At 70.2% G+C, this 54966-nt stretch carries 56 protein-coding genes (2 of these 56 cut by a window edge); 34 read left to right on the top strand and 22 right to left on the bottom strand.

Features of this window, described 5'->3' with window-relative positions; genetic code table 11:
• Both VQH23_RS24250 and VQH23_RS24245 read right to left on the bottom strand, forming a co-directional pair.
• Positions 1 to 959, bottom strand: the 5' portion of a protein-coding gene (locus tag VQH23_RS24250) for a tripartite tricarboxylate transporter substrate binding protein (RefSeq protein ID WP_338663234.1). Its footprint begins 37 nt before the window's first position; only the first 959 of its 996 coding nucleotides appear in the window; its start codon is at positions 957 to 959; its stop codon lies off the left edge, out of view.
• 18 nt (positions 960 to 977) lie between these two features.
• Positions 978 to 1982, bottom strand: coding sequence for a tripartite tricarboxylate transporter substrate binding protein (locus VQH23_RS24245; protein ID WP_338663233.1), 1005 nt, complete (start codon positions 1980 to 1982; stop codon positions 978 to 980).
• 282 nt (positions 1983 to 2264) lie between these two features.
• Here VQH23_RS24245 and VQH23_RS24240 point away from each other — a divergent pair, with 282 nt between their 5' ends.
• From VQH23_RS24240 to VQH23_RS24225, 4 genes are all read left to right on the top strand, one after another.
• Positions 2265 to 4064: a glucan ABC transporter ATP-binding protein/ permease gene (locus VQH23_RS24240; protein WP_338663232.1), complete on the top strand. Its 1800-nt coding sequence runs from the start codon at positions 2265 to 2267 to the stop codon at positions 4062 to 4064.
• A gap of 113 nt (positions 4065 to 4177) precedes the next feature.
• Positions 4178 to 4609 (top strand): CBS domain-containing protein, encoded by a 432-nt coding sequence (locus VQH23_RS24235; RefSeq protein WP_338663231.1) that lies wholly within the window; start codon positions 4178 to 4180, stop codon positions 4607 to 4609.
• A 179-nt stretch (positions 4610 to 4788) separates the two neighbouring features.
• A complete protein-coding gene (gene purU / locus VQH23_RS24230; protein ID WP_338663230.1) occupies positions 4789 to 5667 on the top strand; it encodes a formyltetrahydrofolate deformylase in 879 nt (292 codons plus the stop codon).
• A gap of 133 nt (positions 5668 to 5800) precedes the next feature.
• Positions 5801 to 6565 (top strand): SDR family oxidoreductase, encoded by a 765-nt coding sequence (locus tag VQH23_RS24225; protein WP_338663229.1) that lies wholly within the window; start codon positions 5801 to 5803, stop codon positions 6563 to 6565.
• A 55-nt stretch (positions 6566 to 6620) separates the two neighbouring features.
• On the opposite strand, the gene VQH23_RS24220 is transcribed toward VQH23_RS24225, so the two are convergent.
• A complete protein-coding gene (locus VQH23_RS24220; RefSeq protein ID WP_338663228.1) occupies positions 6621 to 7379 on the bottom strand; it encodes a hypothetical protein in 759 nt (252 codons plus the stop codon).
• Positions 7380 to 7828: 449 nt separating this feature from the next.
• Here VQH23_RS24220 and VQH23_RS24215 point away from each other — a divergent pair, with 449 nt between their 5' ends.
• The 3 genes from VQH23_RS24215 to infC all read left to right on the top strand — a co-directional run bounded on the left by VQH23_RS24215 (position 7829) and on the right by infC (position 11075).
• A complete protein-coding gene (locus VQH23_RS24215; protein WP_338663227.1) occupies positions 7829 to 8236 on the top strand; it encodes a 2OG-Fe(II) oxygenase in 408 nt (135 codons plus the stop codon).
• A gap of 211 nt (positions 8237 to 8447) precedes the next feature.
• Complete coding sequence (thrS, locus tag VQH23_RS24210) at positions 8448 to 10406, top strand: threonine--tRNA ligase (protein ID WP_338663226.1); 1959 nt, start codon at positions 8448 to 8450, stop codon at positions 10404 to 10406.
• A gap of 144 nt (positions 10407 to 10550) precedes the next feature.
• Positions 10551 to 11075 (top strand): translation initiation factor IF-3, encoded by a 525-nt coding sequence (gene infC, locus VQH23_RS24205; RefSeq protein ID WP_338663225.1) that lies wholly within the window; start codon positions 10551 to 10553, stop codon positions 11073 to 11075.
• Positions 11076 to 11138: 63 nt separating this feature from the next.
• On the opposite strand, the gene VQH23_RS24200 is transcribed toward infC, so the two are convergent.
• The 3 genes from VQH23_RS24200 to VQH23_RS24190 all read right to left on the bottom strand — a co-directional run bounded on the left by VQH23_RS24200 (position 11139) and on the right by VQH23_RS24190 (position 14378).
• On the bottom strand, positions 11139 to 12650 hold the full coding sequence (locus tag VQH23_RS24200) for a pyruvate kinase (protein WP_338663224.1): 1512 nt from the start codon (positions 12648 to 12650) through the stop codon (positions 11139 to 11141).
• 113 nt (positions 12651 to 12763) lie between these two features.
• Positions 12764 to 12943, bottom strand: a complete 180-nt coding sequence (locus VQH23_RS24195; protein ID WP_338663223.1) for a hypothetical protein — start codon at positions 12941 to 12943, stop codon at positions 12764 to 12766.
• A 166-nt stretch (positions 12944 to 13109) separates the two neighbouring features.
• Positions 13110 to 14378: a M20 family metallo-hydrolase gene (locus tag VQH23_RS24190; protein WP_338663222.1), complete on the bottom strand. Its 1269-nt coding sequence runs from the start codon at positions 14376 to 14378 to the stop codon at positions 13110 to 13112.
• A 213-nt stretch (positions 14379 to 14591) separates the two neighbouring features.
• Between VQH23_RS24190 and VQH23_RS24185 the strand changes: the two genes are divergently transcribed.
• The 3 genes from VQH23_RS24185 to VQH23_RS24175 all read left to right on the top strand — a co-directional run bounded on the left by VQH23_RS24185 (position 14592) and on the right by VQH23_RS24175 (position 16922).
• Complete coding sequence (locus tag VQH23_RS24185) at positions 14592 to 16130, top strand: NAD(P)/FAD-dependent oxidoreductase (protein ID WP_338663221.1); 1539 nt, start codon at positions 14592 to 14594, stop codon at positions 16128 to 16130.
• Positions 16131 to 16135: 5 nt separating this feature from the next.
• Positions 16136 to 16483, top strand: coding sequence for a hydroxyisourate hydrolase (uraH, locus tag VQH23_RS24180; RefSeq protein WP_338663220.1), 348 nt, complete (start codon positions 16136 to 16138; stop codon positions 16481 to 16483).
• 130 nt (positions 16484 to 16613) lie between these two features.
• Entirely contained in the window at positions 16614 to 16922 is a 309-nt protein-coding gene (locus VQH23_RS24175; protein ID WP_338663219.1) for a hypothetical protein, read from the top strand.
• A 142-nt stretch (positions 16923 to 17064) separates the two neighbouring features.
• Here VQH23_RS24175 and VQH23_RS24170 read toward each other — a convergent pair whose 3' ends face one another.
• Complete coding sequence (locus VQH23_RS24170; protein ID WP_338663218.1) at positions 17065 to 17835, bottom strand: SOS response-associated peptidase; 771 nt, start codon at positions 17833 to 17835, stop codon at positions 17065 to 17067.
• Positions 17836 to 17923: 88 nt separating this feature from the next.
• Between VQH23_RS24170 and VQH23_RS24165 the strand changes: the two genes are divergently transcribed.
• Complete coding sequence (locus VQH23_RS24165; protein WP_338663217.1) at positions 17924 to 18115, top strand: CsbD family protein; 192 nt, start codon at positions 17924 to 17926, stop codon at positions 18113 to 18115.
• Positions 18116 to 18204: 89 nt separating this feature from the next.
• Here VQH23_RS24165 and flgH read toward each other — a convergent pair whose 3' ends face one another.
• From flgH to VQH23_RS24145, 4 genes are all read right to left on the bottom strand, one after another.
• On the bottom strand, positions 18205 to 19017 hold the full coding sequence (flgH, locus tag VQH23_RS24160; RefSeq protein ID WP_338663216.1) for a flagellar basal body L-ring protein FlgH: 813 nt from the start codon (positions 19015 to 19017) through the stop codon (positions 18205 to 18207).
• A 101-nt stretch (positions 19018 to 19118) separates the two neighbouring features.
• On the bottom strand, positions 19119 to 20060 hold the full coding sequence (gene flgA, locus VQH23_RS24155) for a flagellar basal body P-ring formation chaperone FlgA (protein WP_338663215.1): 942 nt from the start codon (positions 20058 to 20060) through the stop codon (positions 19119 to 19121).
• The gene (flgG, locus tag VQH23_RS24150) at positions 20060 to 20845 is read right to left on the bottom strand and encodes a flagellar basal-body rod protein FlgG (RefSeq protein WP_338663214.1); all 786 of its coding nucleotides are present in this window, start codon (positions 20843 to 20845) and stop codon (positions 20060 to 20062) included. Before flgG ends, flgA begins: the two co-directional genes overlap by 1 nt.
• Before the next feature lie 13 nt (positions 20846 to 20858).
• Entirely contained in the window at positions 20859 to 21605 is a 747-nt protein-coding gene (locus VQH23_RS24145) for a flagellar hook basal-body protein (RefSeq protein WP_338663213.1), read from the bottom strand.
• A gap of 183 nt (positions 21606 to 21788) precedes the next feature.
• Between VQH23_RS24145 and VQH23_RS24140 the strand changes: the two genes are divergently transcribed.
• The 9 genes from VQH23_RS24140 (at position 21789) to speE (ending at position 29720) form a co-directional block, all read left to right on the top strand.
• Positions 21789 to 22325 (top strand): flagellar basal body-associated FliL family protein, encoded by a 537-nt coding sequence (locus VQH23_RS24140; protein ID WP_338663212.1) that lies wholly within the window; start codon positions 21789 to 21791, stop codon positions 22323 to 22325.
• A complete protein-coding gene (fliM, locus tag VQH23_RS24135) occupies positions 22322 to 23368 on the top strand; it encodes a flagellar motor switch protein FliM (protein ID WP_338663211.1) in 1047 nt (348 codons plus the stop codon). The genes VQH23_RS24140 and fliM overlap by 4 nt, the downstream gene beginning before the upstream one ends.
• A complete protein-coding gene (locus VQH23_RS24130; RefSeq protein WP_338663210.1) occupies positions 23365 to 23775 on the top strand; it encodes a DUF6468 domain-containing protein in 411 nt (136 codons plus the stop codon). The genes fliM and VQH23_RS24130 overlap by 4 nt, the downstream gene beginning before the upstream one ends.
• 62 nt (positions 23776 to 23837) lie before the next feature.
• Entirely contained in the window at positions 23838 to 24440 is a 603-nt protein-coding gene (locus VQH23_RS24125) for a hypothetical protein (RefSeq protein WP_338663209.1), read from the top strand.
• Between the two features lie 10 nt (positions 24441 to 24450).
• Complete coding sequence (locus VQH23_RS24120) at positions 24451 to 24837, top strand: response regulator (RefSeq protein WP_209372072.1); 387 nt, start codon at positions 24451 to 24453, stop codon at positions 24835 to 24837.
• Positions 24830 to 25396, top strand: coding sequence for a protein phosphatase CheZ (locus VQH23_RS24115; protein ID WP_338663208.1), 567 nt, complete (start codon positions 24830 to 24832; stop codon positions 25394 to 25396). Before VQH23_RS24120 ends, VQH23_RS24115 begins: the two co-directional genes overlap by 8 nt.
• Positions 25396 to 28170 (top strand): hypothetical protein, encoded by a 2775-nt coding sequence (locus tag VQH23_RS24110; RefSeq protein WP_338663207.1) that lies wholly within the window; start codon positions 25396 to 25398, stop codon positions 28168 to 28170. The genes VQH23_RS24115 and VQH23_RS24110 overlap by 1 nt, the downstream gene beginning before the upstream one ends.
• 157 nt (positions 28171 to 28327) lie before the next feature.
• Positions 28328 to 28774, top strand: coding sequence for an adenosylmethionine decarboxylase (gene speD / locus VQH23_RS24105; protein WP_209372069.1), 447 nt, complete (start codon positions 28328 to 28330; stop codon positions 28772 to 28774).
• Between the two features lie 73 nt (positions 28775 to 28847).
• Positions 28848 to 29720 (top strand): polyamine aminopropyltransferase, encoded by an 873-nt coding sequence (gene speE, locus VQH23_RS24100; protein WP_338663206.1) that lies wholly within the window; start codon positions 28848 to 28850, stop codon positions 29718 to 29720.
• Positions 29721 to 29971: 251 nt separating this feature from the next.
• Here the strand turns inward: speE and fliP are convergent, their stop codons facing one another.
• The 3 genes from fliP to VQH23_RS24085 are packed head-to-tail and all read right to left on the bottom strand — an operon-like array spanning position 29972 to position 31197.
• Positions 29972 to 30673, bottom strand: a complete 702-nt coding sequence (gene fliP, locus VQH23_RS24095) for a flagellar type III secretion system pore protein FliP (protein ID WP_338663205.1) — start codon at positions 30671 to 30673, stop codon at positions 29972 to 29974.
• Positions 30673 to 30930, bottom strand: a complete 258-nt coding sequence (locus VQH23_RS24090) for a flagellar biosynthetic protein FliO (RefSeq protein ID WP_338663204.1) — start codon at positions 30928 to 30930, stop codon at positions 30673 to 30675. The genes fliP and VQH23_RS24090 overlap by 1 nt, the downstream gene beginning before the upstream one ends.
• Before the next feature lie 9 nt (positions 30931 to 30939).
• On the bottom strand, positions 30940 to 31197 hold the full coding sequence (locus VQH23_RS24085) for a hypothetical protein (RefSeq protein WP_338663203.1): 258 nt from the start codon (positions 31195 to 31197) through the stop codon (positions 30940 to 30942).
• Positions 31198 to 31291: 94 nt separating this feature from the next.
• Between VQH23_RS24085 and VQH23_RS24080 the strand changes: the two genes are divergently transcribed.
• The 8 genes from VQH23_RS24080 (at position 31292) to recA (ending at position 37351) form a co-directional block, all read left to right on the top strand.
• Positions 31292 to 31711, top strand: coding sequence for a flagellar basal body protein (locus tag VQH23_RS24080; protein ID WP_338663202.1), 420 nt, complete (start codon positions 31292 to 31294; stop codon positions 31709 to 31711).
• A gap of 23 nt (positions 31712 to 31734) precedes the next feature.
• A complete protein-coding gene (gene flgC / locus VQH23_RS24075; protein ID WP_338663201.1) occupies positions 31735 to 32142 on the top strand; it encodes a flagellar basal body rod protein FlgC in 408 nt (135 codons plus the stop codon).
• Positions 32142 to 32450 carry a flagellar hook-basal body complex protein FliE gene (locus VQH23_RS24070; protein WP_338663200.1) on the top strand — a complete coding sequence of 103 codons (309 nt, stop codon included), beginning with the start codon at positions 32142 to 32144 and terminating at the stop codon, positions 32448 to 32450. Before flgC ends, VQH23_RS24070 begins: the two co-directional genes overlap by 1 nt.
• 13 nt (positions 32451 to 32463) lie before the next feature.
• Positions 32464 to 32736 carry a flagellar biosynthetic protein FliQ gene (locus VQH23_RS24065; protein WP_338663199.1) on the top strand — a complete coding sequence of 91 codons (273 nt, stop codon included), beginning with the start codon at positions 32464 to 32466 and terminating at the stop codon, positions 32734 to 32736.
• A 13-nt stretch (positions 32737 to 32749) separates the two neighbouring features.
• The gene (locus VQH23_RS24060; RefSeq protein WP_338663198.1) at positions 32750 to 33526 is read left to right on the top strand and encodes a flagellar biosynthetic protein FliR; all 777 of its coding nucleotides are present in this window, start codon (positions 32750 to 32752) and stop codon (positions 33524 to 33526) included.
• The gene (locus VQH23_RS24055; protein ID WP_338663197.1) at positions 33526 to 34593 is read left to right on the top strand and encodes an EscU/YscU/HrcU family type III secretion system export apparatus switch protein; all 1068 of its coding nucleotides are present in this window, start codon (positions 33526 to 33528) and stop codon (positions 34591 to 34593) included. Before VQH23_RS24060 ends, VQH23_RS24055 begins: the two co-directional genes overlap by 1 nt.
• A 35-nt stretch (positions 34594 to 34628) precedes the next feature.
• Positions 34629 to 36140, top strand: a complete 1512-nt coding sequence (locus tag VQH23_RS24050; protein WP_338663196.1) for an ATP-binding protein — start codon at positions 34629 to 34631, stop codon at positions 36138 to 36140.
• A 173-nt stretch (positions 36141 to 36313) separates the two neighbouring features.
• A complete protein-coding gene (recA, locus tag VQH23_RS24045; protein WP_338663195.1) occupies positions 36314 to 37351 on the top strand; it encodes a recombinase RecA in 1038 nt (345 codons plus the stop codon).
• A 74-nt stretch (positions 37352 to 37425) separates the two neighbouring features.
• On the opposite strand, the gene sthA is transcribed toward recA, so the two are convergent.
• Positions 37426 to 38859, bottom strand: coding sequence for a Si-specific NAD(P)(+) transhydrogenase (gene sthA / locus VQH23_RS24040; RefSeq protein WP_338663194.1), 1434 nt, complete (start codon positions 38857 to 38859; stop codon positions 37426 to 37428).
• A gap of 219 nt (positions 38860 to 39078) precedes the next feature.
• Here sthA and VQH23_RS24035 point away from each other — a divergent pair, with 219 nt between their 5' ends.
• Positions 39079 to 40665: an ABC transporter substrate-binding protein gene (locus VQH23_RS24035; RefSeq protein WP_338663193.1), complete on the top strand. Its 1587-nt coding sequence runs from the start codon at positions 39079 to 39081 to the stop codon at positions 40663 to 40665.
• A gap of 107 nt (positions 40666 to 40772) precedes the next feature.
• Here VQH23_RS24035 and VQH23_RS24030 read toward each other — a convergent pair whose 3' ends face one another.
• Entirely contained in the window at positions 40773 to 41972 is a 1200-nt protein-coding gene (locus tag VQH23_RS24030; RefSeq protein WP_338663192.1) for a M20 aminoacylase family protein, read from the bottom strand.
• A gap of 191 nt (positions 41973 to 42163) precedes the next feature.
• A complete protein-coding gene (locus tag VQH23_RS24025) occupies positions 42164 to 43465 on the bottom strand; it encodes an anti-phage deoxyguanosine triphosphatase (protein ID WP_338663191.1) in 1302 nt (433 codons plus the stop codon).
• 137 nt (positions 43466 to 43602) lie between these two features.
• Between VQH23_RS24025 and VQH23_RS24020 the strand changes: the two genes are divergently transcribed.
• The 3 genes from VQH23_RS24020 (at position 43603) to alaS (ending at position 47771) form a co-directional block, all read left to right on the top strand.
• Positions 43603 to 44064: a hypothetical protein gene (locus tag VQH23_RS24020; protein ID WP_338663190.1), complete on the top strand. Its 462-nt coding sequence runs from the start codon at positions 43603 to 43605 to the stop codon at positions 44062 to 44064.
• Positions 44065 to 44198: 134 nt separating this feature from the next.
• A complete protein-coding gene (locus VQH23_RS24015; RefSeq protein ID WP_338663189.1) occupies positions 44199 to 44795 on the top strand; it encodes a transposase in 597 nt (198 codons plus the stop codon).
• Between the two features lie 327 nt (positions 44796 to 45122).
• Positions 45123 to 47771: an alanine--tRNA ligase gene (gene alaS / locus VQH23_RS24010; RefSeq protein ID WP_338663188.1), complete on the top strand. Its 2649-nt coding sequence runs from the start codon at positions 45123 to 45125 to the stop codon at positions 47769 to 47771.
• A 68-nt stretch (positions 47772 to 47839) separates the two neighbouring features.
• On the opposite strand, the gene VQH23_RS24005 is transcribed toward alaS, so the two are convergent.
• Complete coding sequence (locus VQH23_RS24005) at positions 47840 to 48037, bottom strand: hypothetical protein (RefSeq protein ID WP_338663187.1); 198 nt, start codon at positions 48035 to 48037, stop codon at positions 47840 to 47842.
• A 147-nt stretch (positions 48038 to 48184) separates the two neighbouring features.
• Between VQH23_RS24005 and VQH23_RS24000 the strand changes: the two genes are divergently transcribed.
• Both VQH23_RS24000 and VQH23_RS23995 read left to right on the top strand, forming a co-directional pair.
• Positions 48185 to 49276, top strand: coding sequence for a catalase family protein (locus VQH23_RS24000; protein ID WP_338663186.1), 1092 nt, complete (start codon positions 48185 to 48187; stop codon positions 49274 to 49276).
• On the top strand, positions 49276 to 51600 hold the full coding sequence (locus tag VQH23_RS23995) for an FdhF/YdeP family oxidoreductase (RefSeq protein WP_338663185.1): 2325 nt from the start codon (positions 49276 to 49278) through the stop codon (positions 51598 to 51600). Before VQH23_RS24000 ends, VQH23_RS23995 begins: the two co-directional genes overlap by 1 nt.
• Before the next feature lie 40 nt (positions 51601 to 51640).
• Here VQH23_RS23995 and VQH23_RS23990 read toward each other — a convergent pair whose 3' ends face one another.
• The 4 genes from VQH23_RS23990 to VQH23_RS23975 all read right to left on the bottom strand — a co-directional run.
• Complete coding sequence (locus VQH23_RS23990; RefSeq protein ID WP_338663184.1) at positions 51641 to 52519, bottom strand: type 1 glutamine amidotransferase; 879 nt, start codon at positions 52517 to 52519, stop codon at positions 51641 to 51643.
• A gap of 98 nt (positions 52520 to 52617) precedes the next feature.
• The gene (locus VQH23_RS23985; protein ID WP_338663183.1) at positions 52618 to 53616 is read right to left on the bottom strand and encodes an asparaginase; all 999 of its coding nucleotides are present in this window, start codon (positions 53614 to 53616) and stop codon (positions 52618 to 52620) included.
• Between the two features lie 74 nt (positions 53617 to 53690).
• Positions 53691 to 54632, bottom strand: a complete 942-nt coding sequence (locus VQH23_RS23980; RefSeq protein ID WP_338663182.1) for an alpha-E domain-containing protein — start codon at positions 54630 to 54632, stop codon at positions 53691 to 53693.
• Positions 54632 to 54966: the 3' end of a circularly permuted type 2 ATP-grasp protein gene (locus VQH23_RS23975; protein ID WP_338666155.1), read on the bottom strand. 1195 nt of this gene lie beyond the right edge of the window; only the last 335 of its 1530 coding nucleotides appear in the window; its start codon lies off the right edge, out of view; its stop codon occupies positions 54632 to 54634. The genes VQH23_RS23980 and VQH23_RS23975 overlap by 1 nt, the downstream gene beginning before the upstream one ends.

Raw genomic sequence — 54966 nt, 5'->3', positions numbered from 1 at the left:
TGCCACTTCTCGTTTTCGGCCGCGATGTAGCGGTCCAGCGCCTCGGGCCCCAGCGCCTTCGGCGTGCTGCCGATCTCGCGCAGCCGCTCCACCACGGCGGGCTCGGCCACAATCTCCGTCACCAGCTTCGCCAGCCGGTCCACGATCGGCCGCGGCGTCCGCCCCGGCGCCTGGAACCCGAACCAGGCCACCGCCTCGAAGTCCGGCACGCCGGACTCCTTCACCGTCGGCACCTCCGGCAGGGCCGGCCAGCGCGTCCCCGCGGTCACCGCCAGCGCCCGCATCCGCCCGGCCGCCAGGTGCGGCAGGTACCCCGGCAGGTTGTCGATCGCCAGGTCGCAGCGCCCCGCCATCACGTCGGGAATGATCGATGCGGTGCCGCGGTAGGGGATGTGGGTGATGTCCGTCCCCGTCTTGAACTTCAGCAGCTCCCCGCAGAGATGCCCGGACGTCCCGTTCCCCGGGCTGGCGAAGTTGATGGTCCCCGGCTTCGCCTTCGCCGCCGCCATCAGGTCCGCGAAGCTCCGGAACGGGCTGTCCGCCCCCACCACCACCGCGTTCGGCACCTCGTTGATGAGGGCCACGCTCGTCAGGTCACGGGCGGGGTCGAAGGGCAGGCGCGTGTAGAGGAACCGGTTGATGCTCGCGGTGCCGATGGTGAAGGTCAGCAACGTGTAGCCGTCCGGCTCCGCCTTCGCGACCATCTCGGACCCGATGTTCCCGCCCGCGCCGGGCCGGTTGTCGATCACCACGGGCTGGCCGAGGATCGCCGCCATCCGCTCGCACACCACCCGCGCCGTCAGGTCCGTCGCGCCGGCGGCGGGGAAGGGCACGATCATGCGGATCGGGCGGGAAGGGTACCCCGCCGCCGCACCGCCCTGCGCCCGCGCCAGGGAAGGCGCGGCCAGGGCGGGGAGCGTCAGCAGGGCCCCCCGGCGCGTGATGGAACGGATGGTCATCGGCGTCACTCCCCAAAGTCACTCAACGGTTGCACCGGATCGCCGGACCACGTCGCCCCACTTGGCGATCTCGGCCCGCACGAAGGCGGTGAAGGCGGCCGGGCTGGTCCCCCCATCAGGGGTCAGGTCCGGCGTCATGCCACCCAGGTCCGCTAGGCGGGCCTTGGTGGCGGGTTCTTTGATGATGGCGTCGATCTCCGCGCCGAGCCGCTCCACGATCGCGCGCGGCGTGCGCCCCGGGGCCTGGAAGCCGAACCACCCCGTCGCCTCCACGCCGGGATACCCCTCCTCGGCCGTGGTCGGGCAGTCCGGCAGGGCAGGGGTCCGGCTCGCCGTCGTCACGGCCAGCGCCCGGAACCGCCCGTCCCGGATATGCCCGATGGCGGAGGGCAGGTTGTCCACCGCCACCTCCACCCGCCCGGACATCACCTCCGCCATCATCGGCCCCGCGCCCCGGAACGGCACGTGCGACATCTGGATCCCCGCCTCCATCTTCAGAAGCTCCCCCGTGACATGAAGGGATGTCCCGACGCCGGAGGAGCCGATGTTCAGCCTGCCAGGATTCGCTTTCGCGTAGGTTACCAGCTCCCGCAGCGTCCGCACGGGCAGCGCGTTCGTCACGAAGATCACGTTCGGCACCCGGATCACCAGCCCCACCTCCGTCAGGTCGTCCGGCCGGTAGGGCATCCGGTCCCCGTAGAGGGTGTAGTTGATCGCCCCCGAGGACACGGTCTGCATCAGCAGCAGGTACCCGTCCGCCTCCCCCTTGGCGACGAGGTCGGACCCCAGGTTCCCGCCCGCCCCCGCGCGGTTCTCCACCGTGAAGGGCTGCCCCAGCCGGGACTGCAGCCGCTCGGCGACGATCCGCGCCGCCACGTCCGTCGTGCCCGCGGGCGCGAAAGGCACCACCACCCGCACCGGCCGCGCCGGATAGGCCGCCTGGGCCCGCGCCGGGCCTGGCCACAGCAGGGATGGAAGCAGAAGGGATGGCGCGGCCAGCGCCGCGCGTCGGGAAAGGGTCATGAACGGCCTCCTGGGATGGCCGCGCGGGGGTCTGCTGCCCCTGTTCGGGTCGCGGCCGGCGGGGCAAGAGGTGCCCCAGCCCACCACGCCCTGGCAAGGCCTGTCGGTCGCGCCTCGGCAGGGCTCCTCGGCAGGGCCCGCCGGCAACACCCGCCGGCCGCGCGCGCCGCCTCCGCTACCGCCGCTGGACAGCGGCCTCTCCCCGCGCATCCCTGGCTCCCGCGCCTGCATCCGATTCCCGGGTTGCGGCGTTGCGCCTCCGGCCGCCGCCAACTGCCTGCGATGAGGACTGGGACCAGCATGGGCTTTCTCCGGACCTACGCCCGCGTGCTCGGGCTGCTTGCCCCGGACAAGTGGGTGGCGATCGGCCTCGCGCTGGCGGCACTCGCCCTCGCCGGGCTGCAATTCCTGGAGCCCGTCCTCTTCGGTCGCGTGGTGGACGTTCTCTCCGGCGCGGACCGCCAGCCGCCGGAGATCGTCTGGCGCCAGGCCACCGCCCTCCTCGTCGTCTGGGGCGCTGTCGGCCTCACCGGCATCGCCGCCAACGTCGCCGTCTCCCTGCTGGCGGACCGCATGGCCCACCGCAACCGCCTGGCCGTCATGCACCGCTACTTCCAGCACGTGCTCGCCATGCCGCTCTCCTTCCACGGGGACACGGCCTCGGGGCGCCTGATGAAGATCATGCTGGTCGGCACGGACCACCTCTTCGCCATCTGGCTCTCCTTCTTCCGGGAACACCTGACCACCTTCATCACCGGCTTCGTCCTGCTGCCGCTGACCTTCCTGATGAACTGGCGCCTCGCCCTCGTGCTGCTCGCGCTCGTCCTCGTCTTCATCGTCGTCGCCGCCTTCGTCGTCTCCCGCACGCAGGAAGCGCAGGAAAAGGCGGAGAACTTCCAGTCCCAGCTCGCCGGCAACGCGCAGGACGCGCTGTCCAACGTCGTCGTCGTCCAGTCCTTCACCCGCCTGGCGGCAGAGGCGAAGCTCTTCGGCGACATCATGCGCCAGGTGCTGGACCACCAGTTCCCCGTGCTGAACTGGTGGGCGGTCGTCTCCGTCCTCACCCGCTCCGCCAGCACGGTCTCCGTCATCACCATCTTCATCCTCGGCACCTGGCTGCACATGAACGGCCAGGCCACGGTCGGCGAGATCGTCTCCTTCATGGGCTTCGCCACCATGCTCATCGGCCGGCTGGAGGGCGCGGTCGGCTTCGTCTCCCGCCTGCTGATGCAGGTCCCCGGCCTGCGAGAGGTCTTCAACGTCCTGGACACCCGGAGCAGCGTCCCGGAGAAGCCGGACGCCGTGGACATCGGCCGCACCGCCGGCCATGTCGGCTTCGAGCACGTCGCCTTCGGCTACCCCGGCGGCGGCAAGATCCTGAACGACGTCACCTTCGAGGCCCCGCCGGGCAAGACCGTCGCCCTCGTCGGCCAGACCGGCGCCGGCAAGTCCACCGCCATGTCCCTCCTCCAGCGCCTCTGGGACCCCATCGAGGGCCGCGTCACCATCGACGGCCACGACCTGCGCGACATCTCCCTGGAGAGCCTGCGCCGCAACGTCGGCGTCGTCTTCCAGGACGCCATGCTCTTCAACCGCACGATCCGGGAGAACCTCCTCGTCGGCCGCCCCGATGCCACGCAGGAGGAGCTGGAGCAGGCCTGCCGCATGGCCGAGGCGCACGACTTCATCTCCCGCCAGCCCCAGGGCTACGACACCCCGGTCGGCGAGCGCGGCACCTCCCTCTCCGGCGGCCAGAAGCAGCGCCTCTCCATTGCCCGCGCCCTGCTGAAGGACCCGCCCATCCTCATCCTGGACGAGGCCACCAGCGCGCTCGACGCCGCCACCGAAGCCCGCGTCCAGAAAGCGCTGAAGGTGCTGATGGCCGGCCGCACCACCTTCATCATCGCCCACCGCCTCTCCACCATCCGCGACGCTGACGAGATCCTCGTCTTCGAGCTTGGCCGCATCGCCGAGCGCGGCAACTTCGAGGAGCTCGTGGCCCAGGGCGGCCGCTTCGCGGAACTGGTGCGCACCCAGCTCACCGGCACCGAGGCGAAGAAGCCCGCCCCCGTCCCCGCCTGAGGGGAGCCGCGCGGGGGCGTTCAAGCGCCGGTGAGGGCCGGCGTTTCCCCTTGTAACGTGACAGCCCCGTCATGACAGACTTCCTCCAGGGCAGAACGCCAGAGGAGGACGTCATGACCATCGCATCCATCCTGCGGAACAAGGGCAGCGATATCGTGACCGTGGAGGCCGGCCAGCCCCTGCCGCAGGTCGCCCGCACCCTCGTCCGCCACCGCATCGGCGCCGTCCTCGTCCGCGGCGGCGACGGCCCGCCGCTGGGCATCCTGTCGGAGCGCGACATCGTCCGCCTCTTCGCCGAGGACGAGGTCACCGTGGACACCCTCACTGCCGCCGACGCGATGACAAAGATCCTCCACACCGTCACGCCCGAGACCCCCATCATCGCCGCCCTGGAGCTGATGACGGACCGCCGCGTCCGCCACCTCCCCGTGCTGGAGGGCGAGAGGGTGGTCGGCATCGTCTCCATCGGCGACCTCGTGAAGGCCCGCATCGACGCGGCGGTGGGCGAGGCCGAGGCCCTGAAGGAGTACGTCGCCGCCGGCTGACCCAGCCCCGGATCGCGCCCCGGATCGCGCCCCGGCCCGCCGCAACGGCAGGGCAGGGGGCGCGCGCCCGGGACGCGCCCTCGCCGCGCCCGCGGGCTCAGGGGGGCTGGCCCGATCCCCCCGGCGGTGGCAAGGGGCTGTGGCGCCGGCCGGCCGGCGCCACAGCCCGTGAGTCGCCCATGCCCATCGAATCCAAGACCAGGCCCGAATACGTCCTGACCCTCACCTGCCCCAACCGCCCGGGCATCGTGGCCGCCGTCGCCACCACCATCTTCGAGCGGGGCGGCAACATCCGCGAGGCCCAGCAGTACGACGACGCGGAGAGCCGCCGCTTCTTCGCCCGTATCACCCTGGACCACCCGGAGGACGCCCTCGACCTCCCCGCCCTGCGCCAGGACCTGGAGGCCGTCGGCTCCCGCTTCGGCATGGCCTGGACCCTTCGCGACCGCGCCGTCCGCCGCAAGGTCATCGTCCTCGTCTCCAGGTTCGACCACTGCCTGGCCGACATCCTCTACCGCTGGCGCCTCGGCGAGCTGCCCATGGACCTCGTCGGCATCGTCTCCAACCACCCGCGCGAGACCTACCAGCACCTCGACTTCGCCGACGTGCCCTTCCACCACCTCCCCGTCTCCAAGGCCACGAAGCTGGAGCAGGAGGGCGAGGTCTGGCGCGTCATCCGCGAATCCGGCGCCGAGCTCGTGGTCCTCGCCCGCTACATGCAGATCCTGTCAGACGGCCTGGCCGCGAAGCTCGCCGGACGCTGCATCAACATCCACCACTCCTTCCTGCCGGGCTTCAAGGGCGCGCGCCCCTACCACCAGGCCCATGCCCGCGGCGTGAAGCTCATCGGCGCCACCGCCCACTTCGTCACCGCGGACCTGGACGAGGGCCCGATCATCGAGCAGGACGTGGAGCGCATCTCCCACAACGACACGCCCGACGACCTGGTCCGCCAGGGCCGCGACATCGAGCGCCGCGTCCTCTCCCGCGCCCTCCACTGGTGGCTGGAGGACCGGATCCTCCCCAACGGCGCCCGCACCGTCGTCTTCCGGGACTGACCCCCCCCCATCCATTAGCGGCGCTGAACAGTCCATGAAGGATCGGGCGGATTATCCCGCCCAATTCGCCCCTCTATCTCCCTCCCGCCAAAGGCCCGGAACGGTCCGGAACCCCACGGGAAGGAGAACCCCCATGCCCGCCCCCCTGAACCCCGCCCCCCTGAACAAGGTCGTCCTCATCACCGGTGCCTCCAGCGGCATCGGCGCCGGCATCGCCCGCGAGCTCGCGGCCGCCGGCGCCAAGGTCGTCCTCGGCGCCCGCCGCACGGACCGCATCGAGGCCCTGGCCGCCGAGCTGAATGCCGCCAGGGAGACAAGCGGGGGCGGCACCGCCCTGGCCCACCCGCTCGACGTCACCAGCCGCGCCAGCATGGAGGCCTTTGCCGAGGCCGCCCGGAAGGCCCACGGCCGCGTGGACGTCATCGTCAACAACGCCGGCCTCATGCCCCTCTCCGCCATGGCCGCCCTGAAGGTGGAGGAGTGGGAGCGCATGGTGGACGTGAACATCAAGGGCGTCCTCTACGGCATCGCCGCCGTCCTGCCGGAGATGACGGCCCGCGGCTCCGGTCACGTCGTCAACATCGCCTCCGTCGGCGCCCTCTCCGTCGTCCCCACCGCCGCCGTCTACTGCGCCACCAAATTCGCCGTCCGCGCCATCTCCGACGGCCTGCGGCAGGAGAGCCCCTCCATCCGCGTCACCTGCATCCACCCCGGCGTGGTGGAGAGCGAGCTGGCCGGCACCATCACCGACCCCGCCGCCGCCGAGTACATGCGAACCTACCGCGCCGTCGCCCTGCGGCCCGACGCCATCGCCCGCGCCGTCCGCTTCGCCCTTGAGCAGCCGGAGGACGTGGACGTGAACGAAATCGTCGTCCGCCCCACCGCGACGCTGGGCTGACGGGGATCGCCTGGCGGCGCAAAATCAGCAAACAGATAAGTTGGTGTATCAGTACCTAGAGGCGCTTGAAGGTCCACTTCAGACTTTGGTTTATGAACGCTGAACGCTTCCCCAGAAAAATTTTGGAGTTCTGGGCACTTCGCGAAGCTTCCTCGCTAAGGCTTTCAACCTCATCCGCTGCTATAATGCGCCCTATTTTGAAATCGAAGCGTTCAGGCCCGTTGAATGTTACAGTGTAGTCGAGAACTGGGCTCGGCCATGAATGCGTGTCTTCGAACTTCGTTTGTTCAATATCTGTGATCTGGTAAATAATGTAAACCCTATCTCTTACTTTTCTTTCAATAGGATAAAATCCGTCTTCAGACAGTTCGACGCCGGCAACTTTGTAAGAATATACCATTTTTTTTAGGCCGGGAGGGACATAAGTGATATCTTGACGGTAAATACGTGCCCCTGTCTGAAACGGGATAATGTCGGCCATCATCTCTATGTGAATTTCCTCCGCTCCTGCATTGCTTTTTATTGTAATATTTATTTCTTGCTTTTCGCGATAGTAGCTCGCGGAGGAAAGTTCACTACCTGCAGCGGCGATGAAGCCAGCGGGTATGGCTTTTTCTTCTGAAGCATGTTCTAGAAAAGATATCGCAAGGTTGACAGCTATCGGCAAAGCTGCACCCATAAAAATACCTACTACGATGCTTTTGTCCGGCTGCAAGAAATGCCAGGAAATCGCGGCTACAACAAGTAGGAGAAATATCACCGATAGTTTGGCGAGAGTTGAAGGGTTACCTCGCAGCCAAGACTTGCTTCTCATGCACTGGGTCCCGTATAATCACTTCCAGCACAAGGTTGTGCCGTATCCATGATTGGAGGATGCAACGATGTTGCGCATTGGGTCAACTGGTATGGAAGGCTTTCTTCAGGAAAGTTTGCGCTTGAAGAAGATGGTTGAGATGAGAGATATTTGTTTGCAGGTGCCAATTTCGGCTCTGCGGGATGTTCACTTGGGGGGGGTGTCCGAGGTAGAATTCGAAGCGCAATCATCTGCCTCCGCGATTCGAACGTCCTTCTTCAGTGATCCGCGTTCGGTGCCTTGATTGAAATGTAGCTTGGGCGGGTAAAATATAATTGGATACTCTTCGACAGAACGAGCCGTTCAAACACATCCTTGTGTCTGATTTTTTCGCCGAGGGAGCGGCGAGGAGGTGTTTTGACTGTTTGGAGGATATAAGTTGGTGTAGGGAGGTAGGGCAGTTTTATAGGTTGGACGTTCCTGCGTCTGAAAAAGACCTGCTTTCTGTTCGCAAACTTTTCGAGCGCGGACCGCTTGAGAGAACGGTCGCGCCAATCGCCTACTCCTTGGGCATCGCTTCCGTTGCGAAGCCTGTGATTCAGGCTCATCGGTACTCCGTAGGCTGCGGGATTGGTGCGCACACCGATGCTGCTGATCGTGAGTTGCGTATAGTTTTGAGTTTTGCTGAAGACTGGTCCCCGGAGAATGGAGGTGTGTGGATTCTCGGAAAGGAACCGGCTTTTAAAGAAGATATTCTCCTTCTGCCTCCACGCATGAATGCCGGATTTGCCTTTGTTTCGAATGCGAGTTCCTACCATGGTCTCTCAGTTGTAAGTGTTGGGCGCGTTTACGGTGTGACAATCCGAATTTCAATCTGATTGCTGAAGGGAGCTATTTTATCGAACGCGAGTATAAAGTCTATAAGCCTCACTATTCTTGCTATTTGCTGGCTTGGTATCGGCGCTGCACATATGTATGCCCAAATATATTTTCTCCTTGGGAGTATTTCGTAGGTCATGCGCTTGACCCCAGAACAGGAGGGTGCCACCTCTCGCGCCCCCCTCTCCTTGCAAGGCCCAGCCCGCTCCCATGCCCGCGATCACGCTGCCCGACGGTTCCGTTCGATCCTTCGACGGTCCCGTCACCGGCACCACCGTGGCCGCGTCCATCGGCCCCGGCCTCGCCAAGGCCGCGCTGGCCATGGAGGTGAACGGCGCCCTCAAGGACCTCTCCGTCCCGATTGAGGCCGACGCGCGCCTGCGCTTCATCACCCGCAAGGACCCCGAGGCCCTCGGGATGATCCGCCACGACGCCGCCCATGTGCTCGCGGAGGCCGTGCAGGAACTCTTCCCCGGCACCCAGGTCACGATCGGCCCGGCGATCGAGAACGGCTTCTACTACGACTTCGCCCGCAACGAGCCCTTCACGCCCGAGGACTTCCCGGCCATCGAGGCCAGGATGCGGGAGATCATCGGGCGGAACGCGAGCTTCCAGCGCGAGGAGTGGCCCCGCGAGGAGGCGATCCGCTTCTTCGAGGAGCGCGGCGAGCGCTTCAAGGCCGAGCTGATCCGCGACCTGCCCGAGAGCGAGACGATCAGCATCTACCGCCAGGGCGAGTGGCTGGACCTCTGCCGCGGCCCGCACATGCGCGGCACCGGCGACATCGGCACCGCCTTCAAGCTGCAAAAGGTCGCCGGCGCCTACTGGCGCGGCGACCACCGCAACCCCGTCCTGTCGCGCATCTACGGCACCGCCTGGCGCGACGCGAAGGAGCTGGAAGCCCACCTCACCATGCTGGAGGAGGCGGAGAAGCGCGACCACCGCCGCATCGGCAAGGAGATGGACCTCTTCCACCTGCAGGAAGAAGCCACCGGCAGCATCTTCTGGCACCCCAAGGGCTGGCGCCTCTACCGCACGGTGGAGGACTACATGCGCCGCCGCCTGGACGCCTCCGGCTATGACGAGGTCCGCACGCCCCAGCTCGTGGACCGCAAGCTCTGGATCGAGTCCGGCCACTGGGAGAAGTTCCGGGAGAGCATGTTCATCGCAACGGTGGAGGACGAGTCCGAGAAGGACCGCGTCCTCGCCCTCAAGCCGATGAACTGCCCCTGCCACGTGCAGATCTTCAACCAGGGCATCCGCAGCTACCGCCAGCTCCCCCTCCGCATGGCGGAGTTCGGCGCCTGCCACCGCTACGAGCCCAGCGGCGCCCTGCACGGCATCATGCGCGTCCGCGCCTTCACGCAGGACGACGCGCACATTTTCTGCACCGAGGACCAGATCGCCTCGGAGACGGTCCGCTTCGTCGCCCTCCTCTCCTCCATCTACCGCGACTTCGGCTTCGAGAGCTTCCGCGTGAAGTTCTCCGACCGCCCGGAGAAGCGCGCCGGCGACGATGCCACCTGGGACCGCGCCGAGGGCGCCCTGCGCGAGGCCTGCGCCACCGCCGGCGTGGAGTACGAGCTGAACCCGGGGGAGGGCGCCTTCTATGGCCCCAAGCTCGAATTCGTCCTCCGCGATGCCATCGGCCGCGACTGGCAGTGCGGCACCCTCCAGGTCGATTTCGTCCTGCCGGAGCGCCTGGACGCCGAGTACGTCGGCGAGGACGGCGCCAAGCACCGCCCGGTCATGCTGCACCGCGCCATCCTCGGCAGCTTCGAGCGCTTCCTCGGCATCCTCATCGAGGAGCACGCCGGCCGCTTCCCCCTCTGGCTCGCCCCGGTCCAGGTGGTCGTCGCCAGCATCGTGGACGACGCCGCCCCCTACGCCGAGGAGGTGGCCGAGGCCCTGCGCGCCGCCGGCATCGCCGCCAGCACCGACATCCGGAACGAGAAGATCAACCGCAAGGTCGCCGAGCACATCGACGCCCGCGTCCCGATCCTCGCCGTCGTCGGCCGGCGGGAGGCGGAGGAGCGCAACCTCGTCCTCCGCCGCCTGCCGGGCCGGGAGCAGGACACGCTCCCCCTGGCCGACGCCATCGCCCGCCTCGTGGCCGAGTCCGCCCCCCCGGATCGGCGCGGCATCCCCGCGGGGACAACGGAAGCGTAAAGATCACCCGGAAATTTCGCGGGCCGGCCGCATTCCCGTAAAAACCGGCTTGACCTCGCCACGCGGCGGTTGCAGACGCGACCGCCGCGCACCATAACACCCCCGTATCACCACTACAGGAGACTACCCCTGGCCCGAGGCCCAATGCCCAACAGCCTCCCGACCCGCGACGGACCGCGGGTGAACGAGGAGATTCGCGCGCCCCAGGTCCGCCTGATCGACCAGGACGGTGAGATGCTCGGCGTGATGAGCGCGCGCGACGCGCTGCTCCGCGCCTACGACGTCGGCATGGACCTGCTGGAGATCAGCCCGAACGCCGAGCCGCCCGTCTGCAAGATCACCGATTTCGGCAAGTTCAAGTACGAGCAGCAGAAGAAGGCCAACGAGGCCCGCAAGCGCCAGAAGGTCGTTGAGATCAAGGAGATCAAGGTCCGTCCGAATATCGACGACCACGACTACGAGGTGAAGATGAAGCAGATGAAGAGCTTCATCGAGGAAGGCGACAAGGTGAAGGTCACCCTCCGCTTCCGCGGCCGCGAGATGGCCCACCAGGACCTCGGCGCCCGGGTGCTGGAGCGCATCCGCAACGAGATGGCGGAGGCCGTGAAGGTCGAATCCATGCCCCGGCTGGAGAACCGCCAGATGATCATGGTGCTGGCGCCGAAATAGGCCGCCGCCCACCATCCCCGCCGAAAGGCCGGCGCCCCCTCGGGGCCGCCGGCTTTTTCATGCCTACCAGCTGCTCAGCCGGCGCAGCTGCGGCGTCTTCTTCCGCTGGTGCTCGCCCATCCGCCGCAGCAGCACGTCCAGCTCGTCGATTGCCGCCGCCAGGTGCGGCCCCTTGTTCAGCATGATGCACTCGGCCCGCGCCGCCATGGCCGCGTCCGTCATCTCGCCCCGCGCCGGCACCCCGTCCTTGATCAGCCGCTCCAGCACCTGCGTCGCCCAGATCACCGGCACATGGGCCGCCTCGCCCAGCCACAGGATCTCCTCCTGCATCTCCGCGGTGCGCGCGAAGCCGATCTCCACCGCAAGGTCCCCGCGGGCGATCATCACCGCCGTCGGCTGCTCCGCCGCCGCCCGGGCCAGGATCTCCGGCAGCGCCCGCACCGCCCGCTCCGTCTCGATCTTCAGCACCAGGGAGAGGCGCCGCCAGTCCTCCGGCCGCCGCAGCGCCAGCTCCTCCTGCAGCGCCGCCACGTCGGCCGCGGACTGCACGAAGGAATACTCGATCCCGTCGGCGTGCCGCGCCACGAAGTCCAGGTCCTCGCGGTCCTTGTCGCTCAGCGCCGCGCAGGCCAGGGCGGTGTCGGGGAAGTTCAGCCCCTTCTCCTCCTTCAGCTTCGCCCCGTCCCCCGGCACCTGCGTCACCCGCGCCAGCAGCCCCCAGGGCTCCCGCCGCTCCACCACCGCGCCGATCTTGCCGTCATCCACGAAGACCCGCTCGCCCGGCCGCACCATGTCCAGCACCTCGGCCAGGGTGCACTCGGCCATGAACTCGGCCTCGTCCTTCGCCGGCTCCTTCAGCTCCCCCGGCGGCACGATGGCCAGCCGGTCGCCCTCCTGCACGCGCTTCCCGTGCGGCAGCCGCAGCTTCCCCGTGCGGATCTTCGGCCCTGCCAGGTCCATCAGCACGCGCATCCGGTGCCCCGTCGCCCGCTCCGCCCCGCGCAGATGCGCGATCATCCGCGCCCAGGTCTCGGCGTCGTCGTGCGCGCAGTTGATCCGCACCGCCTCCACCCCGCGCCGCGCGAGGGCGAGCATGAACTCCGGCCCCTCCGCCGCCTCCTTCGGGCAGGTCACCAGCAGCCCCACCGGCCGGTGCTCCGTCTTCGGCCCCAGCACCTCGGCCGTGTTCTCCGCCAGCGCCCGCTCCCCGGCGAAGAACGCCGCCGGCCCCGGCCGCCCCTCCGCCGGCAACCCGGCCAGAGCCGCCAAGCTCGCCCGCACCGCCCGCAGCGCCACCAGCACCCGCCCTTCCAGCCGCCCGAGCGAGGAGAGCCCCAGCACCATCAGCGCCCGCTGCAAGGGCCGCAGGTCCCGCCGCCGCAGCGCGAGGTAGAGCGAGAGGTTCTCCGCCGCGAAGCCCTCCCGCGGCCCCGTCGTCCACCCCGCCCGGATCGCCGCCGCCTCCCCGGAAACGGCCGCGATCAGCTCCTCCACCGCGGCGTGCAGCGCCGCCGGATCGGGCATCGCCTCCAGCTCCTCCGCCAGGATCCCGTGCCGCTCCAGAATGCCGTCCATGGAGAAGACCCCGCCCAAATCCCTGGCCGGCTAACTACCCCAGCACCCTCCGGCCCGCGGTGAACACCTCATGACAGGGGCGGCCGCACCCCGGCAGCGGGCACGCCCACTGCTCAGAGCGGCGCGCCCCGGTTGCTGTCGATCACCGTCGGCGTCTCGTTCAGCAGCCGGCTCGTGGCCGGATCCCGCCGCATCGGGTTCGTGTTCTCGTTCGTCCGGTCCGCCACCACCGACCCGCAGGCCGCCAGGGCCAGCAGCGCCGAGGCCAGCGCAAGCGATGCGATGCGCGTCATGGGCGGGATCCTCTCATCCAGCGATCCCGTCCCAACGGCCGCAGTGGCCGCAGGATGCGCCTCAGGCATCGGGCGCCCCTGGATCCCCGCCGCTGCTCAGGGCGGCGCGCCAGCAGGCCGCTGCGCCCCGCCAGGGAGGCCGCTCCCCCTCCCAGCGCGCCGCCGCTTACCGGTTCGCCAGTTCCACCAGCGCCGCCGCCAGCACCCGCGCCCCCGCCGCCAGCTGCCCCGGCTCGGAGTACTCCGCCGGATTGTGGCTCACCCCCTTGCGGCAGGGCACGAAGATCATCCCCGCCGGGCAGAGCGGCACCATGAACTGCGCGTCGTGGAAGGCCCCGCTCGGCAGCGCGATGGAGGAGAGCCCCTGCGAATCCGCCGCCCGCTGAACCGCGTCCGTCACCAGCGGGTCGAACTCCACGGGCAGCGCGTGGAACCGCTCCGTCACCGTCACCTCGCAGCCCTTCACCGCGCTGCGGATCGTCGGCTCGATCGCGTCTCCATTGGCGATCAGCAGCTCCTTGTCCGGGTGCCGGAAGTCGATCGTGAACCGCGCCACGTCCGCCACGGTGTTGGAGGTGTTCGGCATCACCTCGATCTGCCCCACGGTGAAGCGCAGCACGTCCGTCGGGTCCGTCATCAGCGCGTTCAGCGCGTTGATCGCCCGCACCATGTCCTGCACCGCATCCCGCCGCGTGGAGACCGGCGAGGTCCCCGCATGCGCCGTCTCGCCCCGCACCTCCACGATGAACCAGCGGCTGCCCTGGATGCCGGTGACAACCCCGATGTCCTTCCCCTCGGCCTCCAGCCGCGGCCCCTGCTCGATATGTGTCTCCAGATAGGCGAAGGGCTTGCCCCCCAGCGGCCGCAGCGTCAGCTCCGCCTCCGCCTTGCGGTGCTCGTCCAGCGCCTGGCGGAAGGTCACCCCCTCCTGGTCCGCCACCTCGTCCCAGGAGTTGGCGGGCTTGAAGTGCGCGTAGGCCATGCTGCCCATGCAGCCCGGCGCGAAGCGCCCGCCCTCCTCGTTCGTCCAGGCCACCACCTCGATCGGCCGCACGGTCTGAACCCCCGCCTCCCGGATGGCCTGCACCGCCTCCAGCCCCGCGATCACGCCCCAGATCCCGTCGAAACGCCCGCCATTCGGCTGCGTGTCCATGTGGCTGCCCGTCAGCACCGGCGCCGCGGAGGCATCCGTCCCCTCATGTCGCAGGAACAGGTTGCCGATCTCGTCCACGGTCACGGCCAGCCCCAGCGCCTCCGCCCAGGAGATCACCAGCCGCCGCGCCTCCCGGTCCAGCGGCGTCAGGCAGGCCCGGTTCACCCCCGGCGACCCGTCCGTGCCGGTGATGGCGCCGAGCTTCGCCAGCTCCATCAGCCGGTCCCATTGCCGGGCCTCGCTCACGGCCGCGATCAGGTTGGGGGCGGTGCTGGCGCTCATGGGGATCCTTGCCTGGCTCGGTTCGGGGACGCCCCCGCATTTGCGGTGCGGGGGAGGGGGAGATCAACCCGCCGCCCCCTCCTTTCCGCGCGAGGCCTTCCAGCACCCGCCCCGGCACCCGCCATGCCACAACACGGCACGCCGCGTGCTACGCCCACCGGAAGCGCCGGGCGGATCGGCGTGGCCGCACACCGGGCCCCGCCAACCCGCCCCATGATCCAGGACCACCCCCCGGGAACCGCCATGCCGGACGCCAGCCCAGCCCAGACCGCCCCGGACGCCGCCCAAGCGGCCGCCGAACCCCAGTCCGCCTCGGCACAGGAGCGCCTCACCGCCCTCGCCGCCGAGGCCCGCCGCCAACTCCAGCTCCTGGACTACCCCCGCCACCCCTGGGTCCCCTCCCGCGGCGATGGGGTGCTGGACGTCGCGATCATCGGCGCCGGCCAGACCGGCCTCGCCACCGCCCACGGCCTCCTCCGCGAGCGCGTGCAGCGCGTCCGCATCTTCGACGCCGCCCCGCGAGGCGGCACCGGTGTCTGGACCACCTTCGCCCGCATGCGGACCCTCCGCACCCCGAAGCACGTCACCGGCCCCGACCTCGGCATCCCCGCCCTCACGCCCCGCGCCTTCTTCACCGCGCGGGACGGCGAGGCGGCGTGGGAGAGCCTGCACAAGATCGGCCGCGAGGACTGGCAGCGCTACCTGGACTGGCTGGAGCGGACCCTGGACCTCCCCGTCAGCCACGGCCACCGCCTCCTCCGCATCGCCCCCACCGCCGCGCAGGACCCGCTGGAACTCCACCTCTCCACCCCCGAAGGCGAGACGACGGTCCGTGCCCGCAAGCTCGTCCTGGCCACCGGCATGGACGGCATGGGCGGCTGGTCCATCCCCGCGCCCTTCGACACCCTGCCGGCGCACCGCGTCTCCCACACCTCCGGCCACGTGGACTTCGAGGCCCTGCGCGGCCGCCGCATCCTCGTCGTCGGCGCCGGCGCCTCAGCCTTCGACAACCTCGCCACCGCGCTCGAGGCCGGCGCCGCCCGCGCCACCATGCTCGTCCGCCGCCAGCGGATGCCGCGCGTGAACCCCTTCCGCTGGATGGAACAGCCCGGCTTCCTCGGCCAGCTCTACAGCCTGCCGGACGCCATGCGCTGGCGCTTCATGCAGCACATCTTCGCCCTCAACCAGCCGCCGCCCCTGGAATCCTGGAACCGCGTGGCCGAGGATCCGCGCTTCGACCTGCACATGGGCAGCCCCGTCACGGCCGTCCGGGAGGAGGGCGGCGAGGTGATCGTCACCACCCCCCGCGCGGAACACCGCACGGACCACGTCATCGTCGGCACCGGCACCGCCTTCGACCTCGCCCTCCGCCCGGAGCTCGCCTCCTTTGCGGAACACATCCTCCTCTGGCGTGACGCCTACACCCCGCCCGCGGGCCTCGAATTCCCCGCCCTCGGCGCCTGCCCTTACCTGAACAGCGACTTCTCGATGCGGGAGAAGACCCCGGGCGACGCCCCGTTCCTGCACCACATCCACGTTATCAACTACGGCTCCACCGCCTCCATGGGCCTCTCGGGCGCCAGCATCTCCGGCATGAAGTACGGCACCCCGCGCCTCGTGGACGGCATCTGCCGCCGCCTCTGGCAGGAGGACGCCGACCTCCACCTCCGGAGCCTCCTCGACTATGACGAGCCCGAGCTGACGGGCGAGATCCCGCAGGAACTCCCGCCCCCCTCCCTGGTCGCGGAGTGACGGAGATGAAGCCCTCCGCCCTGACCACCCACGTCCTCGACACCGCCGCCGGCATCCCCGCCGAGGGCATGGCGGTCGAGCTCTGGCGCATGGACCCCGAGCCCCGCCGCCTGGCCCGCACGGCCACCAATGCCGACGGCCGCACCGACGCCCCACTCCTCACCCCCGGCACCTTCGCCCCCGGCCGCTACGAGCTGCGCTTCGAGGCCGGCCCCTACTTCGCCGCCCGGGGAGACGACCCCGGCTACCTCGGCACCGTGGTGCTGAGTGTCGGGCTCCGCGAAGGGCAGGGGCATTACCACGTGCCCCTTCTCCTCTCGCCCTGGTCCTACTCGACCTACCGGGGCAGCTGAAATCATTAAAGATTGTGAATTAAGCGGTCCGGCCACGCCCGAATTTAGGGGAACCCCGCCGCACTTCGGCTAGGCTCCCCCCGAGCGCCCACGATCGAGTCGGCGCTGTTAACCTTGGGGAAGCCTCCCGATGAACTACTCAAGCGCCTTCCTGCGCGTCGCGGCCGTCGCGTCGATCGCCACCCTCGTCGCCTGCGCGGACTCCGTCCCGCCGCCCGCCCCGATGACGGAGCCGATGCGCGGCGCCCCGCTGCCCGCCGGCACCCAGCAGCCCGTCTCCGGCACGGCCCCGTCGGTCACGACGGAGCCGATGCGCGGCGCCCCGCTGTCCTCCGGCAGCAGCGGTGCCATCAACCGGAGCACCACCACGCCGGAGATCGGCACGGAGCCCATGCGCGGCGGCCCGCTCCCCTCCAGCACGGATCAGCGGCGCCGCTGATCCCGATGGGCGCGGCCGTGCCCCCGCGGGCACGGCCGCGCCCCGCCATCCCCGTGGCCAGGGCAGGGCCCGGAGCCGCGACAACCCGGGCATCCCTAGCCTCCGCGCGCCCCCCCCCCCCCCCCCCCCCCCCCGAGCCCTGTCACGCCGCGTAGGGCGAGGGGTCGTCCAGCCCCGGCGGTGCCGGCAGGGACGGATCCCGCACGATCAGCCCCGCATCGTTCTCGGACACCTTGTTCGCCCGCCTATCCACCGGCCAGCAGGCCAGCCACTCCGGCGGGCAAGGGCGCAGCATCCCCAGCAGCTCCTCCGGGGGCGCCTCCCGCTCCCCCAGCCAGGCCGGCCAAGCCTCCCGCGGCAGGATCACGGGCATCCGGTGATGCAGCGGCGCCTGCTTCGGGTTCGCCTCCGTCGTGATGATGGAGTAGGTCCGCAGCCAGTGCCCCTCCGGGTCCTTCCACCCCTCCCAGATCCCCGCCAGCGCCATCGGCTCCCCGCTCGCCAGCGCCACCGCGAAGGGCTGCTTCGGGTCGCGCGTCCCCTTCGCCCCGGCCTCCTTCGGCGACAGCCACTCGTAGAACCCGTCCGCCGGCACCAGGCAGCGCCGCTTCGCCAGGGCGTCCCGGAAGGAGGGCTTCTCCGCCACCCCCTCCGCTCGCGCGTTGATCAGCCGCGCCCCGTCCTTCGCATCCTTCGCCCAGCGCGGCACCAACCCCCAGCGCAGCAAATCCATCTGCCGCTGCCCCGTCTCCGGGTTCCGCCGCAGCACCACGCCGTCCTGCGTCGGCGCCATGTTCCAGTTCGGCGCGAAGTTCGGCCGCGCACTCGTCTCCGGCACCTCGAAGTAGGTCTCCAGCTTCGCCGGATCCCGCTGGAGAAAGTACCGCCCGCACATCTCGCCGCTCCGTTGCAATCCGTCATCCGCCGCGCCGGGGCAGGGGGCAACCGCGCCCGATCGTCCACGTTCTTAACCCACAGCAACACGGCAAGGAGACAACGCCATGGCGATCGATAAGGACCGCGTCGAGGGTTCCCTGAAGCAGGCCGGTGGCGCCATCAAGGAGAACGTCGGCGCCGCGGTGGGCGACAAGAAGATGGAGACCGAGGGCGCCGCACAGCGCGCCGAGGGCAAGGTCCAGAACGCCGCCGGCGGCGTGAAGGACGCGGTGCGGGACGCCGCCAACAAGGCCTGATCCTCAGCGGATCGAAAGGGAAGGGCGGGCCGCCGCAAGGCGCCCGCCCTTCTCCGTTCCTGAAGCCCAGCTTCATAGGAGCGGAGAACTCAGAAGGGCAGGATCGCGTCCAGCACCTGCTGCCCGTAGCGCGGCGCCTGCACGTCACTCACCGTTCCCCGCCCGCCATAGGCGATCCGCGCCTCCGCCAGGCGGTCGTGCCGCACCGTGTTGTCGCTCGCGATGTCCTGCGGCCGGATGACCCCCGCGATGCTCAGGTCCCGCATTTCCTGGTTCACCCGCACCTGCTGCCGCCCGCCCACCACGAGGTTCCCGTTGGGCAGCACCTGCGTCACCGTCGCCGCGATCCGCATCGTCACCGCCTCGTTCCGCCTGATCTCCCCCCGCCCGACCGAGGAGTTCGCGGACGACGCCTCGATCAGCTTCGATGGGTCGATCCCGTTCGGCAGGAGCCGCGCGTAGGTGGCGTCCAGCCCCAACAGCCGCGGAATGCCCATGTTCTCGCTGTTGTCCCGGCTCCGGTCCGTGCTGTTCGACAGCTCCGCATTGTCCCGGATGGAGACCAGCACGGTGATCAGGTCGCCCACCGCCGCCGCCCGCTGGTCCCGCAGGAAGGTCCGGCTCCCCGGCCGCCACAGGCTGTTCGCCACCAGCTGCCGCGAATCCTGCGGCGCCGGCATCGGCATGGAGACGGGCCGGTAATCCGCCCCCCGCGTCGGGTCGGTGATCGGCGCCATCTCGGGCGCCCGCCCAATCCGCGCCAGCCGCTCCGCCGTCCCGCACCCCGCGAGCACCAGGGCCGCCGGCACCAGGGCCGCCAGCATCAGGGCCGCCCGCACTAGGCCCGCCCTCACCAGGCCCGCCCGCACCAGGCCCACCGGCCGCGCCGGCCCGCCCGCCATCCTCCGCCCCATCCTCCTCCGGCCCGCCATCCTCCCGCCGATCATCCCGGCCACACCCCGCACTGCGGTCACGCCTGCGCCCGACGCCGTCCCGCCCCGCATCAGCGGCTCACCGGCACGCTGCCGAAGGCCACGCGCACCCGCCCCGGCCCGATCGCCTCCGCCTCCACGACGGAGCGCGAGGAGAGATTCATCACCGCCACCGTCTCGCCCCGCGCCGCCGAGGCCATGGCCCGCCCCTGCGCGCTCATGCTCACCCCCGGACCCTCCACCAGCATCGTGACCACCGCGTTCCGCTCGATCACCGGCGGCGCCGATAGATCCGCCAGCGCGAACCCCACGCCCTCGCTCACCGGCCGCCGCAGCGCCCTGCCCACCACCTGCCCGGGATCGCTCGCCAGCCCGGCCCGCACCCGCTCCGCCCGCTGCCGCACCAGCCGCAGGTCCCCTGGCGCCACCACCTCGCCCAGCCCCAGCCGGCGCGTGGCCACCACCACCGCCGCCGTCGCCACCGCGCGCCCGGCCACCCGCAGCCGCAGCGTCGGCATCCCCTCCGCCACGACGACGAGCGTGCCCGAGAAGCGGTTCGTCGCCGCCTCGAACGCCGGCTGCTCGAGCGCCAGCTGCGTGAAGGCCGCCAGCGGTACCATCGGCGCCTGGAACCCCGGCAGCTCCAGCTCCGCCTGCGGGTCCAGCCCCATTCGCCCGAGCTCCCCGCGCAGCAGGTCCAGCACCTCGTCGCGCGGCACCGCGCGCCCGGGACGCTCCACCACCACCGTGTCCGCCGCCGTCAGCGGCCGCCACGCCACGCCGCTCGCCCGCGCGATGGCCAGCAGCTGCGCCGCCTCCACCACGATCCGCCGCCCCGGCGCCGGCGCCGGCCCCACCGCGCGCCCCGCATTCGCCCCCGCCCCGTCGAACAGGTCGGAGAGCCGGATCACCGCATCCTCCACCACCGCCACCGCCACCGGCCGCAGCACCGCGAGCTCCGCCCGCGCCGCCCCCGGCAGCAGCAGCGCGAAGGCCAGGACCAGCGCCCGCATCACTTCAGCCGCGCGATGGTGTTGAGCATCTCGTCGCTCGCCGTGATCACCTTGCTGTTCATCTCGTAGGCGCGCTGCGCCGTGATCAGGCTCGTGATCTCCTGCACCACGTTCACGTTCGACATCTCGATGAATCCCTGCATGATGTTCCCGAACCCCGGCGCCCCCGGCGCCCCCTGCTGCGCCGCGCCCGAGGATGCGGATGCCAGCAGCAGGTTGTCCCCCACCGCCTCCAGCCCGCCCTCGTTCGCGAAGATCGCCAGCTGGAACTGCCCGACATTCTGCGCCGCCGTCTGCCCGGCCAGCTTCACCAGCACCTCGCCATTCCCGTTCACGGTCACGTCCGTCGCGTTGGCGGGAATGGTGATCCCCGGCAGCACCGGATACCCTTCCGCCGTCACGATCACCCCTTCCGGCGAGAGCCCCAGCGTGCCGTCCCGCGTGTAGGCCGTCTCGCCCGAGGGCAGCTGCACCTGCAGCATCCCGTTCCCGCGGATGGCGATGTCGAACTTGTTCTCCGTCTGCTGCAGGCTGCCCTGCTCGTGGATGCGGTACACCCCCGCCGTCCGCACCCCCAGCCCCACCTGCGCGCCGGAGGGCAGGGTGGTCCCCGTGTCGGAGGACTGCGACCCCACCCGCCGCATGTTCTGGTACATCAGGTCCTGGAACTCCGCCCGCCGGCGCTTGAAACCCGTCGTGCTCATGTTCGCGATGTTGTTGGAGATGACCTCGACATTCGTCTGCTGGGCCATCATGCCCGTGCCGGCCGTCCAGAGCGCGCGCATCGTCACACCCTCCCTACCCGCGCTTCCGCAGGATGCGCTCCACGGCACCGGAGAGCCGCTCGCTCTCCTTCTCCGCGAACTGCGCCATGAACTGGAATTCCCGCATCTCCGCCGTCAGCCGCGTCAGCTCCGACACCGGCTGCACGTTGCTGCCCTCCACCGCGCCCTGCACCAGCGCCGGCCGCTCCACGTTCTCCGGCACCTGCCCCGGCGCCGCCGCCAGCAGCCGGCCGCCCTCCGCCACCAGCGCCTGCACGTCCTCGAAGCGCACCACGCGGATCCGCCCGATCTCGCCGTTCTCGCTCTGCAGCGCGCCGTCGCCCCGGATCACCAGCCGCGTGTCGCCCGGCGCCACCTGCAGCGGGTTGCCCCCCGCGCCCAGCAGCGCGTTCCCCTCCATGTCCACCACCGTCCCGTCCGGCCCGAGAGAGAACCGCCCGGCCCGGGTGTAGCGCTCCCCGCGCGGCGTCTGCACCGCGAAGAGCCCCGCGCCGGAGATCGCCACGTCCAGCGGGTTCCCCGTCGTCTGCACCGCCCCTGGCGCTTCCTCGCGCCAGGTCGCCCGGTCCTGCGCGAAGTACGTGGTCCCGCTGCCCGGCGGCGCCCCCGCTTCCCGCTGCCTCTCCAGATAGGCCGTGAACACGGGCCGGGAGGCACGGAACCCCGGCGTCTCCGCATTCGCCATGTTGTGCGCCAGCACCGCCACCGCGCGGTTCTGCGCCACCAGCCGCGAGAGGGCGATGTAGCCGGGATTGTCCATCCGCGCCGCGAGCCTTCTGCCGTCCGGACCGGAAGCATGTCCCCCAAAGCTTCCTAAACCGTTACCGCCGCCCCGCGTGCCGCCGCGATCCGCGCCCTCGGCAAAACCTGCCGCCCGGCAACGTCCCGTTAACCCTTCCCCGCCACACTCGCCCCATCGGAACGGCAGGAAGCACCCGACCCCATGGCCCATGCGGCGGCACCCACGGCGAACGGAGCGGAGGCGGCCCGGCACAAGGGCGGCAGAAAGAAGCTGGTCCTCCTCGCCCTGCCGCTGCTCCTCGCCGGAGCCGGCGCGGGCCTCTGGTTCGGCGGCCTGCTCCCCTTCGGCAAGCCCGAGGCGCAGCCCTCGGATCACGCCGTGGCCGGCGGAGGCGAGACCCACTCCCCCACGCCCGCCACGCAGCCCGTCAGGCCCCCCGTCTTCCTCGACCTTCCGGAGGTCCTGACAAACCTCAACGTCACCGGCCGCCGCGCCACCTTCATCCGCCTGAAGGCGAAGCTGGAACTCGCCTCGGAGGCCGATTCCGCCGCCGTCCAGGCCGCCATGCCCCGCCTGCTCGATCTCTTCCAGACCTACCTGCGGGAGATGCGGCCGGAGGAGCTGCGCGGCAGCCAGGGCACCTATCGCCTGCGCGAGGAGCTGCGAAACCGCGCCGCCCTCGCCGCCAGCCCCGCCCGGATCCAGGACGTCCTCTTCGTCGAGATGATCGTCCAATGAGTGAGGAGGACGACCTCGCCGCCGCCTGGGGCGCCTCCCTGGAGGACGAGACCCTCGCCGCCGGCACCGATTCCACCCGCGTCCTGAACCAAGCCGAGATTGACAGCCTCCTCGGCTTCGACAGCGAGCGCGTCGAGGACTCGAAATCCGCCATCGAGCGCATCATCGGCAGCGGCCTCGTCTCCTACGAGCGCCTGCCGATGCTCGAGATCGTCTTCGACCGCCTGGTGCGCCTGATGAGCACGACGCTCCGCAACTTCACCTCCGACAACGTCGAGGTCTCGATCGACGGCATCACCTCGCTTCGCTTCGGCGACTACCTCAACTCCATCCCGCTCCCCGCCATGCTCGCCGTCACCAAGGCCCGCGAGTGGGACAATTACGGCCTCATGGTCGTCGACTCCGCCATGATCTACTCCGTCGTGGACGTGCTGCTCGGCGGCCGCCGCGGCACCGCCGCCATGCGGATCGAGGGCCGCCCCTACACCACCATCGAGCGCACGCTGGTGGAGCGCCTCATCACCGTCATCCTGCGCGACGTCTCCGCGGCCTTCGACCCCCTCTGCCCCGTGGAATTCCAGTTCGAGCGGCTGGAGGTGAACCCCCGCTTCGCCGCCATCTCCCGCCTCTCCAACGCCTGCATCCTCGTCAAGCTCCGGGTCGAGATGGAGGACCGCGGCGGCAAGGTGGAGCTCCTCCTTCCCTACGCCACGCTGGAACCTGTCCGCGAGCTCCTCCTGCAGCAGTTCATGGGCGAGAAGTTCGGCCGCGACTCCATCTGGGAGAACCACCTCGCCGACGAGCTGCGCCACACCGACGTTACCCTCGACGTCGTGCTGGACGAGCAACCCCTGCCGCTCTCCACCGTGGTCAATCTCAAGCCCGGCGACCGCCTTACCCTCAACGTCGGCCCCGGCGCCCCCGTGCGCCTCCGCTGCGGCGAGGTCCCTCTCTTCGAGGCGATGCTCGGCCGCCGGGAGAACCGCCTGGCCGTGCGGATCGAGCGCGAGCTGAAGCGCGCAGGAACGGAGGACGCGGCATGACGGCCCTGGAGTGGTGTGTGCAGGGCGCCCTGCTCCTGCTCCTCCTCGCCGCACTCCCCTTCATCCTCCGCCTGGAGCGCGGCCTGTCCGCCCTGCGCTGCGACCGCGCCGCGATCGCCGAGGGCACGCGCGGCTTCGAGGCCGCGACGCGCGAGGCCCAACTGACCCTCTCCGGCCTCCGCACGGCGTTGGAGACCGGGGCTCGCCAGTCCGCCGGGGCCGAAGCGCTGCGGGACGACCTCCGCTTCCTCGTCGACCGCGCGGAAGGTCTCGCGGACCGGCTGGACGCGCTCATCCGCCAGGGCCGCCCCCCGGCCGCACCCGCGTCCTCTTCCGTCGCGGAGGATCCGGCCCCGCGCAGCCAGGCCGAGCGCGACCTCCTCCGCGCCCTCCGAATGGCCCGCTGATGCCCAGGCTGCGCATCCCGCTCCTGAGCGTCCCGCTCCCGCGTATCCCGCGCCCGCGCCTCGTGCCCGCGATCCTCGCTGCCTGCGCCGCCCTCGCGCTCGTCAAGGCCGGCGCCCTCCTGCAGGCGGTCCCGGGGGAGGGGCTCTTCGTCGCCAGCGCCGTCGCCTCCGCCCCGCCCCCCGCTCCCGCCGCCCCGCCCACCCGGCCCGCGCCACCGCCGCCCGCCGACCCCGTGGACCAGGCCGAGCGCGACCTGCTGAGCAATCTGAGGGAGCGCCGCGCGGCGATGGACCAGCGCGAGTCCACCCTCGCCGCGCGCGAATCCGTCCTCGCCGCCGCCGAGCGCCGCCTGACGGCGCGGCTGGAGGAGATGGCCGCCCTGAAGTCCCGCCTGGAGTCGCTGGAGCGGGGCAGGGGGGAGCGCGAGGAGGCCGGCTGGCGCGGCCTGGTGAAGACCTACGAATCCATGCGCCCGCGCGATGCCGCCACCGTTTTCGACGATTTGGAAATCTCTGTGCTCGTACAGATCGTCCATCGGATGCGGGAAGCGAAGACCGCCCCGATCCTCGGCGCCATGCGCCCGGATCGGGCCCGCACGCTGACCGCGGAGCTCGCAAGGCTTCGCGCGGCCGACAACAGGGCGGCCGACAACAGGACGGAATGAAAGGAGAGCGATGCCGATGGACAAGAACACCAACGTGCTGATCGTCGACGACTACAAGACGATGCTGCGCATCATCCGGAACCTGCTCAAGCAGCTCGACTTTAACAACGTCGAGGAGGCAACGGACGGGCAGGAGGCCCTCTCCAAGCTCCGCGCTGGCAATTTCGGCCTCGTCATCTCCGACTGGAACATGGAGCCGATGACGGGCCTCGACCTCCTGAAGGAGGTGCGGGCCGACGCCCGGCTGAAGTCCACCCCCTTCATCATGATCACCGCCGAGAGCAAGACGGAGAACGTCGTCGCCGCCCGCGCCGCCGGCGTCTCGAACTACATCGTCAAGCCCTTCAACGCGGAGACGCTGCGCGACAAGATCGAGAAGGTGATGGCCCATGCCTGACGCCGCCCCCGACATGGTGCGCCCCGAGGTGGCGCTCCAGGTCATGTCGAACCTGAACCGCACCGAGACGGCCCTGCTCTCCGAACTGGAGTCGCTCGGCCGCATGGTCGCCGCCGCGAAGGAGGAGATCGCGGCGATGCGCGTGGAGAACGTGGACGCCACGCACCTCCCGGCCGCGACCGACGAGCTGGACGAGGTGGTGAAGTCCACGGCGAACGCCGCGAACGAGATCCTCGACGTCTGCGAGACGCTGGAAAATCTCCAGCCCAGGCTCGACGCCGAGGCCTCGGACACGGTGGCGGTCTGCGTGACCCGCATCTACGAGGCCTGCGCCTTCCAGGACATCACCGGCCAGCGGATCGGCAAGGTGGTGAACGCGCTGAAGCAGATCGAGCAGCGCGTGCGCGAGACCACGGGCCGCTACACCCGCTCCGCCGCGCTGCCCGCGCGCCACGCCCCGGCGAGAACGGAGGGCGAGCGCCTGGCCAACGGCCCGCAGGCCACGGCCGCCGCCTCCTCCCAGGCGGAGATCGACGCGCTGCTGGCGAGCTTCGACTGATGCGCGGCGCGGCAGCTCTCGCCCTCTGCGGTCCGCTGATCCTCGCCGCCCCTGCCCTCGCGGAGCGGGTGGCGGTGCGGGTCGGCAGCCATCCCGGCCATGGCCGCATCGTGCTCGACCTCGCCGCGCCGGGCGTCGCCTACAGGGTGGAGGAGGGGCCGGACGGCACCCTTCTCCACCTCGCCCCCGGCGTAGAGCCGGACCTCACCGACATCCGCCGCCCCCCGCGCAACGTGACGGCGCTGGAGGGCACGGCGGAAGGGCTGCGGATCCGCACCCGCCCCGGAACCCGCCTGCGCCACTACCGGCTCGGTCACCGTCTCGTCTTGGACGTGCTGGACGGCGCCGCGCGCCGGGCCGCCACCGCCTCCGCTCCCCCCCGAACCCCGGAGCCCACCCCGCCGCGCCCGACCGCAGCCCCCGCAGCCTCGGTCGCGGCGCTCCCGGCAGTCGCGCCCTCGGCACCCGTGCCGGTCCCCCTCGCGCCGCCCCCACCCCAGCCCGCCCCACCCGCCGTCTCCCAGTCCTCTCCCCCTCTCGCGCCGCCCGTTGCGCCGGAAGCCCCCATGGGCCTCCCGCTGCGGAGCGTCGCCGAGGCGGGCGGGCGCGCACTGTTGCTGCCCGGCACCGAGGAGGCCGGCCTCGCCATCCTCCGCCGGGGCGACCTGCTGTTGCTGGTGCTGGACGGCCCTCACACCCTTGATCCTGCCCCCCTGCGCGACGATCCGGTCTTCGGCGGCCTGCGCGTGCAGCGCCTCCCCGAGGCGACGCTCCTCACCCTTCCCCTCGCCGCGCCCGCCGCCCTGGCCGCGCGCCGGCAGGGCGGGGCGTGGCTCGTCACCCCCGTCCCCGCAACCCCGCGGGAGCGCTCGATCCTGGCGGAGCCGGATGAGGGACGCGTCGTGCTCCGCGCCGCCGCGCCGGGCCGGCCAGTACCCGTGCTGGACCCGGAGACGGGCCTGCCCCTTCTCGTCGGCACCGTGCGCGAGCCCGGTCAGGCCGTGCTCCTGCCCCGCAGCCTCGCGCAGCTGGACCTCCTCCCCACCCAGCTCGGCGTCGCCGCCCTCGCGCGCGCCGACAGCGTCGCCCTCCGCCGCGCCGGCGACCGCTTCGTCCTCTCCGGGGCCGCCGGGGCCGTCATCCCCGGGCCCGAGGCCGAGGCGGGCCAGATGACCCGCCTCATGGATCTGCCGGGCCAGCCGCCCGGCCCATCGCAGGAGCGTCTGCGCGCGCAGGCCGGCAGCATCGCCGCCGCGCCGCCCCTGGCCCGCCTCCCGCTCCGCCGCGCCGCCGCCGAAGGCCTCCTGGCCCTCGGCCTCGCCCAGGAAGCCCAGTCCATGATCCGCCTGGCCTTTCAGGAGGATCCGCGCGCCTCCTCCGATGCCCGCAGCCTCCTCGTCCACGCCGCCGCCGCCCTGATCGCCGGGCGGGCGGGGGAGGCGCAGGCCCTCCGCGGCACGACCCTCCCCGCCAGCGACGAGGTCGCCCTGTGGCGGGCGGCGCTCGCCGCCACGGCCGGCGAGGCCTCCGCACCGGGCTTTGCCGCCACCCTGCCGCTCCTGCTCGCCTATCCGGAGCCGCTGCGGGCGCGCCTGCTGCCGATGGCCGCGAACGCCTTGCTGGAGGCCGGCGACCATCCCGCCCTCCGCCGCCTGCTCCGCGCCGCCGGCGAGCGTCCCGAACTCGCCCTCGCCGCCGCGCGCCTCGCTGAGGAGGAGGGCCGCACGGAGGAGGCCCTGGAGCGCCTGTCCCGCATCGCCGGCGGCCGCGACCGCCTCGCCCGCGCCGGCGCCCTTCGCCGCGGGACCGAGATCCGCCTCGCCAGCGGCACGATCACCCCCGCGGCCGCGGCGGCCGCGCTGGAAGCCGCGCTCTTCGCCTGGCGCGGCGACGCGGAGGAGTTCGGAACCCGCCTCCGCATCGCCGCGCTGCGCCAGCAGGCCGGCGACGGCCGCGGCGCGCTCGACCTCCTGAACGAGACGGCCGAGGCCTTCCCCGATCGCCTCGAGCAGCTTCGCCCGCTGCGGGAAGCCGCCCTCCTTCGGGCCGTGTCGCAGCTGCCGCCGACCCTCGCCGTCGCCCTGTTCGAAACCAACTCCGCCCTCCTATCGTCGGGCACGGGCGGTGCGGAGGCCCTCCTCGCCCTCGCCGAGCGCCTCGCCGCTATCGAGCTCCCGGACCGCGCCGCCCTCCTCGCCGCGCAGGCGGTCGAGCGGGCGCCGGCCGAAGCCCGGCCTGCCCTCGCGCTGCGGCTCGCCGCCCTCCGCCTCGCGGCCGGCGACGCGCCCGGCACCGTCGCCGCCATCGAGAGGTTCACCACCCCGTCCGAACAGGCCGTCGATCGCGGCCTCCTCCTCGCCCGCGCAAAGGCCGCCCAGGGCCTGGCCGAGGAAGCGCTGGCCATCCTGCGCTCCCTCGGCGCGCCCGGCCTCCCCGCCCTCGCGGAGCTGCTGGCCGAGCGCCGCGACTGGCCCGGCGCCTCCGACGCCCTCATCGCGGCCGCGAGCCTGGACGATCCCGCCACCCCGCCGAACCTTCTTCGCGCCGCCGCCTACGCCGCCCTGGCCGGGGACGCCGCCCGCCTCGCCGCGATCCGCTCGACCTGGCTGCCGAGGCTTAGCGGCCATGCTCTGGCCGACACCATCGGCCTCCTCACCGCCGATCCGATCCGCGGCCTCTCCGACCTGCCGCGGCTCGCGCGCGAACTGGACCTTTTCCGGGGATTTCCGGAGAGGCTGGAGGCCTTCCGGACCGTGGCATCATCTTCAAGGTAAGCCACGCGTCGAACGCGGGGGGGAGCCGCGTTTTTTTCGGCCAGAAATTTCCGATTTCACTTGCGATAGGGGGGCCGGTGCCTCATATGCGCCGGCGTTGACCTGATCGAATTTCCGATCGTCCTGGTCATCTGCCGGTCGAGGAATGGGGGCCCAAATGGACTTTCACGTTGCTCCGCTGGGGATGGTCTCGGATGCAAGCCCGAGCGAAGCCCAGTTCACTGAAGAGGCGAAGGACTACTTCGTCGAGAAGAACGGCGTCCGCTTCGCCGGGACTCACCTGATTATCGATCTCTGGGGTGCCACGAACCTCGACGATCCCGCGCACATCGACGAGGTGCTGCGCGAGGCCGCGATCGAGACGGGCGCCACGATCCTGCACGGCCACTTCCACCACTTCCAGCCGAATGGCGGGGTGAGCGGCGTGCTCGTGCTGGCCGAGAGCCACGTCTCGATCCACACCTGGCCCGAGAAGTCCTACGCCGCGCTCGACATCTTCGTCTGCGGCGTCTGCGACCCTTACCTGGCGATCCCCGTGCTGAAGCGCGGCTTCCTGCCGGAGCGCGTGCAGCTGGCGGAGCACCGCCGCGGCATGCAGGCCTGACACCAGAACGTCACGCACGAGACCAGGGGGCGGACCCTAGGGTCCGCCCCCTTCTTCTGTCCGGAGACCTTCGATGACCACTGACTCCTGGGTGAACGAGTCGCTCTACGAGGCCTGGGGCCAGCGCTTTCGCGTGATGCGCGAGCTCGCCCGCGTGAAGTCCGAGTTCCAGGACATCATGGTCTTCGAGTCTGAGACGCATGGTCGCGTCATGCTGCTCGACGGCGTCGTCCAGATCACGGAGATGGACGAGTTCGTCTACCAGGAGATGCTGACGCACGTCCCGCTGCTCGCCCATGGCGACGCCAAGCGCGTCCTCATTATCGGCGCCGGCGACGGCGGCGTCCTCCGCCGCGTGCTGGAGCACCGCAACGTCGAGAAGGCCGTCATGGTCGAGATCGACGGCGAGGTGATCCGTCTCGCGAAGGAGTTCCTCCCCGGCGTCGCCCGCGATGCCTGGAACGACCCGCGTGCCGAGGTTCTCGTCGCCGACGGCATCGACTACGTCCGTAACGCGGCCGACGGCTCCTTCGACGTCGTGATTGTGGACAGCACCGACCCGATCGGCGTAGGCGAGGTTCTCTTCACGGACGAGTTCTACGCCAACGCCGCGCGCCTGCTCTCGGATCGCGGCCTGATCGTGAACCAGTGCGGCGTCCCCATCATGCAGGCCGAGGAGCTCGCCGAGACCTCGATCCGCCGCGGCAAGGCCTTCCCTGACATCTCGGCCTACGTCGCCGCGGTGCCCACCTACGTTGGCGGCCTCATGACCCTCGGCTGGGCCGCGAAGGACGCGTCGATGCGTGCGGTCAGCGTTCAGGTGATCCGTGCCCGTGCCGAGCGCGCCGGCATCCTCGGCCGCACCGGCTACTGGACGCCGGAGATCCACGTGGGCTCCTTCAACCTGCCCCCGTACATCGCGAAGCACCTGCCCTCTCAGGCCTGAACGCCAGGGCAGGGCCAAGCGGCTACGGCCGCCGCGCTCCACCGGTTCCCCGTTTGGCCGTCGCCCGCCCGCTCATCGAGACGATGCCGGGCGCGCGGTGACGGATTGGGAACGCGGGGCCGCGGCGGCCGTCTCCCCCTTCGGCCGCCATGCTCCACCGGCCCCCCGGTTTGGCCGTCGCCCGCCTGACCGTCCCCAGGGACGATGGCGTGCGGTGACGGATTGGGGGCGCGGGGGCATGGCGGCCGTTCTCAGTTTCCGGCGAAGCCCTGCACCAGGCTCGCCGAGACCAGCCGCCACCCGTCCACCATCACGAAGAAGATGATCTTGAACGGCAGCGCCACCACGCTCGGCGGCAGCATCATCATGCCCAGCGACATCAGCAGCGACGCCGCGACGAGGTCGATCACGAGGAACGGCAGGAACATCAGAAACCCGATCTCGAAACCCCGTCGCAGCTCGCTCACCATGAAGGCCGGCACCAGGGCGCGCCACGGCGCCTGATCCGCCCCCGCCTGCGCCGGCAGCCCCGCCAGGTCCAGGAACAGCGCGAGATCCGTCTCCCGCGCATTCGCGGCCATGAACCGTCGGAACGGCTCCGCCGAAGCCGCCAGCCCGTCCAGCTCCGTCATCTGCCCCGCAAGCATCGGCTGCAGCCCCTGCGCCCAGCTTGCCTCCACCACCGGCTGCATGACGAAGAAGGTCAGGAACAGCGCCAGCCCGATCAGCACCGGATTCGGCGGGATCCCCTGCGCCCCGATCGCGCTCCGCAGCAGCGAGAGCACGATGACGATCCGCGCGAAGGCCGTCGCCATCACCAGAAGGGAAGGGGCGAGCGAGAGCAGCCCGATCAGCGCCGTCAGCTGCACCAGCCGCGCCGTGCTGCCCGTCCCCGACCCGCCCAGATCCAGCGACACGGATTGCGCCAGCGCCACCCCCGGCGCCAGCAGCATCACGGCGGCGGCGGAAGCCAGCCAAGGAAGCTGTCCTGAGGCCCCCCCGTCACGACCAGCGCCTCCCGCCCGTCCACGCGCAGGATCACCGCCCGCCGCCGCGAATCGATCGGCGTCACCTCCACCACCCTCATCCGCCGCGGCCCCGCCATCGCCAGCCCGCCGCGCCGTGCCAGCCGCGCCACCAGCCACAGCAGTCCGAGCACCAGCGCGAGCGCCCCCGCCGCCGTCACCCACTGCCCCATCCCGCCGTCCATCGCCCGCCCTCATGCGCCGGCACCGGCGCGGCAAATCCGCGACCGCAGCCCGTCCACCTGTGCCAGCAGCCCCGCCAGCGCCGGCCGCGTCAACCGCCCCTCCTCGCGCGGCAGCGCCAGGGCGGCGTCGCACAGCGCCGCCACCTCCCCCTCCAGCCCTTGCAGATCGAGGTCCCGTCCCCCCTGGAGAAGGACCTCGGCGAGGCTCAGCACGCCGTGCAACTCATCGACGGCGGCGAGCACGGCATTTTGCGGCGTGCTTGTCATGACCCGACCATGCGCCCCGAATCCCTCCCGATCCGTTAACGCCGCCCGCCGTGCCCTTCATCCGATCTTAAGGGTTCCGGCCGAAGATGCCGGCATGGACCCCACCGGCAAAACCCCCTCCGGCAAAATCTCGGGCGCCACCCCGATGAACCTCGCCGAAGCCCGCCTCCGCTGGTTGGACCGGCGGCAGGAACTGCTGGCCCGCAACATCGCCAACGCCGACACCCCCGGCTACCGCGCGCGGGACCTCGCGCCCTTCGCCCGGCACCTCGCCCGCGCCGCCGATCCCCGCCATCTCGCCCGCACCGATCCCGGGCATCTCGCCCCCGCCGGCGCCGGCTCACCCGCCGCCCGCGCCACCCCGGCCGAGGAGGTCTCGCCCAACGGCAACACCGTCAGCCTGGACGCGCAGGCGCTGAAGGTCGCCGACACCGATTCGGCCCACGCCCTCGCCATGGGCCTCTACAAGAGCTGGAACGGCATGTTCCGAACCGCCCTCGGCCGCAACGGGTAGCGCAGGGGCAACGGAGGAACCGCATGGACATCGACAAGGCGCTCCGCATCTCCGCCGCCGGCATGGCCGCGCAGTCCACGCGCCTGCGCGTCGTGGCGGAGAACCTCGCCAACCGCGACAGCACCGGCGAGAGCCCCGGTGCCGATCCCTACCGCCGCCGCACCGTCTCCTTTGCGGACCGCCTGGACCGCGAGACCGGCACCCGCGCCGTCGCCGTCAGCCGCATCGCGGGCGCCCCCGGGGCGTTCCCCCGCCATTATGACCGCTCCCACCCCGCCGCCGACGCCGCCGGCTACGTCAAGACCCCGAACGTGGACAGCCTCATCGAGGTGATGGACATGCGCGAGGCCCAGCGCACCTACAGCGCCAACCTCTCCGTGCTGGAGACGACGCGCGGCATGCTCACCCGCGCCATCGAGGCGCTCCGCTGATGCCCGCCCCCATCGGCACGGCCGCCGTGAACGCGATGGGCGCGGCCGCCGCCTACCGCACCGCCACGGCAACCCCCGCCTCGAACCCCGCCGAGGGCTTCGGCAGCGCCCTCCAGCGCGCCATCGAGGGCACGGTGCAGGCCGGCCGTCAGGCCGACGCCGCCAGCACCGGCGCCATGCTCGGAACCGTCAGCGTCACCGACACCGTCCTCGCCGTCAGCCAGGCCGAACTCGCCCTGCAGACCGCCGTCGCCGTGCGGGACCGCGTCGTCTCCGCCTACCAGGACATCATGCGGATGCCGATCTGATGGATCCCCGCTGATGGAAACCGACCTCGTCGCCCAGTCCATGCGCGACACCCTCTGGGTCACCCTCCAGATCGGCGCGCCGCCGCTCGTCGCGCTCCTCGTTGTCGGCCTCGCCGTCTCCGTCCTCCAGGCCCTCACCCAGATCCAGGAGCAGTCGCTCGCCTTCCTGCCGAAGCTCGCCGTCGCCGGCGGCGCGATGCTCCTGCTCGGCCCCTTCATGGTCGGCGTGCTGCACGACTGGACCGTCACCCTCTTCGACCGAATGGTCACCCTGGGCGGGCTGTGAGCGGGGGCGGCCGGTGACGGAGGCCGCCTTCCTCGCCGCCCTCCCGTCCCTGGCCTTCGGGGCCGTGCTCGTCCTCGCGCGCATGGGCGCCGCCTCCATGATCCTGCCCGGCCTCGGGGAAGCCGACATCCCCGCGCCCGTCCGCCTCGCGATCGCCCTCGCCCTCGTCCCCGTGCTCCTGCCGGTGCTCTCCCCCAGCCTTCCCGCCGCGCCCGACTCCGCCGCGGAAACGCTGCGCCTGATCGTGCTCGAGGTCGCGACCGGTCTCTGGGTCGGCGGCCTCGCGCGCCTGCTCGCCATGGCCCTCTCCGTCGCGCTCCAGGCCGCCGCCGCCCTGCTCGGCCTCGGCAACATCCTGGCGCAGGACCCGGGCCTCGGCAGCGGTGCCTCCGCCCTCGGCCGCCTCGGCACCCTCGCCGCGGCCGTGCTCGTCCTCTCGACCGGCCTCTACGCCCTGCCTCTCCGCGCGCTCGCCGAATCCTACACGCTGATGCCCCCCGGCACCCCCTGGCCCGCCGGCGCCGCCGCGAACGAGATGGCGGAGGCGGGCACCGCCATGCTCGCCCTCGCGCTCCGCCTCGCCGGCCCCTTCGTCGTGGTGGCCGTCGCCATCAACCTCGCCATGGCCCTCGTCTCGCGCGTGGCGCCCTCGGTGCAGGTCTTCTTCGTCGCGGCCCCCGGCCAGATCATCGCCGGCCTCGCCCTTCTCGCCCTCCTCGCGCCGCCCCTCCTCGCCACCTTCCAGGGGGCCCTCGCCGCCGGCTGGGCCGACCTCCCGGGCCTGCGCTAATGGCCGAGGAGGGCGGCGACGAGGCCGAGGACAAGACCGAATCCCCCAGCGCCCGGCGCCTGGAGAAGGCGCGGGAGGAAGGCCAGGTCCCGAACTCGCGGGAAGCCTCCGGCTTCGCCGCCCTCCTCCTCGCCGTGCTCGCCGCCGGCGCCGCCATGCCGTCGCTCGGCCGCGACCTGCTCCGCGCCCTCCGCGGCATCCTGGAGCGCGGGCACGAGCTCACCCCGCAGGCGGCGCTGGAGGTGCTGCTGCCCTCCGGCAGCCTCCTCCTGCCCGTCCTCGGTGCCGCCGCCCTTGGCGCCGCCGCCACCACCCTCCTGCAGACCCGCGGCCTCGTCTCCGCGAAGGGCCTGGCGCCGCAGCTCTCCCGCCTCTCGCCGATGGCCGGGCTGAAGCGCATCCTCGGCGCCGAATCCCTCATCGAGTTCGGGAAGACCCTCCTGAAGATGGCCCTCGTCGGCGCCGCGATCTGGCACGCCGGCGGCGCGCCGGAACTGCTGGCGGCGGTCATGCACCAGCCCGCCGCGATCCTCCTCGAAACCGTCGCGGACGGCGCGCTCCGCCTCGTCGCCGCCACCCTCGCCGCCTTCGCGCTCCTCGCCGGCGCGGACCTCTTCCTCGTCCGCTTCCGCCACCTCCACCGCCTCCGCATGAGCCGCCAGGACATGAAGGAGGAGGCGAAGGACTCGGAGGGCGACCCGCACGTGAAGGCGAAGCAGAGGGCCTTCCGACAGAAGATGGCGCGCCGCCGCATGATGGCCGCCGTCCCGAAGGCCGCCGTCGTCGTCACCAATCCCACCCACTACGCCGTCGCCCTCGGCTACGAGGAGGGCTCGAACGCCGCCCCGAAGATCCTCGCCAAGGGCGCGGACGAGGTGGCGGCGCGCATCCGCGAGAAGGCGCGGGAGGCGGGCGTGCCGCTCGTCTCCAACCCGCCCCTCGCACGCGCCCTCTTCAAGCTGGAGCTGGAGACGGAAATCCCGCCGGAGCACTACGGCGCGGTCGCCGAGATCATCGCCTTCGTCTGGCGCGCCCGCGCCCGCCGCGGGGTAGGGGAGGGCGCCTGATGGACGCGCCCCGCCCGCGCGCTAGGCTGCATCCCGTGGCAGACAGCATCCTGAACCTATTCGGCCCCACGGCGTCCGGGGATGCGGGCCTCGCGGCGCTGCTCGAGGCGCTGCCATCCGGCGCCGCCCTGCTGGATGCCGGCGGCACGGTGCTCCGCGCCAATCCCGCCCTGCGCGCGCTGCTCGGCCCGGCCCTCCCGGTCCGCCCGGGCACCCACGCCCTCTCGCTCGTCGATCCCGCCACCCGCGACTCCGTCGCGACCTGGCTCGGCTCCCCCGTCCCGCCGCCGCTGGAGGCCGCGCTCGCCGCGGAGGAGGGAAGGGCGCCCATCCCCGTCCTCCTGCGCCTCGTCCCCCTGCCGGACGGCACCCGCGCCCTCCTGGCGGAGGACCTGTCCGAGCGCGCCCGCCACCGCGAGGAGGCCGAGGCCGGCGAGCGCCTGCGCGCCATCGGCGCCCTCGCCGGCGGCATCGCGCACGACGTGAACAACCTCCTCTCCATCATCCTCGGCGCGGCCGACGCCGCGATCCTCGCCGCCCCCGCGGCGCGGGAGGAGCTGCGCCCCGCCCAGGACGCCGCCGCCCGCGGCGCCGCCCTCGTCCGCCGCCTCCTCGCCTTCGCCCGCCGCCAGCACCTCGAGCCGCGCGTGCTGGACCTGGACGAGGGCGTCGCCGCCGCCACCCCCATGCTGCGCAGCCTCCTCGGCCCCGGCATCGCGCTGGAGATCCGCCCCGGCGCCCTCGGCCGCCGCGTCCGCGTCGATCCCGTGCAGCTGGACCAGATCCTCCTCAACCTCGCCACCAACGCCCGCAGCGCGATGGGAGGAGAGGGGGCGCTGACCATCGCCACCGACACCGCCCTCGCCCTGCGGGAGGAGCCCGGACACCCCGACCCCCTCCCGCCCGGCCGCTGGACCGTGCTGGAGGTGACGGACACCGGCCGCGGCATCCCGCCGGAGATCCTCCCCCGCATCGTCGAGCCCTTCTTCACCACCCGCGCCGCGGAGGGCGGCACCGGCCTCGGCCTCGCCACCGTGCACGGCATCGTCCGCCAGTCCGGCGGCGCCCTGCGGATCGAGAGCCGCCCCGGCCTCACTCGCTTCCGCATCCACCTCCCCCGGCACGAGGGGGAGGCGGATCCCGAGCCCGCCCTCCCGGCGGCCCCGGCGATCGTGGCCGGTCGCCACATCCTGCTCGTGGACGACGAGGCCCCGCTCCGCCGCCTCGCAGCCGTGGCGCTGGAACGTGCCGGCCATCAGGTCACCCAGGCGGAGGACGGCGACGCCGCCCTGGAAATGATCGAGGACGGGCTCCGCCCCGCCGCCCTCGTCTCCGACATCGCCATGCCCGGCCTGGACGGGGTGGCCCTGGCCCGTGCGACACGCGCCCTCCTTCCCCATATGCCGGTGGTGCTCGTCAGCGGCTACGCCGAGGCCGCACTGGGCCAGGACATGGGCCGGGACGGGGTCGTTTTCCTCGCCAAGCCCTACCGTCCCGCTCAGCTCGTGGAGCTCGTTTCCCGCCTTCCCGGGCACGATCTCCCTTGAACTTTCCTGCCGAGAACGTAATATGAACACCCCGAGCCGAGGTCGTGTTTGGCGCTTGTGCGCAACCGAGCCGGCCGGTTAACAAGCGCGTGATGTGACGGCCGAGATGCCGCTCCGTCATCCGCCGGTGGCACGCCGAAGGGCGTCCACCGATCGCAAGGAACCTTTCCAGTATGGAAAAGAACAAGGCTCTCGAGGCCGCTCTCTCCCAGATCGAGCGCTCCTTCGGGAAGGGCTCCATCATGCGGATGGGCGGCAAGCAGATGAACGAGGAGATCGAGGTGATCTCCACCGGCTCGCTCGGCCTCGACCTCGCGCTCGGCATCGGCGGCCTGCCCAAGGGCCGCATCATCGAGATCTACGGCCCCGAGTCCTCGGGCAAGACCACCCTCGCCCTGCAGTGCGTCGCGGAGGCCCAGAAGAAGGGCGGCACCTGCGCCTTCATCGACGCCGAGCACGCGCTCGACCCCGGCTACGCCAGGAAGCTCGGCGTGGACGTGGACAACCTCCTCATCTCCCAGCCCGACGCCGGCGAGCAGGCGCTTGAGATCGCCGACACGCTGGTGCGTTCCGGCGCTATTGACGTGCTGGTGATCGACTCCGTCGCCGCGCTCGTGCCGCGCGCCGAGCTCGAGGGCGAGATGGGCGACAGCCATGTCGGCCTGCACGCCCGCCTCATGTCCCAGGCGCTGCGCAAGCTCACCGGCTCCATCAGCCGCTCCAACTGCATGATGATCTTCCTCAACCAGATCCGGCTGAAGATCGGCGTCATGTTCGGCAACCCGGAGACGACCACGGGCGGCAACGCGCTGAAGTTCTACGCCTCCGTCCGCCTGGAGATCCGGCGCATCGGCCAGATCAAGGACCGCGAGGAGACCACGGGCAACCAGACCCGCGTGAAGGTGGTGAAGAACAAGATGGCCCCGCCGTTCCGGCAGGTCGAGTTCGACATCATGTACGGAGAGGGCGTGTCCAAGGTCGGCGAGCTCCTGGACCTCGGCGTGAAGGCCGGCGTGGTCGAGAAGTCCGGCGCCTGGTTCTCCTGCGACAGCCAGCGCATCGGCCAGGGCCGCGAGAACGCCAAGCAGTTCCTCCGCGACAACCCGGCCATGGCCGAGAGCGTGGAGCAGCGCATCCGCGCCCAGGCCGGCGTCGTGGCCAATGCCATGATGACCACCCCGGATGCCGAGGAGGCCGCCGCCGCGGAGTGATCCCCGCGTCGCGCCGAGAAGAGAAGGGCCGCGCCTCCGGGCGCGGCCCTTCCGACTCCTAGACCCCCGGCCTCCTAAACCCCCGGCACCGCGGCGGACACTTCCGCCACCCCTTCGCTGCGCGGCGTCAGCCGGTTCCAGGCATCCAGCGCCGCGATCTTGTAGGCCTCGGCGAGCGTCGGGTAGTTGAAGGTGTTCTCGATGAAGTAGTCGAGCGTGCCGCCGAGGTTCAGCACGGCCTGCCCGATATGCACCAGCTCCGTCGCGCCCTCGCCGACGATGTGCACCCCCAGCAGCCGCCGCGTCTCCATCGAGAAGATCAGCTTCAGCAGCCCCCCGTTCAGCCCCATGATGTGCCCGCGCGAGGTCTCGCGGAACCGCGCGATCCCGCACTCGTAGGGCGTGCCGGCCTTGCGGACCTCCTCCTCGCTCAGCCCCACCGTCGAGATCTCCGGCACCGAGTAGATGCCGTAGGGAAAGAAGGCCGGCGCCGGCGGCAGAGGCTGCCCGCAGGCATGGCAAGCCGCGATCCGCCCCTGCTCCATGGAGGTGGAAGCGAGGCTCGGGAACCCGATCACATCCCCCGTCGCGTACACATGCGGCACCGATGTCTGGAACGTCTTCGGATCCACGGCCACGCGCCCCCGGTCATCCGCGGTCAGCCCGCACGCCGCCAGGTTCAGCGTGTCCGTCGCCCCTACCCGGCCCGCCGCGAAGAGCAGCATCTCCGACCGCACCCGCCGCCCACCGTCGAGGATCGCCACCGGCTGCCCGTTCTCGAACTGGATGGACTGCACCCGCGACCCCAGCCGGAACCCCACCCCCCGGTCGCGCAGCTGGTGCACGAAGTCGTCCACCAGCTCCCGGTCGATGAAGTCGAGAAAGCTGTTCCGCGGCTCCACCAATGTCACCCGGATATCCAGCGCCGAGAAGATCGTCGCGTACTCCACCCCGATCACCCCGGCTCCCACCACCGTCATGGACCGCGGCAGCGCCTTCAGCTCCACCAGCTCGTCGCTGTCCAGCACCGTCTCCCCGTTGAACGGGATATGCGCCGGCCGCAGCGGCCGCGTCCCCACCGCGATCACGAAACGGTCGGCCTCCACCACCCGGCTCTCCCCCGCCTCCTCCTGCACCTCGATCCGGTGCGGATCGACAAAGCTCGCCAGCCCCCGCAGCACGTGCACCCGGTTCCGCGCGAACTGGTCGTCCAGCGTCTCGACCTCGTGCTCCAGCGTCTTGTGCAGCCGGGCCATCAGGTCGCCCGCCTCGATGTCCTTCTTCACGCGGTACGCCAGCCCGTAGAACCCGCGCTCCCGCCACCCTGTCAGGTTCAGCACCGTCTCCCGCAGCGTCTTGGACGGAATGGTCCCCGTATGCACGGACACCCCGCCCACGCGTCGCCCCTTCTCCACCACCAGCACGGAGCGCCCGAGCTTCGCCGCCTGCACCGCCGCCCGCCGCCCCGAGGGCCCGCTGCCGATCACCACCAGATCGTATCGCACCATCCCCGCAGCACCCTTCCAGACCATGCCCCGCCCGCAAACCCGAGGGCCGCCCAAGCAGGGCAGGGGCCCCATCCCTGTCAAGCGTCACCCCCGCCCGCGTCACGCAACCTTCTCGCGCCGGATCCCGGCGCGCTTGACACCCCGCTCCCCCCGCTGGTTCGCTCACGAAAGAGGAAAGCTGCCACCGCACCACCCGGCCATCACCGGAGGAGCCCCCGCATGCCCGCCATCCCCCGCCGCCTCATCCTCGCCGCCGCCCCCGCGCTCCTGACGCTCCGAGAACGCTCCGCCGAAGCCCAGCCCGTCAGCACCGCCACGCTAAACCTCGCCGTCAGCGCCCCGCCCAGCTCCGTGGACCCGCACTACTACACCCTCACCCCCAACAACGCCCTCGCCCAGCACATCTTCGACGCCCTGGTCCACCGCGACGCCCAGGGCCGCCTCATCCCCGGCCTCGCCGAATCCTGGCGCCTCGTCGACGAAACCACCTGGGAATTCCAGCTCCGCCAGGGCGTAAGGTTTCACAACGGCGACCCCTTCACGGCGGAGGACGTGGTCTACACCGTCAACCGCATCCCCAAGGTCGTGAACAGCCCCGGCTCCTTCGTCGTCTTTACCAAGGCCATCCAGTCCATGCAGGTCGTGGACCCCCACCGCATCCGCATGCGCACCGCCGGAATCTACCCCCTCCTCCCCGCCGACTGCTCCCAGTTCACCATCATCCCCCGAGGCCTCGGCGAGGCCCCGAACACCGGCGACTTCAACAACGGCAAGAACGCCATCGGCACCGGCCCCTACCGCCTCATCGCCTTCCGCAGCGGCGACGTGGTGGAACTGGAACGCAACGACGCCTACTGGGGCCAAAAGCCCGCCTGGCAGCGCGTCAACTACCGCATCATCGCGAACGACGGCGCCCGCACCGCCGCCCTCCAGGCCGGCGACGTCGCCTTCATCGACGCCGTCCCCACCGCCGACCTCGCCCGCCTCCGCACCGAAGCGCGCATCCGCATCTCGGAAGTCACCAGCCTCCGCTCCGTCTACCTTCGCACCGACTTCCGCCCCGAATCCCCCTACGTCACCGGCCCCAACGGTGAACCCATCCGCAACCCCATGACGGACCTCCGCGTCCGCCAAGCCCTCACGTCAGCCATCAACCGCCCCGCCATCGCCGACCGCATCATGGCCGGCGCCGCCCTCCCCACCGCCCAGTTCATGCCCCCCGGCGCCTATGGCCACGTCCCCGACCTGCCGCCCACCGCCTTCGACGCCGACAAGGCCCGCAAGCTCCTCCAGGAAGCCGGCCTCCCCAACGGCTTCACCCTCACCCTCCTCGCCTCCAACGACCGCTACATCAACGACGCGCAGGTCGCCCAGAGCATCGGCCAGATGTGGACCCGCATCGGCATCCGCACGAAGGTCGACACCATGCCCTTCGCCGTCGTCGCCCAGCGCGTCGCCCGCCTGGACAACTCCGTCTCCATGGGCGGCTGGGCCAACTCCAACGGCGAACCCTCCTCCGGCCTCCGCGGCCTCCTCGGCACCCGCGACATGGAAAAGGGCTGGGGCACCGTGAACCGCACCGGCTACAGCAACCCCCGCTACGATCAGGTCCTCGAACAGGCCATGTCCACCAACGACGACGCGGCCCGCGAAAAACTCATGCAGGACGCCACAAGGATCGCCGCCGCCGACGTCGCCTGGATCCCCCTGCACGTCCAGAAGAACATCTGGGCCATGCGCCAGGGCTACACCCACACCCCGCGCGCCGACGAGATGACCCTCGCCATGGACGTGCGCCCCGCCTGAAATGCCCAAGGGGGAAGAACGAATTCTTCCCCCTTGGAACCCCCATCATCTTCTTCTAACGGGCTGCCGGGGAAACCCGCCAACACCCGCACGAATAGGGCAGGGGACTACCCCGCCCCCACGCTCCCCAACTCCTGCTCCACCACGCTCACCCAGTACCCCACCCCATACGGAATGGCCTCGTCGTTGAAGTCGTAATTCGGCGTGTGCAGCCCCTCGCTCGTGGCCCCACCCCCGCCATTCCCCATAAACATGAACGCCCCCGGCCGCGCCTCCAGCATGGAGGAGAAATCCTCCGCCCCCAGCACCAGCGGCGCATCCCCCTCAACACTCCCGGCACCCACCAGCGCCCCGGCCGCGGCCTTCGCCACCTCCGTCTGCTCGGCATGGTTGACCAGCGGCGACGTCCCCCGCCGGTACGACACCTCCGCCGAGCACCCGAAGGCCGAAGCCAGCGCCTGCGCCAACTCCCCCATTCGCCGCTCGATCGTGTCGCGCACAGCCGGCGTATAACTCCGCGCTGTCCCCCCCAGCACCAGCTCCGCCGGCATCACGTTCAGCGATTCCATGGACCCGCCATGGATCGCCCCCACGCTCACCACCGCCGTATCCACCGCCGCGATGTTCCGGGAAACGATGGTCTGCAACGCCAGCACGAACTGCGCCTGCAGCACCGTCACGTCCGTCGAAAGATGCGCCGCCGCCCCGCCATGCCCGCCCGTCCCTCGGAACGTCACGGTAAACCGGTCCGCTGCCGCCAGCGCCGGCCCCGTCCGCGTCGCGAACTGCCCCACCGGCAACCCCGGCTCATTGTGCAGCCCGTACACCGCATCCACCGGGAACCGCTCGAACAACCCGTCCGCCAGCATCGCCTTGGCGCCCCCGCGTCCCTCCTCCGCCGGCTGGAAGATGAACTGCACCGTCCCCCCGAAATCCGGGTTCTGCGAGAGGTGCCGCGCCGCCCCCAGCAACATCGTCGTGTGCCCGTCATGCCCGCACGCGTGCATCGTGCCCTTCACCGTGGAGGCGTGCGGCAGCCCCGTCGCCTCTTCGATCGCCAGCGCGTCCATGTCCGCCCGCAGCCCGATCGCCCGCTGCCCGGGCAGCTGCCCCTTGAGCGTCGCCACCACCCCGAACTTCCCGACGCCCTCCGTCACCTCCAGCCCCCAGCCCCGCAGGGTGTCGGCTACGAGGCGGGAGGTCCGCACCTCCTCCATCCCCATCTCCGGATGGGCATGGATGTCGCGGCGGATGGCGGTCAGCTCGGGCTGAAGGGCCTTGATCGCGGCGCGGGCGGTGTCGTCCATGGGGGAGGGCTCCGGTTCTGGGGAAGGGAACTGAGAGGATGGGCCGGGGGTAGGAAGGTGCCAAGCCTGCCACAATATTTGGAGAAAGCGGGGATCGTATCGCCCGCTCTCCCGTCACAACCTTGAGTTTTACATTTCAGCTTGCCTCATTCCTCAGTGAATTTGCATAAAACCGTTGAGCTTTTCCAAAGCTAGAGTTCATCGCTGCTACTGCCGAATCCCGGCAAATAAAATCGGCTGTAAATTTTTTCGGCGTACGCGTCGGTCATCCCTGCGACATAGTCGCAGACACGACGTTCTTGAGTTGCGTCAGTCTCGCCCTCAGTCCATGAATTGGAAGGAATGAGCTGCTCCGGTTGCGCACTTAAAGCTTGGAAAAGCTTAGACACAATCCACTGGCCTCTGTGTTCCAGTTGTTGAACTCTGGCTCTACGCACTACCAGCTCAAAAGCGAACTTCTTGAGTTTTTCAAGCAACTTTTCCTCGGGACTTCCAAGTTTTGCCTGAAGGGACAAAAGTGGATGCTCAAAGTTTGAATCTTGAACAACCCTAACGCTTGTCACCATCGCATTAACGAGCATTGAAACAATCTGTTTTCGATCGCGGCTGTTGGAGTACAGTGCGCTTTCGACAGAAGAAGCGGACAGCGAAATAAGCCCCGATGTGAGGGTGCCCCCAATTTGTGCAAAGGCATCGGTGAGAGCGTGAGAAATTTCGTCGCGATCGACTAAACGGCGTGCAACGATGTCTTCGATGTCATGAATGCCATAAGCAATGTCGTCCGCAATCTCCATCAGGGAACAGTCGAACGTCTTGTATTTTGTCTTTCCATCAACCGAACGCTCCGGAAATCGAAGTCGATCGTGTTCAGACAGTCCGTCGAGAGCCCAGTTAACGATGGAGTTTTCCTCATCAAAGTAACATTTTGGTGGATGCATTGGATTGAAGACGAATTCGCTATAAGGTGCTGGATACTTTAAGACAGCGAGCACCAACCTTCTCGTTGGATCAATACCACCCCCTTTGACCCCGTACTTTTCAAGCCGTGCAATAATTCTGAGAGTCTGGCCATTGCCTTCAAAGCCACCATGCTGTCCCATCTCAGAATGCAATGCTCGCTCTCCACCGTGACCGAATGGTGGATGTCCTAAGTCGTGAGCGAAACACGCTGCTTCGGCTAAGTCACGCTCAGGGAGCCAAGTCGAAACATCGGGGGGAAGTTGCTGGGTACTGCGATGTAGCGTGTCGAGTAAGCCAACGCAGATTTGGGCACACTCGATCGAGTGGGTCAGGCGCGTACGATGGTAGTCGCCTTCACCAACTCCCATTACCTGTGTTTTTCCTTGCAAACGCCGAAAAGCAGCCGAATGGATGATTCGGGCTCGGTCGCGCTGGTAAGGCGTACGAACATCGCCAGGTCTAGCGTCATCGTTTTGGATGCGGCGCCGTCCGAAATGGCGAGGGTCACGTGGGCTGATCTCGGGCAAATTCATCTCCGGATACTACTGGCGCCGCTAGGGTACCAGAGCATTAGATTTTACCGCAAATTTTGTGTATGGCTTGACCTGCAGGAAATTCTTGTGCAACGATCCTGAGGATTTCGGAACACCTCTCAACGGGACGAAGTTGTATGTGGAGTGAAGTAAAATTCGGAAAGTGGGCTGGTAAAGGTAAGATCTTGCCACAAGTTATTGTTAGTGATCCAGACTGGTTCTTTTGGGCTTACAAGGAGGGCGCGTTTAAAGGTGCTCTTGTTGCTGAAGCCGAGCTTCTGAGCAGACGTGCAAAGGCTATCAAACTGCCGGCCTCTCGGATTGCTGACTCTTGTGTTCAGTACATGATTGGACCGGACGGGAAATTTGCTGGTTTTAATGTGATTAAGAAGTCGCAGCCAGCGCACGTCGGATCTAGTCGGGAGCAGCGATCGCTAACCCTCGACCTATCGTTCACGCGTACTATTCAGAATTACGACAAGTTGGGAGCTCGTTTGTTGCTGAAGACATTTAGATATTATTGGTTCGAAGATAAGAGCTTTACGAAATCGAAGGTTGAAACGTTCTTTGATAACAACTCCAATTTTCTCAATCCCTAGACGGCAGTGGTAGCCGCGCTCCGCGCAAACCCAAAGAGGATTTTCGCCTTCTAGAAGCTACTCGTGCCACGGAAATTCCTTGACTATATGAATTTTTACCTATAGGAGTGAGGCTTCCAGGCAGGAGTCCACCCATGTCTCGCCTCACCCCACCCCGCCCCTGGACTCCGCTCACCGACGACGCCTGGGTCGCCCTTCTCCCCTACGTCTTCCCCCGCTCCCCACAGGGCCGCCGCATCGCCGACCTCCGCGCCCGCATAAACGCCATCTTCCACCTCGCCAGCACCCCGGGCGACCCCTGGCGCACCCTCCCGCCCGAATACGGCAACACCCAAACCATCGCCCGCTACTTCCGCCGCCTCACCCATGCCGGCCTCTGGCACCGCCTCCTCGAAACCCTCGCGGACCCGGCCCTCGCCCCTAACCATCCTCTCCGCGCCATCGAGTACGCCATCTGCCGCGCCACCCGCCGCGCCGCCCGCCTCGGAGGCATGCGCCTCCTCCTTCTGATCCGTAAACTCGGCCTCCGCACCGCCCTCAACGGCCCGCCCTGGCTCCTCCCGGACCCCCTTTTGTCCGAAATGCTCGCCAGGGCGCTCCCAACCCGGCTTCCAACCACCCGGGCGGCGCTGGCGGCCCTCAAACCCCGGCTGAAAGCCATCGCTTGGCTGGAAAAGGCGGCGCTGGGCCGCAGATCGATGCCCCGAGTGGTCAGGTTTGGTTGGCCCTGAGCGATGCGAAGCATCGTCTCAGCGCGAGGCGCCCTGCGCCATCGCCCACCGGCACTGCCGGCCCATTACCAGGGCAACGCGCAGCGTTGTCCCGCCCCACCCGCGCGCCCTACGCCCCTGCATCGCGGGCGGGGCGGGACGATGCTTCGCATCGCCCTGGTGTCGGCCGCCGCATCCCCGCCGGGCGATGGCGCTTCGCGCCCCGCTCGCGGGAGGCAGGGCAGCCCAGTCCGGCAGGCTCCGCCTAGCCGGGCTTGGCTCCCCCGCCTCCCGCGGGCTAAACGCCCCGGTCGCGTTCCCGCGAGGAATCGGAATAAAAGTCGCCCCATGACCAGCAGCAACGACGTCCGCGCCACCTTCCTGGACTACTTCGCCCGCAACGGCCACGCCGTCGTGGAAAGCAGCCCGCTGGTGCCCCGCAACGACCCCACGCTGCTCTTCACCAACTCCGGCATGGTGCAGTTCAAGAACGTCTTCACCGGCGCGGAAAAGCGCCCCTACAACCGCGCCACCACCGCCCAGAAATGCGTCCGCGCCGGCGGCAAGCACAACGATCTGGACAACGTCGGCTACACCGCCCGCCACCACACCTTCTTCGAGATGCTCGGGAACTTCTCCTTCGGCGACTACTTCAAGGAACAGGCCATCACCCATGCCTGGACCCTGCTGACGAAGGACTTCGCCCTCCCCAAGGAAAAGCTCCTCGTCACCGTCTACCATGAGGATGAGGACGCGGCCGACCTCTGGAAGAAGATCGCCGGCCTCCCGGATGAGAAGATCATCCGCATCGCCACCTCCGATAACTTCTGGCGCATGGGCGATACCGGCCCCTGCGGCCCCTGCTCCGAAATCTTCTACGACCACGGAGACAAGATCCCCGGCGGCCCCCCCGGCTCCCCGGATGAGGACGGCGACCGCTTCATCGAGATCTGGAACCTCGTCTTCATGCAGTACGAGGAAGGGCCCCCCGGCACCCGCCGCCCCCTCCCGCGTCCCAGCATCGACACCGGCATGGGGATGGAGCGCTTCACCGCCATCCTCCAGGGCGTCCACGACAACTACGACACGGACACCTTCCGCGCCCTCATCCTCGCCAGCGCCGAAGCCACCGGCCAGGACCCGGACGGCCCCTTCCGCGCCAGCCACCGCGTGGTGGCAGACCACCTCCGCTCCGGCGCCTTCCTCATCGCCGAAGGCGTCCTCCCCTCGAACGAGGGCCGCGGCTACGTTCTCCGCCGCATCCTCCGCCGCGCCATGCGCCACGCCCACATGATGGGCGCGAAGGACCCGCTGCTCCCCCGCCTGGTCCCCGTCCTCATCCGCCAGATGGGCGCCGCCTACCCCGAACTGGTCCGCGCCGAGACCCTCACCACCGAAACCCTCCGCCTCGAAGAAACCCGCTTCCGCAGCCTCCTCGAGCGCGGCCTCGGCCTCCTCGCGGAGGAGACGGCGAAGCTCGGCGAAGGCCAGCCCCTCTCCGGCGAGGTCGCCTTCCGCCTCTACGACACCTTCGGCTTCCCCCTCGACCTCACCCAGGACGCCCTCCGCTCCGAGGGCCGCCCCGTCGACACCGCGGGCTTCGAGACGGCCATGCAGGAACAGCGCCGCCGCGCCCGCGCCGCCTGGTCCGGCACCGGCGACGCCGCCACCGAATCCCTCTGGTTCGACCTGAAGGAGAAGCTCGGCACCGGCACCGAATTCCAGGGCTACAACACCGAGCGCGCCGAGGCCTCCATCCTCGCCATCGTCGCGGACGGCAAGGAAGTCACGGAAGCCACCGCCGGCACCGAAGTCCAGGTCGTCCTCAACCAGACCCCCTTCTACGCCGAATCCGGCGGCCAGGTCGGCGACACCGGCACCATCCGCGGCCCCGGCGACATGGAGATCGTGGTCCGCGACACCCAGAAGAAGCTCGGCCTCTTCATCCACATAGGGAAGGTCGAGTCCGGCATCGCCCACCCCAACGCCCCCGTGGTGGCGGAGGTGGACCACACCCGCCGCGGCGCCATCCGTGCCCACCACAGCGCCACCCACCTCCTGCACGAGGCCCTGCGCCGCCGCCTCGGCGACCACGTCGCCCAGAAGGGCAGCCTCAACGCCCCGGACCGCCTCCGCTTCGACGTCTCCCAGCCCACCCCCATGTCCCCCGAGGACCTGGCCTGGACCGAGGCCGAGGTGAACGCCCGCATCCGCCAGAATGGCGAGGTCACCACCCGCCTGATGACCCCGGACGAGGCCGTGAAGGCCGGCGCCATGGCCCTCTTCGGCGAGAAGTACGGCGACGAGGTCCGCGTCGTCGGCATGGGCCACGACCCCGAAGCCACCGCTAAGCACGGCGTCTATTCCCTCGAGCTCTGCGGCGGCACCCACGTCGCCCGCACCGGCGACATCGGCCTCTTCAAGATCGTGGGTGAGAGCGCCGTCTCCGCGGGCGTCCGCCGCGTGGAAGCCGTCACCGGCGCCACTGCCCTCGCCCTGATCGAGGAAGAGCAGCGCACTCTCCGCGAGGCCGCCGCCACCCTCAAGGTCCCCGCGAGCGAACTCCCCACCCGCATCGCCGCCCTGGTCGAGGACCGCCGCAAGCTAGAGCGCGAGATCGCCGACCTCCGCCGCAAGCTCGCCACCGGCGCCTCCGCGGCCGAGGCGGAGCAGATCGGAGACCTCCGCGTCGCCCTCCGCGACCTCGGCGAAGTCCCGCCCCGCGACCTGAAGTCCCTCGCCGAAGCCATCCTCAAGGGCGGCACTGCCGACGTCGTCGCCCTCGTCTCCAGCGCAGAGGGCAAGGCCAGCATCGTCGTCGCCGTGGGCGAGGCCGCGAAGGGCAAGGCCGACGCCGTAGCCCTCGTCCGCGCCGCTTCGGCCGCAGTCGGAGGCAAGGGCGGCGGCGGCCGCCCCGACATGGCCCAGGCCGGCGGCCCGGAGGGCGACAAGTCCGCCGAGGCCCTGGCCGCCATCCGCGGCGCCCTCTCGGCATGACCCCGCGGGTGGGCCGCCGCCGGGACCTCCCCGGCGCGGCCCGCCCGCCCATCGTCCGAAGCGGGTGGCTAGCCCACCATCTCCGGGCTCATCGGCCCGCTCGCCTGCTGGGCGAGGCCCCGGACCACCTGCTTCAGCGCATCCTCAAGCTGGCGCAGCAGGGTGGATGCCTCTGCGGCATCGAATTCGGAAACGACAACCTGATCCGCCATGTCGTGGACCAAGACGACGCGGCCAGCGATGGCCTGGGCTCGGAAGCTGCTCATGCCGGGAAGGCTAGACCGGCTTCTCCGAACTTTCACGCTCACGTGATGTTTCTGAAATCCCATGTTGCACCGCAGTCACAGCCCCCGGTGCGCCCCTCGAAACATCGCCCCCGGGGCCGCGTTCACCTGCGGACGCAGGAGTTCCGCATGCCCAGCCCCATCCGATACGAGCCCGGTTTCGAGCACCCGGAGGAGGGCGAGGAGGACACGAAGACGGAGCTGGTGGAGGCGATGCGTGACATCGTCGAGACCACCTACAAGGACTACGGCTACCCCGTTCGCGCCGTCCACGCGAAGAGCCACGGCCTGCTGCGCGGCGAGCTCCGCGTGTACGGCGATACCGCCCCGGCCTACCGCCAGGGTCTCTTCGGCAAGCCTGGCACTTATCCCGTGGTGCTGCGCTTCTCCACCAACCCCGGCGACCTGCTGGACGACAGCATCTCCGTGCCCCGCGGCCTCGCCATGAAGGTGGTGGGGGTAGAGGGAGACCGCCTGCCGGGGTCAGATGGGCAATCCACGCAGGATTTCGTCATGGTCAACGCGCCCGTCTTCGCGGCGCCCTCGGCCAAGAAGTTTCTGGGCAACGTGAAGCTGCTGGCGAAGACCACGGACATCCCGCAGGGCTTCAAGAAGGCCGTCTCCGCCGTGCTTCGCGGCACGGAGACGGTGATCGAGGCGGTGGGCGGTGAGAGCGCGACAATCAAGCAGCTCGGCGGCCACCCCAACACGCACATCCTCGGCGAGACCTTCTACAGCGCGACGCCCTTTCTCTTCGGCCCTTACATGGCGAAGTTCTCTGTCGCACCGCTCTCGCCGGCGCTGAAGGCGCTGACGAACAGGAAGGTGGACGTCTCCGGCCGGCCGGAAGCGCTGCGGGAGGAGGTGCTGGCCTTCTTCGCGGAGCATGACGCGGAGTGGGAGCTGCGGGCGCAGCTCTGCACGGACGTCGAGAGCATGCCGATCGAGGACCCCTCCGTGCCGTGGCCGGAAAAGGAGAGTCCCTACGTCACGGTGGCGCGGCTGAAGGTCGGGCGGCAGCCCTCCTGGGACGAGGAGCGGTCGCGCGCCGTCGATCTCGGCATGTCCTTCAGCCCATGGCACGGGCTGGCCGCGCATCGTCCGCTCGGCTCGGTCAATCGCGCCCGCAAGCCGGCCTACGAGATGTCCTCCGGCTTCCGCGCCGGCCACAGCGGATGCCCGATGGTGGAACCCCGCAGCGCGGAAGAGGTGCCGATCTGATGCCGGATACCGGAAAGCCGCGCCCCGTGAGCGTGCAGCCGTATCCCGGCCCGGCGGGCGGCTGGGGGTCGCTGCGCTCGGTAGAGTCCAGGCTGCTGCGAGAGGAGCGGGTGGCCACGGGCAACGCGGTGCTGCTGCGGCAGAACAAGCCGGAAGGGTATTCCTGCGTCTCCTGCTCCTGGGCGAAGCCCAAGGCGCCATACCCCTTCGAGTACTGCGAGAACGGCGCCAAGGCGACGGCCTGGGAGATCACGCGCAAGTCCCTGGCCGACGACTTCTTTGAGCGGCACACGATCACCGAACTGCTCAACTGGTCGGACCACGACCTCGAGAAAATCGGCCGCCTGACGCGCCCCATGAAGCTGGACCGGGTGCAGGACCGCTGGGTGCCGGTGGCCTGGGAGGACGCCTTCCGCGAGATCGGCGCGGAGCTGCGCGGCATGGACCCGAAGCGGACGGTGTTCTACGCCTCCGGCCGCGCCTCGCTCGAGACGAGCTACATGTACGCGCTGTTTGCGCGGCTCTACGGGCACAACAACCTGCCCGACAGCTCCAACATGTGCCACGAGAGCACCTCCGTGGGCCTTCCTCTGGCCATCGGTGCGCCGGTGGGCACGGTGCAGCTGGAGGACTTCGACAAGACGGCCTGCATCCTCTCCTTCGGGCAGAATGTCGGCACCAACGCGCCGCGCATGCTGCACCCGCTGCAGAGCTGCGCGAAGCGGGACGTGCCAATCATCGTCTTCAACCCGCTGCGCGAGCGCGGCTGGGAGCGCTTCACCAACCCGCAGAGCCCGGTGGAGATGCTGACGAAGAAGGAGACGCGGATCGCATCGCAGTACCACCAGCTCCGCGCGGGCGGCGACATCGCGGCCATCGCCGGCGTCAGCAAGGCGCTGATCGAGGCAGACGACACGGCGATGGCCGCCGGGCGCGCGCCGCTGCTGGACCACGCCTTCATCGGGCAGCACACCCACGGCTTCGACAGCTACGCCGCCTGGTGCCGCGCGCAGGACTGGGCGGAGATCGAGAGGTGGTCGGGGCTGACGCGGCAGGCGATGCAGGACGCGGCGAGCGTCTATGCCGCGGCGCCCACGGCCATGGGCATCTACGGGATGGGGCTGACGCAGCACAAGAAGGGCGTGGACAACGTCCGAATGCTCGTGAACCTGCTGCTGCTGCGCGGGAACATCGGCAAGCCCGGCGCGGGGATCCTGCCGGTGCGCGGGCATTCCAACGTGCAGGGGCAGCGCACCGTCGGCATCTCCGAGAAGCCGGAACTGGTGCCGCTGGACGGGCTGGCCGAGCAGTACGGCTTCGAGCCGCCGCGCGACACCGGCATGAATACGGTGGAAGCCTGCGAGGCGATCGTGAAGGGCCACATCCAGGCCTTCATCGGGCTGGGCGGGAACTTCGTGCGCGCGGTGCCCGACACGGAGGTGATGGAGGCCTCCTGGCCCACCATCCGGCTGACAGTGCAGGTCGCGACGAAGCTGAACCGCAACCACCTGATCAACGGGCAGGTCGCCTACCTCCTGCCCTGCCTCGGGCGCATCGAGGAGGACGTCCAGGCAAGCGGGCCGCAGATGGTCTCCTGCGAGGACACGATGACGCACATCCACGCCTCCTGGGGCAAGGTGGCGCCGGCCTCGCCGCACCTGTTGTCGGAGCCGGCGATCGTGGCGGGCATGGCGAAGGCGACGCTGGAGCCGAACGCGAAGGTGCCCTGGGACGAGTGGGTGGGCGACTACGCGAAGGTCCGTGACGCGATCGAGGCAAGCTACCCGGACGCGTTCAAGGACTATAACCGGCGCGTCCACGAGCCCGGCGGCTTCCCGCGCCCGCTGCCCGCGCGGCAGCGCGACTGGAAAACGGAAACGGGGAAGGCGAATTTCCTCGTGCCCGCGGGGTTCCGCACGGATCTGGAGACGGAGCTGGACGATCCGGAGATCCTGCAGCTCCTCACGCTGCGCTCTAACGACCAGTTCAACACCACCGTCTACGGCTACGAGGACCGGTTCCGCGGCATCAGCGGCACGCGGCAGGTGGTGCTGATGAACCGCGAGGACGCGCGCGCGCGCGGGCTGCGGGACGGTGACACGGTGGCGCTCGTCACGGCGGTGGAGGACAACATCCGCCGGGCCGTGGGCGGGCTGCAGGTGGTGTTCTACGACATCCCGCGCGGCGCGATCGGCGGCTACTACCCGGAGTGCAACCCGCTCATCCCGCTCTGGCACTACGCCGAGGAGAGCAAGGTGCCCGCCGTGAAGGCCGTCCCCGTGCGGGTCGAGCTGGAGAAGCGGGCGGTGATGGCCGCAGAGTAGGCCCGGCGCGGGACGCGGGAGCTTTCGGGCGGACCCGCCCTTAGGCGAACTCCGACGCCTTGCGGCGGGCGCGCCGCGGCTCCGCCATGTGCCGGATGAAGTTCCGCAGCTCGGTCCGGCGCTGGGCGGTGTCGGTGACCTGGCGGTCGAGGCCGAGCTGCCAGGCGAGGTCGCGCCGGTCCGGCTCCCGGGCGAGGGCGTCGATCCGTACGGCGTGGTGCTCGACGGCTTCGAGGTCCAGCGCGAAGCGCTGCGCAACGAGGGTGTCGGCTTGGCGGCGAAGGGCCTGGGAGACCTCGTGCAGCGTGAGCTCGGGGTGGTACTGCACGCCCCAGAACACGCCGTTCCCCGAACGGATCTCGGCGGCCTGGACGGTGCTCGCCCCGTTGGTGGCGAGCAGCACGGCGCCGCGGGGAAGCGCCTTCACCTCATCCGAGTGAATGGCCGGGGCGTCAAAGGCCCAGGGGCGGCCGTGCAGCAGCGGGTGGCCACGCCCTTCCTCCGTCGGGGTGATGCGACGTGCGAAGCCGGCCTCGTTGCCCTCCTCTCGCGGCCCGACCGTCCCGCCCGCGGCCGCGACGGCGACCTGAAGTCCGGCGCAGGATCCGAAGGAGGGCGTGCCGGAGGCAAAGACAGCCCGCATGAAGTCCAGGACGCGCCGCGTCTCCGGCGTGTCCTCGTAGACGTGCAGGGGAGAGCCGCAGAGGAAGACGGCGTCGTAGCGGGCGAGAACCTCCGGGCGCTGGACGGGGCTGCTCTCCTCCGCGGGCTTGAGGTGGTCGCAGACCGCGCCCGGGGCGAGCTCGCGGAGGGTGTCGGCATAGGTCTCGCCGGAGCTGCGGCCGACGCTCTGGCGCCTGGCCTCGCGGTCCTCTGGCCCTTCGCTCTCGGCCACGAGGAAGTGGAAGTTCTCGGTCATGCAGATCCCCGGTGCGCGCCCCTCGGTGGGGCTGCCGGGAGGTGGTGTCGATCGGCGGGACGGGAAGGTCGTGTCGTCCGATCGTCACGCCGCTTCCCTCAGTAGGTGCCGAAGAGGCGGGCGATCTCCTCCCGGTCCTGGGTGACGGTGAGGGCGAGGGCGAGGAGGATGCGGGCCTTCTGCGGGTTGAGGTTGTCGGTGGTGAGGAAGCCGGCGTCGCGCAGCTTCGTGGTGGGGAAGACGCGGCCGGAGCCGGCGCGGGTGCACTGCATGACGATCGTACCCGATGCCGCGGCCTCGCGCAGGGCGTCGAACTCGTCGGGCGTGCAGAAGCCGGGGGCGAAGCCGGCGGAGACGATGCCCCGCGCGCCGGCCTCCAGGAAGGCGCGCACGGCGGTGGCGTCGGCGCCGGCGTAGGAGTAGGCGATGTCCACGCGGGGCAGGGACTCCAGGCCACGGATGTCGAAGGGGGTGTCGGGAGCGCCGGGGCGGATGGGACGGCGATAGAAGTTCACGCCGTCGCCGTCGGCCTGGCCGAGGGCGCCGAAATCGGGGGAGCGGAAGGTCTGCATGCGGCTGGTAGAGGTCTTCGTCACCTCCCGCGCGGCCTGGATCTCGTCGTTCAGCAGGACGAGGACGCCGAGGCCGCGCGCGTCCGGGTGGGCGGCGGTGCGGACGGCGTTGACGAGGTTCAGCCCGGCATCGGTGGACAGCGCCGAGGAGGGGCGCTGGGCGCCGGTGACGACGATGGGAACCCGGACCTTCGCGGCGAGGTGGAGGGCGTAGGCGGTCTCCTCCAGCGTCGCGGTGCCGTGGCCGATGACGATGCCGGCGAGGTCCGGATGTTCCGCGACGAGGCGGTCGCAGAGATGGACGAGGGCCTTCCAGGTGGGGAAGGCGATCTGCGGGCTGGGGACGGCGCTGAAGGGGACGGGGAGCACCTCCGCGACCTCTGCCAGCTCGGGGAAGCGGGCGACGAGTTGGGCGGCGTCCAGCAGGGGCTTGCCCGAGGAGCCGTAATTGGTGGTGTCGAGCGGGCCGGCGCCCTGGGAGGCAATGGTGCCGCCGGTTCCGATGAAGGCGACGCGGGGCTTCATGGCGTGGTTCCTGGAACGACGGTGCGGGCGGCCCGGTGGCGGGGTGGCTCGGTGGCGGGGCGGCCCGGCGCGGGTCAGCCGTTCAGGAAGCACTTCCCGATGGAGACGCCAAGGCGGCCATTCCCCTCGATGATCTCCGCGAGGATGGCGGAGAGGCCGCCATCCATGAGGTACGCGGTGCTGTGCGCCACGCAGCGGCCGCGCAGCGCGGCGGCGAGGCGGCGGCAGGCCACGCGGTCCTCCCCCTCATGCATGGCGAGCACGCCGAGGATGTCGTTCACCTCCTCGTAGCAGGCAGTGACGGAGCGCGGGTGCTCCGGGCGCATCAGCAGCAGCTCCACCACGCGGGCGGGACGCAGGCGTTCCCGGAACAGGTGCTGGTAGGCGCGGAGCGCTGAGACGGAGCGGAGGAGGCCCTGCCACTGGGCGTGGTTCTCCGTGTTCTCCTCCGCGCCCACGGCGAAGGCGGCCTGGCGGGCGGCCAGCAGGCGCGCGGTGTTGTCCGCGCGCTCCAGCATCGTGCCGAGGCGGGCGAAGCGCCAGGCGTCGTCGCGCAGCATCGTGTCCATGGCGGCGCCGTTGAACAGGACGGTGCGGGCGATGACCCAGTCGTTGAAGGCCATGAGGCGGTCGCCGTCCGCGTGGCTGGGGTCCAGCTTGCGAAGGTCGATCCAGGTGTCGTTCACCGCCTCCCACATGTCCACGGTGAGGGCGGTGCGGACGGCGCGGGCATTGCGGCGCGCGGCCTCAAAGCATGTGGCGACGGAGGAGGGATTGAGGGTGTCCAGCGTCAGCCAGCGGGCGGCCTGGGCGGGGGTGGGATCGCCGTAGAGCTGTCGGTAGTGCTCGGCGGTGCCGGTGGCGCGGAGGATGCCGTCCCACTCCTCGGCCTCCGTGCCGCGGGGGGCGGCGAGGGAGGCCATGCGGAGGGTGGCGTTGAGGCCGCGGGCGACATTGCCCGCGCGCTCCATGTAGCGGCCCAGCCAGAAGAGGCTGTCGGCAGTGCGTGCGAGCATCAGTCCTTCTTCCCGCCGAAGTCCATCTTGCCCATGGTCATGTTTCCCATGGTCATCTGGCCGAGGGTCTGGGTCATGCCCCCCATGCTCTGGGTCATGCCTTCCGCGCCCATCGACTGGGACATGGGGGGCGGGTCGCCCTCCAGCACCCAGGTGTCCTTCGTGCCGCCGCCCTGGGAGGAGTTCACCACCAGCGAGCCCTCCCGCAGGGCCACGCGGGTGAGGCCGCCGGGGACGATGCGGACCTGGTTCTTCCCGAACAGGACGAAGGGGCGGAGATCGACGTGGCGCGGGGCCATGCCGCCCTCGCAGAGGGTGGGCACGGTGGAGAGCG

It is taken from the genome of Pararoseomonas sp. SCSIO 73927 (genome assembly GCF_037040815.1).
GTDB lineage: Bacteria > Pseudomonadota > Alphaproteobacteria > Acetobacterales > Acetobacteraceae > Roseomonas.
The sequence above is the reverse complement of the archived record's forward strand: the minus strand, read 5'-3'. Positions and strand labels throughout refer to the sequence as shown.

Coding starts and splice junctions, on each gene's coding strand:
- VQH23_RS24245 (WP_338663233.1), bottom strand. CDS start 1,982: ATGACCCTTTCCCGACGCGCGGCGCTGGCCGCGCCATCCCTTCTGCTT.
- VQH23_RS24240 (WP_338663232.1), top strand. CDS start 2,265: ATGAGGACTGGGACCAGCATGGGCTTTCTCCGGACCTACGCCCGCGTG.
- VQH23_RS24235 (WP_338663231.1), top strand. CDS start 4,178: ATGACCATCGCATCCATCCTGCGGAACAAGGGCAGCGATATCGTGACC.
- purU (WP_338663230.1), top strand. CDS start 4,789: ATGCCCATCGAATCCAAGACCAGGCCCGAATACGTCCTGACCCTCACC.
- VQH23_RS24225 (WP_338663229.1), top strand. CDS start 5,801: ATGCCCGCCCCCCTGAACCCCGCCCCCCTGAACAAGGTCGTCCTCATC.
- VQH23_RS24220 (WP_338663228.1), bottom strand. CDS start 7,379: ATGAGAAGCAAGTCTTGGCTGCGAGGTAACCCTTCAACTCTCGCCAAA.
- thrS (WP_338663226.1), top strand. CDS start 8,448: ATGCCCGCGATCACGCTGCCCGACGGTTCCGTTCGATCCTTCGACGGT.
- infC (WP_338663225.1), top strand. CDS start 10,551: ATGCCCAACAGCCTCCCGACCCGCGACGGACCGCGGGTGAACGAGGAG.
- VQH23_RS24200 (WP_338663224.1), bottom strand. CDS start 12,650: ATGGACGGCATTCTGGAGCGGCACGGGATCCTGGCGGAGGAGCTGGAG.
- VQH23_RS24195 (WP_338663223.1), bottom strand. CDS start 12,943: ATGACGCGCATCGCATCGCTTGCGCTGGCCTCGGCGCTGCTGGCCCTG.
- VQH23_RS24190 (WP_338663222.1), bottom strand. CDS start 14,378: ATGAGCGCCAGCACCGCCCCCAACCTGATCGCGGCCGTGAGCGAGGCC.
- VQH23_RS24185 (WP_338663221.1), top strand. CDS start 14,592: ATGATCCAGGACCACCCCCCGGGAACCGCCATGCCGGACGCCAGCCCA.
- uraH (WP_338663220.1), top strand. CDS start 16,136: ATGAAGCCCTCCGCCCTGACCACCCACGTCCTCGACACCGCCGCCGGC.
- VQH23_RS24175 (WP_338663219.1), top strand. CDS start 16,614: ATGAACTACTCAAGCGCCTTCCTGCGCGTCGCGGCCGTCGCGTCGATC.
- VQH23_RS24165 (WP_338663217.1), top strand. CDS start 17,924: ATGGCGATCGATAAGGACCGCGTCGAGGGTTCCCTGAAGCAGGCCGGT.
- flgH (WP_338663216.1), bottom strand. CDS start 19,017: ATGGCGGGCGGGCCGGCGCGGCCGGTGGGCCTGGTGCGGGCGGGCCTG.
- flgA (WP_338663215.1), bottom strand. CDS start 20,060: ATGCGGGCGCTGGTCCTGGCCTTCGCGCTGCTGCTGCCGGGGGCGGCG.
- flgG (WP_338663214.1), bottom strand. CDS start 20,845: ATGCGCGCGCTCTGGACGGCCGGCACGGGCATGATGGCCCAGCAGACG.
- VQH23_RS24145 (WP_338663213.1), bottom strand. CDS start 21,605: ATGGACAATCCCGGCTACATCGCCCTCTCGCGGCTGGTGGCGCAGAAC.
- VQH23_RS24140 (WP_338663212.1), top strand. CDS start 21,789: ATGGCCCATGCGGCGGCACCCACGGCGAACGGAGCGGAGGCGGCCCGG.
- fliM (WP_338663211.1), top strand. CDS start 22,322: ATGAGTGAGGAGGACGACCTCGCCGCCGCCTGGGGCGCCTCCCTGGAG.
- VQH23_RS24130 (WP_338663210.1), top strand. CDS start 23,365: ATGACGGCCCTGGAGTGGTGTGTGCAGGGCGCCCTGCTCCTGCTCCTC.
- VQH23_RS24120 (WP_209372072.1), top strand. CDS start 24,451: ATGCCGATGGACAAGAACACCAACGTGCTGATCGTCGACGACTACAAG.
- VQH23_RS24115 (WP_338663208.1), top strand. CDS start 24,830: ATGCCTGACGCCGCCCCCGACATGGTGCGCCCCGAGGTGGCGCTCCAG.
- VQH23_RS24110 (WP_338663207.1), top strand. CDS start 25,396: ATGCGCGGCGCGGCAGCTCTCGCCCTCTGCGGTCCGCTGATCCTCGCC.
- speD (WP_209372069.1), top strand. CDS start 28,328: ATGGACTTTCACGTTGCTCCGCTGGGGATGGTCTCGGATGCAAGCCCG.
- speE (WP_338663206.1), top strand. CDS start 28,848: ATGACCACTGACTCCTGGGTGAACGAGTCGCTCTACGAGGCCTGGGGC.
- fliP (WP_338663205.1), bottom strand. CDS start 30,673: ATGCTGCTGGCGCCGGGGGTGGCGCTGGCGCAATCCGTGTCGCTGGAT.
- VQH23_RS24090 (WP_338663204.1), bottom strand. CDS start 30,930: ATGGACGGCGGGATGGGGCAGTGGGTGACGGCGGCGGGGGCGCTCGCG.
- VQH23_RS24085 (WP_338663203.1), bottom strand. CDS start 31,197: ATGACAAGCACGCCGCAAAATGCCGTGCTCGCCGCCGTCGATGAGTTG.
- VQH23_RS24080 (WP_338663202.1), top strand. CDS start 31,292: ATGGACCCCACCGGCAAAACCCCCTCCGGCAAAATCTCGGGCGCCACC.
- flgC (WP_338663201.1), top strand. CDS start 31,735: ATGGACATCGACAAGGCGCTCCGCATCTCCGCCGCCGGCATGGCCGCG.
- VQH23_RS24070 (WP_338663200.1), top strand. CDS start 32,142: ATGCCCGCCCCCATCGGCACGGCCGCCGTGAACGCGATGGGCGCGGCC.
- VQH23_RS24065 (WP_338663199.1), top strand. CDS start 32,464: ATGGAAACCGACCTCGTCGCCCAGTCCATGCGCGACACCCTCTGGGTC.
- VQH23_RS24055 (WP_338663197.1), top strand. CDS start 33,526: ATGGCCGAGGAGGGCGGCGACGAGGCCGAGGACAAGACCGAATCCCCC.
- recA (WP_338663195.1), top strand. CDS start 36,314: ATGGAAAAGAACAAGGCTCTCGAGGCCGCTCTCTCCCAGATCGAGCGC.
- sthA (WP_338663194.1), bottom strand. CDS start 38,859: ATGGTGCGATACGATCTGGTGGTGATCGGCAGCGGGCCCTCGGGGCGG.
- VQH23_RS24035 (WP_338663193.1), top strand. CDS start 39,079: ATGCCCGCCATCCCCCGCCGCCTCATCCTCGCCGCCGCCCCCGCGCTC.
- VQH23_RS24030 (WP_338663192.1), bottom strand. CDS start 41,972: ATGGACGACACCGCCCGCGCCGCGATCAAGGCCCTTCAGCCCGAGCTG.
- VQH23_RS24025 (WP_338663191.1), bottom strand. CDS start 43,465: ATGAATTTGCCCGAGATCAGCCCACGTGACCCTCGCCATTTCGGACGG.
- VQH23_RS24020 (WP_338663190.1), top strand. CDS start 43,603: ATGTGGAGTGAAGTAAAATTCGGAAAGTGGGCTGGTAAAGGTAAGATC.
- VQH23_RS24015 (WP_338663189.1), top strand. CDS start 44,199: ATGTCTCGCCTCACCCCACCCCGCCCCTGGACTCCGCTCACCGACGAC.
- alaS (WP_338663188.1), top strand. CDS start 45,123: ATGACCAGCAGCAACGACGTCCGCGCCACCTTCCTGGACTACTTCGCC.
- VQH23_RS24005 (WP_338663187.1), bottom strand. CDS start 48,037: ATGAGCAGCTTCCGAGCCCAGGCCATCGCTGGCCGCGTCGTCTTGGTC.
- VQH23_RS24000 (WP_338663186.1), top strand. CDS start 48,185: ATGCCCAGCCCCATCCGATACGAGCCCGGTTTCGAGCACCCGGAGGAG.
- VQH23_RS23995 (WP_338663185.1), top strand. CDS start 49,276: ATGCCGGATACCGGAAAGCCGCGCCCCGTGAGCGTGCAGCCGTATCCC.
- VQH23_RS23990 (WP_338663184.1), bottom strand. CDS start 52,519: ATGACCGAGAACTTCCACTTCCTCGTGGCCGAGAGCGAAGGGCCAGAG.
- VQH23_RS23985 (WP_338663183.1), bottom strand. CDS start 53,616: ATGAAGCCCCGCGTCGCCTTCATCGGAACCGGCGGCACCATTGCCTCC.
- VQH23_RS23980 (WP_338663182.1), bottom strand. CDS start 54,632: ATGCTCGCACGCACTGCCGACAGCCTCTTCTGGCTGGGCCGCTACATG.